Consider the following 57,225-nt stretch of genomic DNA (forward strand, 5'->3'; position numbering starts at 1 on the left):
TACAAAGAACCCGTTGCAAAGAACTCTTTGCAACGCTATCTTTGTACGCATGCCGGAAGAGCCCAACGTACGGAAACTCGACGCCCGTTCACTGCGCGGGCTGGCCCATCCCCTGCGGATGCAGCTGCTGGACGCCCTGCGCCACGGCGGCCCCGCCACCGCGTCCCAACTTGCCGAGAAACTGGGCGAGTCGAGCGGCGCCACCAGCTACCACCTGCGCCAACTGTCCGCGCACGGCTTCGTGGAGGACGCCCCGGAGCGCGGCAAGGGGCGGGAGCGCTGGTGGAAGGCCGTCCACAAGGGGCTGAGCTTCGACGACACCCTGCTCACGGACAGCGACCCGGCCGTGCGCGGAGCCGCCGACATGTACCTCCACGAGGTCGCCACCACCCAGATCCAGAACCTCTCCAACTGGCTGGGCGAGCGCGCCACCTGGCCCGAGGAGTGGAACCGCGTCTGGGACATGAGCAGCGCGACGCTACGGCTGACCCCCGAGCTGACCAAAGAACTCATCGAGAAGATGCACGCCCTGGTCGACACCTACCGCGACCGGCCCACCACCGGAGACGACGCGGCCCCGGTACGCATCCACACGCACGCCTTCCCGATCACCACGGACTGAAAGGGCCCCGCCATGCACCCCGAGACCCACCTCGCCCTGCACCACCTCCACGCCGCCGACCTCCGCGCCGCCGACCTCCGTGCCGAGGCCGACGCGCACCGCCTCGCCGCCCAGGCCAAGCGGCCGTACGCCATCAGGACCCGGCTCGGCTGGACCCTGGTGGAGGTCGGACTCCGGCTGGCCTCCCCCAGGCCGGCCCTCGCGCACTAGCAGGCGGGGACGGACCCCTTACCCGACTCCAGCGCGGTCAGCGCACTCACCGCGCCCTTCAGGGACGTCACCGGGATCAGCCGCAGCCCCTTCGGCAGCTCCGCCTTCGCGTCGGAGCACTCCTCCTCGGGGACCAGGAACACCGTCGCCCCGTCCCGCTTCGCGGCCTGCGTCTTCAGTGCCACTCCGCCCACCGCGCCGACCGTGCCGTCCGCGTCGATCGTCCCCGTCCCGGCGATGGTGCGGCCGCCCGTGAGGTCGCCCCCGGCGCCGTCACCGTTCAACTTGTCGATGATCCCCAGGGTGAACAGCAACCCCGCGCTCGGCCCGCCGACGTCCGCGAGCTTCAGCGTGACCTCGACCTTGTCGTCGCCGAGCTTCAGGTAGTTCAGGGCCGCCTCGGTCGCCGCGTCCTGGGACTCCTTCATCTGCGCGGTGTTGTGCTTCTCGATCTCCTTGACGCTCTGCCCGCTCGGGTAGACCGCGTCGTGGGGCATGACCGCCCGGTCGGTGCTGAACCAGCTGTCGAAGACGTCACCGAGCGAGACATGGGTGTCGGGCCCGGTCGCCTCGATGGTCGTCATCCGCAGCTGCCCGCTCGTCGTACGCGTCTTCGCCCCGGAGATCGTGATCACCTCCGCGCCCTTGTTCTCGCCGAGCACGTTCGCCGTCATCCCGGGCTGCGCCAGCGCGAACGGCAGCGGCGCGAAAAGGGCCGTGGCGACCAGTGCCACGACGGGCAGGGCACAGACGGCGACGGCCTGGGGGCGCGTGAGGCGAGAGAGCACGGGATCAATCTAACGCGGCGGTCACTTCCGGCCACGAGCCGGTCAGCCCCCGTACAGGTCCCGCCTCGCGCGCGTGAAGCGCCGTAGGACATCGGGCAGCGGTTCGACGCCGATGCCCGGGGTGCGCGGTACCGGCAGGTGGCCGTCCACCAGGACGAACGGCTCGGTGATGTCCTCCGCGAAGTAGCGCGCGGAGGCCGAGGTGTCGCCGGGGAGCGTGAAGCCGGGCAGGGCGGCCAGGGCGAGGTTCGGGGCGCGGCCGATTCCCGTCTCCAGCATGCCGCCGCACCACACCGGCACGCCGTGCGCGCGGGCCACGTCGTGGATGCGGCGGGCCTCCAGATAGCCGCCCACGCGCGCGGGCTTGATGTTCACGACCCGGCACGCGTCCATCGCGATCGCGGAGGCGGTGTCCCGGGCGTTGTGCAGGGACTCGTCGAGGCAGACGGGGGTGGCGATACGGCTCTGGAGGCGTGCGTGGCCGTACAGGTTGTTCTCGTCCAGCGGCTCCTCGATCAGCAGCAGCCCGAACTCGTCGAGCCGCCGCAGGTGTTCCGCGTCCGCGAGGGTGTACGCCGTGTTGGCGTCGACCTGGAGGGGCAGTGCGGCGCCGAAGCGCTCGCGCACGGCCCGTACCGGCTCGACGTCCCAGCCGGGTTCGATCTTCAGCTTGATCCGGACGTACCCCTCGGCGAGATACCGCTCCACGTCGTCCAGCAGCTCCGGCACGGAGTCCTTGATCCCCACCGACACCCCCGCGGGCACCCGCTCGCGCACCGCGCCGAGATACACCGCCAGCGGCATGCCGTACGAGCGCAGCTCCGCGTCGAGGACGGCCGTCTCCAGGGCCGCCTTCGCCAGCTCGTGCCCCTTGATCCCGCTGACGGCGGGCCCGACCAGCGCTGCCGTGAGGGTGGGCAGTGCCGCCACCCTCGGCACCAGGAAGTCCCGCAGGACGAGCTCCGCGCCCGCCACGAACTCCGAGCAGTACCGCGGCTGGCTGTCGGCGGCGAACTCCGACCAGCCCTCGGCGGTGTCCGTGACGACGTGCAGCAGGAAGGTGTCCTTCGTCGTCATCATGCCGAAGGAGGTGCGGAAGGGGCTGACGAGCGGGATCGCCACATGGACGACCTCGACGCGTTCGAGTTTCATACGGTGCCTTCCTCGTCGTTCTCGCGGGTGAGCGTGTACCAGCCGTCGCGGGACATCCCGGTCGCCCGGAATCCCTGCCTGAAGGCCTCCGTGAAGACCTCGCGCACGGCCCGCCGCCAGCGCAGCGCGAGCGCCGGGTCGGCGGCCCGCAGTTTGACGACGTCGTCCGGGACCCGGCACCAGACGTGCAGGTCGGCGAGGTCGCGGCGGGCGAGGGTTGCTCCGTCGGGGGCACGGTGGGTGGCGGGTGCGGCCTCGCGCTCCCCCGGGTCGTACGGCCGGCCCGGCGCCACCAGGTCCCAGGTCACCGTCAGCCGGTCGCTCTCGTCGCCGTCGTTCACGCCGTCCCTCATGGGGCCGTAGAAGTCGACGACGTACTCGGTGCCCACCGCGCCCAGCTTGGCCAGGTTGAAGCGGGCGTTGCGGGCGACCAGCGGGTCGAAGGTCCAGCGCATGGTGCGGGCGCCGAGGCCGAGCGCCCAGTCCCGCTGCGCCTGCTTCACCGGCTGCCCGAGCCCGGGATCCGCGGCGGCGACCAGGGAATACACCTCCTGCGAGCCCGGCGGCCCGAACACGGCGACACAGGCCCCGGCGAGGCGCTCACCGTCGTACGCGGCATGCACCGCGCCACCCGCGTGGACCAGGCTGTGCAGCACCTCGGCCGGATAGGGCGGGGCCGTGCGCGGGGTCCGCCACACCTCGCCGAAGTACGCGCTGACGGCACCGAGGCCGGCGACGTCGTGGACGGTACGGATACTCACTCCGGTCATGTGCCGAGTCTCCGGCCCGGCGGCCCGCTCCGGGTTGTGCGGTCTTACAACACCTGCGTACGTTTCTTTGCGGATCGGCCAAACCATCCTTTGGGGGCACCCATGGACGCCTGCACCCTCGGGGATCTCCTGGATGCCGTCGGCGGTACGTCCGTACGCCTGCACACCGCGCCCGCCGGGCTCGCCGTCCCGGTCACCGAGGTGCTCCTTTACGACGCCCACACCCCGCTCCCCCGGGTGCCGGGCGCGCTGCTGCTGGCGGTCGGGGTGCGGGCGGCCGCGGCCGGACCGCTGGTGAGGGCGGCCGCGGAGGCCGGGATGACCGGCCTGGTGGTGCGCGGTGCGGACGGGCCGACGGCCGAGGCGGAGACGTACGGCGTGGCGCTGCTGTCCGTCGCCGAGGACACGGCCTGGCACCGGGCACATCTGCTGCTGGCCTCGGCGATCGGCGCCCGGCCGGTCCCCGCCACGGGCGGCCACGGCGACCTCTTCGCGCTCGCCGACGCCATCGCGGCGGCGACCGGCGGGGCGACGGCCGTGGAGGACCCGCGGCAGCGGATCCTCGCCTACTCCACCGTCCCCGGCCAGCCGGTCGACGAGGATCGCCGCCAGGGCATCCTGGGCCTCCAGGTACCGGCGGATGTGGAGAACACCGAGCAGTACCGGATGCTGTTCGCGGCCGACGGCCCGCTGCGGCTGCCCGCGCTGGGGGACGGCACCCTCCCGCGTCTCGCGGTCGCCGTCCGGGCCGGCGGGGAGACCCTCGGCTCGGTGTGGGTCGTCGACGACGGCACGCTCGCGGCGGACGCGGAGGAGACGCTCGTCCAGGGGGCGTCGACGGCGGCACTGCTGCTCCTGCGGGCGCGGGCGGCACAGGAGCTGGCCCGGCACCAGAACAGCGATCTGCTGCGGCGGGTGCTGGAGGGAACGGCGGACGCGGCAACGTCCGCCGTGGGGCTGGGAGTCGAGGGCCCGGTACGGGTGGCCGCCTTCGTCCTGGACGCGGCCGGCCTTCCGGACGCCGAGCAGACCGGGCTACGGCTGCTGGACGTCGTACGGCTGCAGTGCGCGGCGCGGTACGGACGGCATGCGTGTGTGCTGGTCGACGGCGTGGTGTACGCGCTGTTGCCGGCGCCCGGGGGTCGTCACCGGCGGCTGGCGGAGGACATCGTCGCGCGGGCGGGGCAGTCGCTGAGGGTGTCGGTGCGGGCGGGGCTGGGTGAGGTGGTGGCGGGGCTCGGGGAGGTGGCAGGGTCGCGGGCGGACGCCGATCTGGTGCTGCGGGTGCTCGGGCCCTCGCTGCCGGTGGCGACGATCGACGAGGTGCGGCCGCGGGTGACGCTGCTGCGGCTTGCCGAAGTACTCGGTGAAAAGCGGGAGTTGACCGAAGGATCCTGGCGGCGGGTGCTGGCGTACGACGGCGAGCACGGGACGGAATACGCCCGCACGCTGGTCTGTTGGTTCGACGCGGGGTGCGATGTGACGGAGGCGGCGAGGCTGCTGGCCGTGCATCCGAACACGTGCCGTTACCGGCTGAAGCAGGTGCGCAAGCAGGTCGGGCTCGACTTGGACGATCCCGACGAACGGCTGGTGCTGTGGCTGCAGTTGAGGGTGCTGGCGGGGCTCGGGGCGGCGGTGGTTGCGGGTTGAGCACGTGGAAATGTCGGCCGACGGCCGTCGGCTCAGCGCGTGGGCATGTCGACCGGCGGCAACCGCACCCACCCCACCCAGGGGCGCGGGGCTGTATCGATGTGCGGCTACCGCCGCGCGGGCGCGACCAGCCCCCACCGGACCCGCGGTCGACGACGAAGCCGCACCGCTCAGCTCAGCGCAGCGCCTCCGCGACCTCCCGCGCCGCGTCCACCACCCGCGGCCCCACCCGCTCCGGCACCGCGTCGGCCAGCATCACGACCCCCACACTGCCCTCGACCCCGGTGACCCCGAGCAAAGGAGCGGCCGCCCCACTGGCCCCGGCCTCCAGCTCGCCGTGCGTCAGCATGTACCCCGGCTCCCCGAACCCCTGCTGCCGAGCCGCGAGAATCGCCCGCCCCGCCGCCCCACGGTCCAACGGATGCCGGAACCCCGCCCGATACGCCACGTGATAGTCCGTCCACGTGGGCTCCACGACGGCCACGGCCAGCGCGTCGGTTCCGTCCACCAGGGTGAGGTGTGCCGTCGCCCCGATGTCCTCCGCGAGCGAGCGCAGCGCGGGCAGCGCGGCCTCCCGTACCAGCGGATGCACCTGCCGCCCGAGCCGCAGTACTCCCAGCCCCACCCGGGCACGCCCGCCCAGATCACGCCGAACGAGGGCGTGCTGCTCCAGCGTGGCCAGCAACCGGTACACCACGGTCCGGTTCACACCCAGTTTGTTGGAAAGCTCGGTGACGGTGAGCCCGTGGTCCGTGTCGGCCAGGAGCTTGAGGACGCGCAGTCCCCGGTCAAGCGTCTGAGAGGTCTCCGCGGTCACGACGCCCACTCCTCCAAGTGGTGAGGTCGGCGGGCCTCTCACGGCGGATGCGTCACCGAGTCCCGTCGGTGACGCGCTTCAGAGGCCGCCGATCGGCCGGCGGCCCGGTCTGTTTCCGGGCCGCGTCGCTTCACGGCTGCGCTCCGCGGCGGCGCTGCCACGGGGCGTGTGCGTAGCGGGACAGTAGCGAAGCGGGTTCGCTCAGCGGAAGCCTCCGTCCAGAATCCGGGCAGTAGCCGGTACGGACCACTCCGTTTGTCCTGATACGTACGGTCCCGCGCCGCGAGGCGACAGTCGGCCCGCGTCACCTCATCCGGGTGGCCCACTCCTGCACCTTGGCGATCCGCTGCCGCAGCTGCCCGGCCGTGGCCTCGGCACTCGGCGGCCCACCGCACACCCGGCGCAGCTCGGTGTGGATCACCCCGTGCGGCTTGCCGCTCTGGTGGACGTAGGCACTCACCATCGTGTTGAGCTGCTTGCGCAGCTCCATCATCTCCTTGTGCGAGACGACGGGCCGCCGCTCGGCGGGCAGCTCGAGGAGGTCCGCCTCGGAGTCCGGCTTCTTACGGCTGTGCGCGATCTGGCGGGCCTGCCGCTTCTGGAGCAGCAGCTGCACCTGATCCGGCTCCAGGAGCCCGGGAATCCCGAGGTAGTCCTGCTCCTCCTCGCTCCCCGGGTGCGCCTGCATGCCGAACTCGGCACCGTCGTAGAGGACCCGGTCGAAGACGGCCTCGGACTCCAGCGCCTCGAAGGCGAACTGCTCCTGCTCGCCGGTGTCCTCGTCCTCCTCCTTGTTCGCCTCCTCCATCTCCTTCTCGGACTCGGCGTAGGGGTCCTCCTCGCCCTCCTTCTTCGGCTTGTCGAGGGCGTGGTCCCGTTCCACCTCCATCTCGTTGGCGAAGGTCAGGAGGTCCGGGACGGTCGGGAGGAAGACGGAGGCGGTCTCGCCGCGCCGCCGGGACCGTACGAAACGGCCGACGGCCTGGGCGAAGAAGAGCGGCGTGGAGATGGTGGTGGCGTAGACGCCCACGGCGAGGCGGGGCACGTCGACGCCCTCGGACACCATGCGGACGGCGACCATCCACCGGTCGTTGCTCGCACTGAAGTCGTCGATCCGCTTGGACGCGCCGGCGTCGTCGGACAGGACGAGGGTCGCCTTGTTGCCCGTGATCTCGCGGATCAGCTTGGCGTACGCGCGCGCGGAGTCCTGGTCGGAGGCGATGACGAGGGCACCGGCGTCCGGGATGCCCTTCCTGACCTCGGTCAGCCGCTGGTCGGCGGCGCGCAGGACGCTCGGCATCCACTCACCGCGCGGATCCAGGGCCGTACGCCAGGCCTGGCTGATCGCGTCCTTGGTCATGGGTTCGCCGAGCCGGGCGGCGATCTCGTCGCCCGCCTTGGTCCGCCAGCGCATGTTGCCGCTGTAGGAGAGGAAGATGACGGGCCGCACGACATGGTCGGCCAGCGCGTTCCCGTACCCGTAGGTGTAGTCGGCGGCCGACCGCCGGATGCCGTCGTTGCCCTCCTCGTACGCCACGAAGGGGATGGGGTTGGTGTCGGACCGGAAGGGCGTACCGGTGAGCGCGAGCCGGCGGGTGGCGGGCTCGAAGGCCTCCAGGCACGCCTCGCCCCAGGACTTGGAGTCACCGGCGTGGTGGATCTCGTCGAGGATGACGAGGGTCTTGCGCTGCTCGACCCGGTTGCGATGGAGCATGGGCCGCACGCCGACGCCCGCATAGGTGACGGCGACGCCGTGGTAGTCCTTGCCGAGCGGTCCGGCGCTGTACTCGGGATCGAGCTTGATCCCTATCCGCGCCGCCGCCTCGGCCCACTGCTTCTTCAGATGCTCGGTCGGCGCGACGACCGTCACCTGCTGCACGACATGGTGGTGCAGCAGCCAGGAGGCGAGGGTGAGGGCGAAGGTCGTCTTGCCCGCGCCGGGGGTCGCGACGGCCAGGAAGTCACGCGGCTGCTCCTGGACGTACTTGTCCAACGCGCCTTGCTGCCAGGCACGCAGCTTGCTGGCGGTACCCCACGGGGCCCGGCCGGGGAAAGCGGGGGAAAGGTGGTGGGAGGAGGCGGCGGTGGTAGTCACGGTCTCCGTCGGGGTCGAGCGGCTCGGCGTGTCTTCGGCGGTGTCTTCGTCTTCGGCTGTGTATGACGACCGGGTCACCTTACCGGCGGGCCGATGCCGTCAACGATCGGACGGGGCCGGGGCGGGCCTGGGTGGGACCGAGGTCACAGTCGGCTCCTGGGTACGTACGGGTCGCGTACCAGGCCGGCCATGCGCGACGGTGCTAAGTGGTACCACTCGGTGTCACCGTCGTTGCGGCGTGCAGCCGGGTCGTCACCCACGCCCCCACCAACGCCACCCCCGCCATCGGCAGGAACACCACGGCGAACGCGGCCGGATGCGAACCGGAGGCCTCCGTCGCCGTATGGCTCACCGTGCCGCCGCCCAGCGCCGCGAAGGCCGCACCCCCCGCCGCCAGCAGGACGGCGTTGGAGAGACCGTCGGAGATCTGGAGGGAGGCGGAGTTGGTGCCGGCCTCCTCGGGGGCGGAGAGATGCAGCAGAAGCACACTCGACGAGGAGATCACCAGCCCCATCCCGAAGCAGCCGAAGCCCCAGGCGACGGCGACGATCCAGACGGGCACGGAGTGGATCAGCACACTCGGCGCGGCGGCGATCGCGGCCGCGACCAGCACCATCCCCCCGGTCATCAGCCGTTCACGGTACGGCTCCACCCGCGCCCGCGACTGCACCCACGACCCCAGCGCCCACGTAACGCCGCCCGCCGCGAGCGAGAACCCGGCCAGCGTCGGGGACAGCCCCCGCTGAGTGACCAGCATCAACGGCACGAAGGACTCGGCGGCGACGAAGGACCCCGCGGCGACCCCCCGCAACAGCACGACGGAGGGCAGCCCGCGCGCCGCCCGGTACGTCCCGCGCGGGAGCAGCCCCAGTACGGCCGGCACGAGCAGCGCGGCGCCCGCGAGGCCGGGGAGCAGGGAGAGGGGACGCAGATCCTGGGCGGCGTACTGGAGGAGCCCGGCGCCGAGGGAGATCCCGAGGGCGAGCCGGATGCGGCGACGGTCGAAGGCGGCCTGTCCTGTGTCGTCGTCGACCGGCCCGGACGCCCGCCGCCCTATCTGCGGCAGGGCGAGCACCAGCGGAAAGACCACCAGCACCGGAATGCCGACGAACACCCACCGCCACCCGAGGTGCTCGGTCACGGCCCCGGCCGCGAGCGGCCCCACGATCGAGGGCACGACCCAGCCCGCCGCGAACGCCGCCATGATCGCGGGCCGCAACCGCTCCGGGTAGGCCCGCCCGACGACGACATACAGGGCCACGATGACCAGGCCGCCCCCGAATCCCTGCACGGCCCGCCCGAGAATGAACTGCCACATCGCGCCGGCCGTTCCGGACAACAGCAGCCCGGCACCGAAGCCGGCGATCCCGGCGGCCAACGCCCCGAGCGGCCCCCGCCGATCCGCCCACTGCCCGGCCAGCACCATCCCGAACAGGCTGGTGGTGAAGTACCCGGAGAACGCGAACGCGTAGAGCGCGACCCCGTCCAACTCCCGCGCGGCAACCGGCATGGCGGTCCCGACAGCGGTGGCCTCGAACGCGATGAGCAGCACGACGGACACGATGCCGACACTCAGCGCCCGGTACGAACGCCCCAGCACCCCCTCCTCCACCTCGTTGACGGACAGGACCTCAGGGTCGTCGGTGACACCGGCGTCACGCGGTTCCAGGACTGCCATGCCCGCCAGAGTAAGGTCCACGGCCCCCGTTGACCCCTGTCAAAAGCCCGCCTGGCCCTGAGACCTTGGTCGTACGACCACCACCGGCGGCCGGGGCCCGTTCATGAACGGCGTATGGCAGTCCCGTTGCAGCCCTCACGATCCCCTTGAGCCCACCCTCACCCCGGCCGTGTGCCCGAGTGGTTCAGGGACTCGCCTGCACTGCATCCATCAGCGAGCTCCGCTCGCGGGCGATGAGCCGCACCGCTGAGCGGCGTGCCCAGCGCACGCCAGTGGGCATGGCGCACGGCTTTCATGAACGGCGTATGGCAGTCCCATTGCAGCACCCAGGAAACCCTTGAGCCTCCCCGCACCCTCGCCATACGGTCGCATCACAGCGTTCGGAACGAGCACCTCGCTCAACCCGACCCGGCCGTGTGCCCGAGTGGTTCAGGGACTCGCCTGCAAAGCGAGTTACGCGGGTTCGATTCCCGCCACGGCCTCAACTGTCTTGACCAGGAGGCACGACGGGGCGGCACCCTTGCAAGGGTGCCGCCCCGTCGTGCAGTCGTCTCAGTTCCCGTCTCGGTTGGTCCCGCGTCACGCGCAGAGCTTGCCGCAGCTTCGCTTTACCTGCCTCACAGCAGAAGTGCTCAGTCTCGACTCCCTTCGCCGCCTTCCGATAGACGGTCCCCAGAACGAGAGTCGCGGTCACAGTCAGGAGAGGTCCGGCAACCTCGGCCACAGATGGAAGAGGGCCACTCCCCTCGCCGCGGCTGCCGCCGGCAGGGCCGCAACTACGGCCCTGAGGGTCTCACGCAATGCCGCCCAAGGCCGCCTTCCAAGCGTGCCCAGGATGCGAGTTGAGCCTTGTCGGCGTTGACTAGTTAGGTAGTCCATTGCGTCGGCGCTACCGACGGCCGTGCTGGACATTTGGCGACCGACACACTTCATGCTTCGGAGGAGAGAAATGGCCAGAGCATGTTGGATACGCATGTGGATAGTACTCGCCACCACGCTACTGTTCGCTAGCGGCGGCTACGCATATGGCGGGGTGCCGTTGGGGAGTCCTGGCCCTCCTGCCACGTCGGACGACACAATGGAACAAGACATTGATGTAGCAGCAAATGGGGTGGACGCGTACTGGAAGAAGCACTGGAATGAATTCTTTACCGGCAGTTATAGTTCGCCCACCATCTACGGCGCGTACGATGGCAATTCGGCGGTTGAGCCACAGTGCGGAGGGGACCCGCCTCTTGCTAATAATGCCTTCTATTGCCGGGACGGGAGCGACTTCATCGCCTGGGACACCCACCTCATGGAAAACGGATACGCCGCCGGGGATGTTTATGTGTACTTCATCATTGCGCACGAGTGGGGGCATGCAGTGCAGCAGCGTTTGGATGTACGCCTGCGAGACGTATCCCTCGAGTTGCAGGCTGACTGCATCGCTGGAGCCGAGCTCAATGGTGCCGCGCAAGACGGAACAATCCTCTTCGAAGAAGGTGACGCTGATGAGTTGGGCCAGGCAATCAAGAGCACAGCAGACGACTTCCCTTGGAACAAAGAGACGGACCACGGTGACGTAAACCAGCGAATTAGCTACTTCAATAAGGGGTGGCAGGGAGGAATCACGGCGTGCTTGCCGCAGTATGTGTCGTGACTTCTGCCAGCCATTCATATGGCACAGAGTTGACTGGGCATCAAATACACAGGAGCCCGTTCGTCCACGACCTCGCGGCTGTCGGCCAGCCCCCGCAGCACCACCTCTCGGCGACCCTGCGTCGCGCGGATGGTCAGAGCACCCCGCCCACCTCGTCCTGGAACAGCTCCGTCCAGTAGTGCCAGTCGGCGTCCGTCGTCGTGCCCGTCGGGTCGATGGTGGACAGGGCCCGGACCATCGTCTTGGCGACCTGGACGTACAGCGTGTTCGTCAGCTCGTGGGCGAGTGACTCGTCTATCTGGCGCTCCCGGTGCAGGAGCCAGAGGGTGAAGGCGAGGGTGGAGATGTCGGTGTTGAGGGGGTGGAGGGTCGCTTCCCGCTCGCTCCAGTTCAGGACCGCGCCCGTCTCGCCGTCGACCACCAGGGTGTTGTCCTCGATCAGGTGGCCGAGGACGATCAGGTGTTCGGCGCGGGGCGGGAGGGCGACCAGCTGGTCGGCCCGGTGCTCGGCGAGGGTCGGCAGCGGGGCGTCCGGGTCGGTGTGGAAGAGGACGCCGTCCTCGGGCAGGCCCGTCTCCGCCAGGAAGCGGCGGGTCGGGGCGTGCCTGAGCGTGGAGGGGAAGTCGATGTCCTCGAAGCGGACGACATGGCTGCGGCCGAACTCCTGGTCCAGGAGGCGCGGCGGGAGGTCCAGGGCCAGGCCGGACGCCGTGCCCGGACCCGCCACCAGGGCCAGGGGGCGGATCAGGGCCGCGATCTTCCAGAACGTCGGCACCTCGCCGCCCGTGCCCTCCTCGAACACCGTCAGCAGCTGACGCGTCGCCTCCTCCACGGCCGTAGGACCGAAGCGGCCGGCGTACGCCGCGAACTGGCCGCGTACCTCCGTCAGTTCGTCCGTCGCCGTCGCGAAGCGGACCAGGGTGGGCAGAGAGGGGGCCAGCGGGATGCGGTCCATCAGGTCCGGGCGGGCGTGGAAGAACGCCGTGGTCGAGACCTCGCCCGTGACTCCGTCGAGCAGGACCGACTCCCGCTCCCTGCCGTGCAGATCCGTCAGCCCGCCTATCACCAGCTGGTCGCACAGCTCCTGGCTGAGCCGTCCGCCGGGGTCGGCCGTCGCGTCCGCGACCGTCCGCAGGCCCTCCCGGCGCAGTTCGTCGAAGGTGAACAGGTCGCTGTCGCCGGGCAGTCCGGGGCCGCTGAGCCAGCGGCGGGTCGACGCATGTGAGATGTACGGCTGCAGTTCGTCCTCGGTCAGTCTGATCGCCGCTACGGCGGCTTCGGTCGTGCTCATGGCTCCCCCGTGTGCTTCGTACGCAGTCCCCTGGCCGGGCACGGCACGGCGAACCCGTCGGGCCTGCGCTCGTCCCCCACTGCTCGAAACACTACGCGCCACCACTGACAACGCCCCCGTACCAAGGAGACGTCAGAGCACCCTCGCTCGTTCCCGCCCCGCGAGAATCGCCTCCACCGTCTGCGTCGGAGTCAGCCCGGAGGTGTCCAGCCACAGGCCGATCCGCGGAGTCGACGTCCGCAGCGCCTCGTCCAGCGCGGGGATCGTCCAGGCCTCGCCGTCGTAGCCCGTCTTCGCCCGGCCCGCCTCCCGGGCGGCCACCGTCCCGGCGTCGGGTGCCAGGACGACGACGTAGAGCGGCCGGGTCCGGACCAGCCCGACGTACGCCGTCAGGTCCTCGCCCAGCACCACGTCCTGTACGACGGCCGTGAACCCGGCCTCGGCGTACGCGTCCGCCGTCGCGGCCGACAACCGGTACCGCAAATGGAGTTGAGCCGAAGCCTCTGTGGAGGCGCCGGGCAGGTAATCCGCGCGCCCCGACACGATCATCCGCCGGAACACGTCCCCGCGGACATGCGCCGCCCTCGGCAACCGCTCGGCCAGCGCCTGCGCCACCGTCGACTTGCCGGCCGCCATCACGCCGGTGACCAGCACGACCCCGTTCACCCGAAGTAGACGCCGCCCGCCACGACCACGATCGCCGCCAACACGAACAGCAGGATCCACAGCGCCAGTTTGCCCAGGCCGGGGGGCGGTTCGTACTCGCGGGGCTCCTGGCCGGGAGAACTCATCGGTCCGTCACCACCGCGGCCTGCGGACGGATCGGAAGCCGGTTCACGGGACGGCCGGTCGCGGCCCGTACGGCCGACGCGACGGCCGCCGGGGACGTGACCACCGGCACCGCACTGGCGGCCTTCGCCCCGAACGGGGCGACCACGTCCCGCTCCTCGACGAGCTTGACGATCCGGATCTCCGGCGCGTCCAGGGCCGTCGGCAGCGCGTACCCGGTGAGGTCCGGGTGGCGGATCAGCCCGCGCGCGCTGCGCAGGTTCTCCGTGAGCGCTATCCCGACGCCCTGGGTGACGCCCGCTTCGATACGGGCCTCCAGCTGGGCGGGGTTGAGGATCCGGCCGACGTCCTGGGCGAGCGCCAGCTCGACCACGCGGACGGAGCCGAGTTCGATGTCGACGTCGACCACCGCGCGGATGGCGCAGAACGCCATGCCGACGAAGGCGTCACCCTGGCCGGCCTCGTTGAGGGGTTCCGTCGGGTGCGGCCGGCACTGGGCGGTGGCCCACAGTTCCTTGCCGTCCATGGCCTCGGTGACGGTCGTCGACAGGACTCCGTCGTACGAGGTGATCTTGCCGTCGGTGATCTGGAGCAGTTCGGTGGACATGCCGAACTTGTGCGCCAGGGGCTGGAGCAGCTGGGTACGGACCATCTTGGCCGCGCGCTCCACCGCGCCGCCCGAGACCCAGGTGTGACGGCCGCGGCAGCCCGGGCCGGCCGGGGGCTGGTCGGTGTCCACGGGGGCGACGTGCACCTCGTCGATGCCGAGCGTCTCCTGGACGATCTGGCGGGCCAGGGTGGTGAATCCCTGGCCGGTCTCGACGGCCGCGCAGAGCACCGTGGCAACGCCGTCCTGGACCCGTACGGTCGCCGTGGAGACCTCGTCCGCGCCCTCCGTGCCGAGCATGTGCACCATGCCGAGGCCGTAGCCGACGCCCCTGCGGATCGCGCCCGGTTCGCCCGCGCCCTCGGGGCCGCCGGGCAGCAGCCATTCGTCCTCGGGGGTGTCCTTGGGGAGGTCGGGCAGCGGGAAGTCCCGCACGGCCTGGAGCAGTTCGGCGACCGGAGCGGGGCAGGTGACCGTCTGGCCGGTCGGGAGTATGTCACCGGTGGCGAGTGCGTTGCGCAGGCGCAGTTCAGCCGGGTCGACGCCCAGCTTCTTGGCCAGCTTGTCCATCTGCGCCTCGTAGGCGGCGCACACCTGCATCGCGCCCTCACCGCGGACATGGCCGGAGGGCGGGTTGTTGGTGCGGACGGCCCAGCCCTCGATGAAGGCGTTCGGGACGACGTACGGCCCGCAGGCGAAGCCCACGGCGGCGGCCAGGGCCTCCGCAGAGGTGTCGGCGTAGGCGCCCGCGTCGAGCAGGATCTGCGCCTCGACCTTGACCAGCTTGCCCTCGGCGTCGGCGTGGTGGCGGTATCTCAGCAGGGTGGGATGACGGTGCACATGGCCGAGGAAGGACTCCTCGCGCGTGGCCGTCAGCTTGACCGGGCAGCCGGTCTTGAGCGCGAGCAGGCCGAGCGGGAGCTGGAAGCCCTGGTCCTCGCGGTCGGCGGTGGCGCCGGGGACGCCGGTGACGACGACCTTGACGCGCTCGGGCTCGAGTCCGTAGCAGGCGGCGGCCGTGTCGCGGTCGGCGTGCGGGTCGGTGGAGGCCAGGTAGAGCTCGACACCGCCGTCGGGGCGGGGCACGGCGAGGCCGGCCTCGGCGCCGATGGGGGCGGGGTCCTGGCGGCCGATGCGGTACTGGCCCTCGACGACGATCTCACCGGTCGCGGAGGGGTCGCCGTGCTGCAGCGGGATGTGCCGGACCAGGTTGCCGTCGGGGTGCAGGGGTTCGGCCTCGAAGGCCTGCTCCGGGTCGGTGACCGGGTCGAGGACCTCGTACTCGACGATGACGGCGGCGGCGGCCATGCGCGCGGTGTCGGGGTGGTCGGCGGCGACGGCCGCGATGGGCTCGCCGTGATGGCGTACGACCTCGGAGGCGAAGACCGGACGATCGGCTCTGCCGCGGCCGTGCACCGGCTTGCCGGGCACGTCCTCGTGGGTGACGACCGCGCGGACTCCGGGCATCTCACGCGCGTGGGAGGTGTCGATGGACACGATGCGCGCATGCGCGTGGGGCGAGCGCAGGACTGCCGCCCACAGCAGGCCCTCGGCCCACAGGTCGGCCGCGTACGGGAAGGTGCCCTCGGTCTTCGCGCGGGCGTCGGCGGGCGGCAGAGAGACGCCGATGCCGTGCGGAATCGGCTCGGGGGCGGGTGCTGCCTCCGCGGCGGTGGTCGCGGTGGCGGCTTCGTTGCTCACGCCTGGCCTCCGTCCTGTCCGTGTCCGTATGCCTGCTCATGCGGTCCGGCGGTGCCCGGGAAGCCCGGGGAGTCGAACGCCGACGGGTGGACGCTTCCGCCTCCGGGGCCCGCCTGATGCGGGATACGTGCCTCGTCGCCGTCCGTCTCACCGTCGCCCGTCGCATGCGCCTCGCGCTCGGCGACGACCTCCTTGACGGCGTCGACGACGCCCCGGTAGCCGGAGCAGCGGCAGAGGTTGCCGCACAGCGCCTGGCGGGTCTCCAGCTCGGTGGGCGCGGGGTTGCCCTCCAGCAGGTCGTGCACGGTCATCGCCATGCCCGGCACACAGAACCCGCACTGCACGGCGCCGCACCGGGCGAGCGCCCGCTGTACGTCGGAGGGCCGGCCGTCCTCGGCGAGACCCTCGACGGTACGGACCTCGCTGCCGGCGGCGGTCACCGCGGGCACCAGGCAGGAGGCGACGAGCCGCCCGTCGACCTGGACGTTGCACGCCCCGCACTCGCCCTGCGAGCAGCCGTCCTTGGCGCCGGCGAGCCCGAGCCGCTCGCGCAGCACGTAGAGCAGCGACTCGCCGATCCAGGCGTCGGTGACGGGACGGTCGACGCCGTTGACGCGCAGGACGTAGGAGGCGAGGGGGTGTTCCTCGCCGGGGAGCGCGGGGGCCTGGTCGTCGGGGTTCTCGTCGGAGTCGCTCGCGTGCTCCTCCGCGGCCTCCTGCGCCGGTTCGTCGCCGCCGTCGGCCGGGGCGTGCTCCGCGCCGGGTTCGGCGGGGCCGTCAGCGGCTTCTACGGCCTCTTCGGCGTCCTCGGAGACCCTCGGGTGCGCCGATGCCTCACCGGGGCCGGGAGAGGGCCGTGAGGCGGTTGCGGTGGGGCTGTCCCCGTAGCGCTCGGCGGGGTGGCGGGGCTGGTCGGTGTCGTGCAGCTCGGCGAGACGGATGCCGTGGCCGTTGCTGTCGGCGTGCGGCTGCGCGGAGTCCCGGGCCGCCTCGTGGGACGCCTCGTCCGGCTCGGGCCGCTGCGGCGCGTCACCGTACCGCTCGTCGACATCACCGGCCGGTCCGTCACCGGCGGGCACGTGCGCGTGGCCGTCGCCCACCGCCCCACCGTGACCGTTGCCGAAGTCGCCACCGTGCTCGGGTCCCGCTCCCGGGTCGCCCTGGTGCTGGTCCCCCCACGGCTGCGCCGGCTGCGTCGCCCAGGGTGCGGCCGCGCCGCCCGGCAGGGTCGCCGGAGGGGTGCCGCCCCACTGCTCGACCAGGGACGACGTGGTGAACTCGCCCGATTCGTCCGGGAGGTCGCCGCCGGCGACGGGGATCGACCACTGTCCGGTGACGTCGTGGCCCGGCGCGGGCGCGGCCGCGGTGTCCTCGACGTTCCACTGCTGGGTGGTCGCGGGGTTGTACGTGAACTGCCCGGTCTGGCCCTGCGGCAGGGTGCTCGGGTCGGGCCACTGCGCGCCTTCGGCCGGCACGGCCCAGCTGCCCGTGGCCGCCGGGTCGGTCCCGTCGCCCGGCGTGGCCGTTATCTGCGGCGGCACATAGCCGTGACCGGGCGCGGCGAGCGGGCTGTCGGCGGAGGCCAGAAGGGCGTCGATGCCCCCTTCGGGGAGCTTCACGAAGGCGGTCGCGCCGTCGTCGTAGTCACCCTGGGGCAGCGGGTCCCAGCGGCCGGCGGCCCTGGGCGTGCCCTCTCCGTGCTGGTCGTCGGTCACGAAAGTGCCCTCCCCAGTGCTCGTCGGGCCAGCGCGGCGACAGTGCGCCGCAAGTGCAGTACTGCGGGCGGATGCTGCGGCACGGAGCCGTCCGCGGCCGGTGCCGGGTCGGGGATGCAGGCCGCGGAGACATACTCGCCGAAGGCCTCCAGGGCCTCCGGGACGATCGCGCGGTTGTTGTCCCAGTCGATGAGCCGGGCGACCCACTGCTCGGCGTCCAGGGGCCGCAGCGGCATCGGCGCTATGGCACCGACGGCGCACCTGACCCCGCGCCGGGCCGGATCGAGGACCAGCGCGACGGAGGCCATCGCGCGGCCCGGTCCGGTGCGGCCGGTGACCTTGAGGAAGACCTGCGGGGCGTGCAGCAGCGGCACGCGCACGTAGCCGATGAGTTCGCCCGCGCGCAGCATCTCCATGCCGGCCAGCAGGTGCGAGACCGGCATCTCCCGACGGGCTCCGTCCGGGCCCGCGATGATCAGCGTGGCTTCGAGGGCGGCGAGGACGGGCAGCGCGTCGCCCGTGGGGGCCGCCGAGGCGATGTTGCCGCCCAGGGTGCCCGCGTTGCGGATCTGCGGCGGGCCGGCGGCGCGGGCGGCGGCGGCGAGCGCGGGGATGAGGGCGGCGAAGTCGGGGCGGCCCATGCGCGCGTGTGTGAGCCCGGCGCCGAGGAGCGCGTGGCCGTCCTGGTACTGCCAGCCGCGGATCTCGCTGATCCGGCCGAGGCCGACGAGAGCGGCGGGCCTGAGCTGCCCGGAGTTGACGGCGGCCATCAGGTCGGTGCCGCCGGCGACGGGCACGGCGGCGGGCATGGCGGTGAGGGCCGCCACGGCCTCGTCCAGCGTCGTGGGCAGCGTGACGGCCTGCGCCGCCTGCGGTGTGTGCGTGGTCAAACCGGCTGCCCCTTCCCGCTGCCCCACCTGGTCCTGCTGGTCCTGCCTGCTTGCTGCCGTACGGTACGTGCTGACAGGGCGGACGTGGCAACTCTGGCACATCTTCGCAACACCCGAAGACAGGGGTCCGCTAGGAGGCGTTCGGCGGCATTCGCCCGCCCCAGCAGGCAGATGGTCCGTTTTCGCACGGGATCACCTACACATGCTGATTGACACTGTTCGGTGACCCTTAGGGCTCTTTTTCCCTTACCTGTTCGGAGGCGCTCCCTCGATGGGCCGGCCGAGCACACGGGGCCGCTTCTGCCACGGCAGCGGCCCCGTGGGCGGCCGGTAGCCGACGCCCAGGGCGTCGAGCAGCTCGTAGTGGGCGGCCATCCGCCGCTCGAAGTCGGCGAAGTCCCGTTCCGCCGGGGCGGGCAGGGAACTCCAGGCCACTTCGGCGAAGGCCGCCAGCCGGGGGAAGGTCTGGTAGTCGACGCGCCCCTGGTCCTCCATCACCTCGGTCCACACGTTGGCCTGCGCGCCGAGGACGTGCGTGGCCTCCTCGGGCGTCAACTCCGGTGGAACGGGCTCGAACCGATAGACGTCCTCCAGGGTGCGGACGTAGGCGATGGGGACCGGCTCGTCCGCGCCCGCGTCCTGCCGGTAGTCCAGGTACACCTGCTGCTCGGGGCACATGACGACGTCGTGGCCCGCGCGGGCGGCCGCGATGCCGCCCGCGTAGCCGCGCCAGGACGAGACCGCCGCGCCTTCGGCGAGTCCGCCCTCCAGGATCTCGTCCCAGCCGATGAGCCTGCGCCCGCGCGCGGAAAGCCACTTGTCGAAGTGTCCGATGAACCAGGACTGCAACTCGTCCTCGTTCGCGAGACCGAGTTCCTCGATCCGGGCCTGGACGAGGGGCGACTCCCGCCACTGCTCCTTGGCGCATTCGTCGCCGCCGATGTGAATGAACTCGGAGGGGAACAGTTCCAGCAGTTCCTCGAACACGCCCTCGTAGAAGCGCAGGGTGTTGTCAGTGGGGGCGAGTACGTTCAGAGAGATGCCCCAGCTGTCCCAGACCGTGAGGGAGGTCGTGTCGATGACGTCGGTGTTGCCGAGTTCCGGGTACGCGGTGATGGCGGCCTGCGAGTGTCCGGGTACGTCGATTTCGGGGACGACGGTGATATGCCGCTCGGCGGCGTAGGCGACGATCTCCCGGATGTCGTCCTGGGTGTAGAAGCCACCGTGCGGCTTCTCCTCCCACAGCGGTGAGGCCCCGTGGCCGAATTTGGTACGCGCCCGCCATGAGCCCACCTCGGTGAGCCGGGGGTACCTCTTGATCTCGACCCGCCAGCCCTGGTCGTCCGTCAAGTGGAAGTGGAAGACGTTGAGTTTGTGCGCGGCCATCAGATCGAGGTAGCGCAGCACTCCGTCCTTGGACATGAAGTGCCGGGCCACGTCGAGCATGAGGCCGCGCCAGCGGAATCGGGGAGCGTCACCGATGGTGACCGGGGGCACCTCCCAGGTGCGCTCGGAGGTGACGGGGGCGCGACGGAAGGCGGCGGGGCCGAGCAGCTGACGGAAGGTCTGGGCGCCGTAGAACAAACCCTCCCGGCCGGCCCCGTCGATGACGACGGCGTGCTCGTCCACGGTGAGGCGGTACGCCTCGGGGCTGCCGAGTTCGTCGGCGAGGGTCGGCGTGATCCGCAGCAGGATGCGGCTCCCACCCGAGGTGTACGGCTCCAGCGGCAGGCCCGTCGCCGCGCCGACCGTGGTGCGCAGCCAGCGGGCCACGCCCCCGGCGCCCCGGCCGGCCTCGATCTCGGTGTCCTCGCCGAGGACGAACGGCCGCCCGTTGGGGCCGCCGACGCTCGACGGCGCCGGAATCAGTGAAGTCACGTCAGTCCTTAACCGCTCCGCCCAGCCCTGAGACCAGGCGTCGCTGTACGAGTACGAAGAACACCAGCACCGGAATCGTCATCACCGTCGACGCGGCCATGACCCCGCCCCAGTCCGGCTCGTCCGGCTTGTAGAAGACCAGCAGGGCCATCGGCAGGGTCGACTGCGAAGTGTCGCTGATGATGAACGACTTGGCGAAGAGGAAATCGTTCCAGGCCGAGATGAAGGAGAACACGCTCGTGGCCACCAGGCCGGGGAGGACGAGGGGGAAGAGAATCTGCCACAGGAATCGCGCGCGGCTCGCCCCGTCGATGTACGCGGCCTCCTCCAAAGCCTCCGGTACGGCCTTCACGAACCCCCTCAGCATCCAGATCGCGAAGGGCAGCGAGAAGGCGATGTGGGGCAGGATCAGCGAGCCCAGCGTGTTCAGCAGACCGAAGTCCCGCATCTGGAAGAACAAGGGGATGGTGAGTGCCTCCACGGGCACCATCTGGGCCACCAGAAACATGATCAGCAAGGTGGTCCGGAAGCGGAAGCGGAATCGTGTCACGGCGGTCGCCGCGAGAAACGCGATCAACGCCGAGACGATCACGACACTGCACGCCACGACAAGGCTGTTGACGAAATACCGACCGAAATCCTGCTGTCCGAACACGCGCCGGAAGGAATCCAGCGAGGGCGCGAGGGTCCAGGGCCGGGGCTCGGCCGACTCGATCTCTCCGGCCGGTTTGAAGGCGCTGAGCACCATCCAGTAGAGGGGGAAGGCGACCACCAGGGCGATGAGCAACGCCGAGGCCTCCGCGGCCAGCCGCCAGGGACGCCGTAGAAGATTCACAGCTCCTCCCCCTGTCGGTGGAGCAGCCGCAGGTACCCGAGCGTCACGGCGAGCAGGATCAGCAGCATCACGACTCCGATCGCCGAGCCGAGGCTGTACTGCGAGGAGGCGAACGCCTGCTGGTAGGCGTAGACGTTCAGGACGAGGTTCTGGCCCGCGATGCCGCCGCCGTTCGTCATGACGTAGATCTGTGTGAAGACCTTGAAGTCCCAGATGACCGACTGGATGGTGACAACGGTCAGGATCGGCCGCAGCATCGGCGCGAGCACCGACCGCCAGATCCGCCACTGCGAGGCACCGTCCAGCGCGGCGGCCTCCAGCACCTCGGCCGGTACGGCGCGGATCCCGGCGTAGACCGTGACCATCACGAACGGGAAGGAGCACCAGACGACTTCGAGCAGGACGAGGAAGAAGGCGCTGAGCCGCCCGTACGTCCAGGAGTGGTCGCCGAGCCCCAGGATCCGGTTCACCGGGCCGAAGTCGGGGTCGAAGAGGAACAGCCAGACCGTCGACCCGGTCACGGCCGGTGTCGCCCACGCCCCGAGCGCGGCCAGCATCAACGCCAGCCGCGGCACGGCACGCACGCGCGTGAGCAGAACCGCCAGCGCGCACCCGACGGCGAGCGTCGACGCGACACAGCCCGCCGCGAACAGCACGGTGGCCAGCAGCACCTGCCAGAACTCCGGGTCGGAGAACAGCGTCGAGTAGTTCCCGAACCCCTGGAAGGTGGTCGGTTCACCGCCGCTGACCTGGGCCTGGGTGTACTGGAAGAAGGAGATCAAGCCGAGCTGGTAGATGGGGTAGACGAGCAGTCCGCCGAGGACGACCAGGGCGGGGGCGAGATAGAGCCAGGGCGCCCGGGTGGCGCGGTGGGTCGCCGAGGTCACCCGACGGTTCCGAACGCGTCGTTCATCTTCTTCGCCGCTTCCCCGGAGGCCGCCGCCACGCTCTTCTTGCCGCTGATGACCTCCTGGAACATCGTCGGCAGCACCAGCGAGGAGTCGATCTGCGACCACGCGGGCGACGCGGGCACGAACTTCGTCCCGGCCGCGAGGGTCTGCGCGAACGGCTTCACATACGGCTGCTGGGCCGCGACCCGCTGCCGGACGTCCGCGAAGGTCGGCAGGAACCCCATCGCGTCGAACATCGACGCCTGCGACTGCTTCGACGTGAGCTGCTCCATCAGCTGGACCGCCAGCGTCCGGTGGGACGTGCTCTTCAGCACCCCGATGTTGTTGCCACCGGCGAACGCGGGCGCGATCGACCCCGCGGAGACCCCGGGCAGCGGCACCACCGCGTACTTGCCCTTGACCTTCCCGGCCTCCACCGCCGTATGGCTGAAGTCACCCCCGATCGCCATTCCGGCCTTGCCCGCCGCGAACGCGGTGATCGTGTCGTTGCCGCCCATGCCGGCGCACTTCGCGGCGGGGCAGTTGTCGTCGGTGAAGAGCGAGGTGTACTCCTTGATGCCCTTCCGGGCTGCCGCGCCGGAGATCGCGGAGGCGTACGAGCCGCCCTTGCCGGTGGCGAGTTCGCCACCGTTGGCCCAGATGAAGGGCATCGCGCCGTACGTGTAGGCGCCGCCGACGACCAGGCCGTACAACTCGGGCTCGGCGGCGCGGATCTTGCGGGCGGTCTCGGCCAACTCGGCCATGGTCCTGGGTGCTTGCAGACCGAGTTCCTTGAAGACGTCGGTCCGGTAGTACAGCGCGCGGACGCCGACGTAGAAGGGCGAGCCGTACACCTTCCCGTCCACGGTGACCGACGTCTTCGCGGTGGGGTCGGTGTCCTTGGCCTCGTTCCAGGCGCCGAACTCCTTGGTGACGTCGAGGAGTCCGCCGTCCTTCACATAGCCGGCGGTGTCGGTGTTGCCGTACTCCATCACGTCGGGCGCGGAGGACGGGTCGTTGAAGGCGGCCTTGACGCGCTGGGCGCGGGTCTCGATCGGGATGTACTCGACGTCGACCTTGGTGCCCTCGTGGGCCTTCTCGAAGGCGGCGACGGCGGCGTCGACGACCTTCTTCTTCGGCTGGTTGCCGACTTCCTGGAAGAGCCAGACGCGCAGGGTGCCCGTCTTGTCGTCCTTGTCGGAGGAGGAGTTGGAGGAGGTCTGGGGGGCGCATGCCGTGACGACCAGGGCCGTCAGAAGCAGGGCGGGCAAGCGGGGGGAGAGCTTCATGGAGTGATCCTCCGGGCGTGCGTTGCAACATATGCAATGACGGTTTCGCTCAACGCAACGGAGGCTATGGCTTGCATGAACACGCCCACAAGAGGTCTCAACCAATTCGTGACACGCAAAAGGCCCCTGGGGCGCGCGGAACGCGCCTCAGGGGCCTCGCGAAGCTCAGCCGGGCAGCGGGACTACTTGTCGCCGCCCTTGTCGTCGTCCCCGGAGCCCATGGACTCGTAGATCTCCTTGCACATGGGGCACACGGGGTACTTCTTGGGATCGCGGCCGGGCACCCACACCTTGCCGCACAGCGCCACGACGGGGGTCCCGTCGAGGGCGCTCGCCATGATCTTGTCCTTCTGGACGTAATGGGCGAAGCGCTCGTGGTCGCCGTCGCCGTGGGACACCTGCGGCGTCGGCTCTACGAGGGTCCCCGTACCAGTCCCGCGCTCGGGCTCGAGAGTGCTCATACGGCCAAGAGTAATCAACCGCCGGGGACTATGGATCCCTGGCTTGTACAACGAGCGCCGCGGGTGGTGATGCCGCGATGGCGCCCGCCCCCTCGCTCGCGCGGCGATGAGGCAGCGGCCGCCGGTGGAGCCCCGCGCCGCCACAACTCCCCGCACGGGCGGTTGGTTGCGGGGCAGCCGGAGCGGGCGGCCCGTCGGGGCTTTGGAGCCGCACCCGCTCGCGGACGCCCGGCAGACCCTCCGGGGCAGTCCCGCGACGGCGGCTTCGCCCGCGGCTTCCCCTCCCGCACGCGAACACGGCCGATCTCCCGCCCGGCCACGATGTCCGGTCGGGCCCCGTTCCCGGCACTCGAGCGCGCGATCAGTTGAGCGACGGGTCGTCCGCGTACGTGGCCACCATCGCCAGCTCGCTGCGCTGGCGGCGCAGGACCTCGCGCCAGAGTCTCTCGGGGGACGGGGAGGAGACGTCGCCGGGTTCCGACTCGACGACGTACCAGGCGCCCTCCACCAGCTCGTCCTCCAGCTGGCCGGGGCCCCAGCCGGCGTAACCGGCGAAGATGCGCAGGCTGCCGAGGGCCGAGGCGAGCAGTTCCGGCGGGGCCTCCAGGTCGACCAGTCCGATCGCGCCGTGCACTCTGCGCCAGCCCAGCGGGGCCCCGTCGACGGCCCCGCCGCCGGGGATGACGGCGACCCCCAGGGCCGAGTCCAGGGAGACCGGGCCGCCCTGGAAGACGACACCGGGTTCACCGGCGAGGTCGGCCCAGCCCTCCAGGATGTCGCCGACGTCCACCGGGGTGGGCCGGTTGAGGACGACACCGAGGGAGCCCTCCTCGTCGTGGTCGAGAAGGAGCACCACCGCACGGTCGAAGTTCGGGTCCGCCAGGGCGGGCGTTGCCACGAGCAACCGCCCTGTGAGCGAGGACACCTCGGTCATGCCAGACATGATCCCGCATCTTCCCTCCGCGTGGGGAGGCAATGCCTCTACGGCAGTGGATGCAGCTCAGAGCGCAACGATGCGCCCCACGCGCACAACTTGAGCCGTGACCGCATGTGCCCGACACGGAACCGTTCGTGTTGTGACACAGCTATGACGTGTCTGGGCGGCACTTGGGCTTACAGAAGGGGGGTGGGCGGCGATTACCCTTTCCCTTCTGCCCCCTGCCCGACTCATCGGAACGCGAGATACATGACCGTCAACGGCTCTGACGACGTACTGATTGTCCACGGCGGAACCCCGCTGGAGGGCGAGATCCGGGTCCGCGGTGCGAAGAACCTCGTACCGAAGGCCATGGTCGCCGCCCTGCTGGGCAGCGAGCCGAGTCGACTGCGCAACGTTCCGGACATCCGTGACGTGCGGGTCGTACGCGGACTGCTGCAACTGCACGGGGTGACGGTCCGTCCGGGTGAGGAACCGGGCGAGCTGGTGATGGACCCGACGCACGTCGAGAGCGCGAACGTCGCTGACATCGATGCCCACGCCGGTTCCAGCCGCATCCCGATCCTGCTGTGCGGTCCGCTGCTGCACCGCCTCGGGCACGCCTTCATCCCCGGCCTGGGCGGCTGTGACATCGGCGGCCGGCCCATCGACTTCCACTTCGAGGTGCTGCGGCAGTTCGGCGCGACGATCGAGAAGCGCGCGGACGGGCAGTTCCTGGAGGCGCCGCGGCGGCTTCGGGGTACGAAGATCACGCTGCCGTACCCGTCCGTCGGCGCGACCGAGCAGGTCCTGCTGACGGCCGTCCTGGCCGAAGGTGTCACCGAGCTCTCGAACGCCGCGGTGGAACCGGAGATCGAGGACCTGATCTGCGTCCTGCAGAAGATGGGCGCCATCATCGCGATGGACACCGACCGGACCATCCGCGTCACGGGTGTGGACCGGCTCGGCGGCTACAACCACCGCGCCCTGCCGGACCGCCTGGAGGCCGCCTCCTGGGCGTCCGCCGCGCTGGCGACCGAGGGCAACATCTATGTCCGCGGCGCCCAGCAGCGCTCGATGATGACGTTCCTGAACACCTACCGGAAGGTGGGCGGTGCCTTCGAGATCGACGACGAGGGCATCCGTTTCTGGCACCCCGGCGGCCAGTTGAAGTCCATCGCGCTCGAGACCGATGTGCACCCGGGCTTCCAGACGGACTGGCAGCAGCCTCTGGTGGTCGCGCTCACCCAGGCCACGGGCCTGTCGATCATCCACGAGACGGTCTACGAGTCCCGCCTGGGCTTCACCTCCGCGCTGAACCAGATGGGTGCTCACATCCAGCTCTACCGCGAGTGCCTGGGTGGCTCGAACTGCCGCTTCGGCCAGCGCAACTTCCTGCACTCGGCGGTCGTCTCCGGCCCCACCCGGCTCCAGGGCGCCGACCTGGTCATCCCCGACCTCCGCGGCGGCTTCTCGTACCTGATCGCGGCGCTGGCGGCCCAGGGCACGTCCCGCGTCCACGGCATCGACCTCATCAACCGCGGCTACGAGAACTTCATGGAAAAGCTCGTGGAGCTCGGCGCGAAGGTGGAGCTGCCGGGCAAGGCGCTCGGCTGACCCCCGCCCCGCCTCTCTGTCCCCGGGCCGCGTCCGGTCTCTGCTGGGGGTCCGGGGGTTATCCCCCGGATAGACACAGCATGGAAAAGCTCGTGGAGCTCGGCGCGAAGGTGGAGCTGCCGGGCAAGGCGCTCGGCTGACCCCCTCTTCCGGTACGACGATGGGGCGGCCGCCCGGTTCCGGGTGGCCGCCCCATTGGCGTTACTGAGACGGGTACGTCGTCCCGAGACGCACCGTCGGACCTACTTGCCCTTGGCGGCTTCCTTGAGCTTGGAGCCCGCCGAAACCTTGACGCTGTAGCCGGCCGGGATCTGGATCGGGTCACCGGTCTGCGGGTTGCGCGCGGTACGAGCGGCACGGTGGGTGCGCTCGAAGGTCAGGAAGCCGGGGATGGTGACCTTCTCGTCACCCTTGGCGACGATCTCGCCGACGGTCTCGGCGAACGCGGCCAGAACGGCGTCGGCGTCCTTGCGGGTCACCTCGGCGCGGTCGGCCAGCGCGGCCACCAGCTCACTGCGGTTCATGTTGTTACTCCCGTGTTCTTCTTGCCGTTGGGGTGTGCCACGCGGCGGGGCCGCACACGAGGCACAGCGAAGCCGATGCGCTCGCGCCCAGAGACGCATCCTGCCCCTACCTGCTGCGGGAAAGCCAATCCGGCACCCGTAGGACTCGTATGAACACCCTAGGGGGTCACACGAACAGAGGCCTGGGCGTGGCGCCACCCTAGAGGGTGCCGTGAAGCGCCCGGTTCCGCGACGCGCCGGGCCGGAGGACCGCCGTGGCAATCCTCACAGCCGAACAGCCGACGCTCACTGTAGACGCAGGCCCTACACCGTCGCCCCGGCGGCCTTCGCCGCGTCCCGCACCGCACCCGCGACCGCGCCCGCGACCTTGTCGTTGAAGACGCTCGGGATGATGTAGTTCGGGTTCAGCTCGTCCTCGGTGACGACGTCCGCGAGGGCCTTCGCGGCCGCGAGCATCATCTCCGTGTTGACCGTGCGGGACTGGGCGTCCAGCAGACCGCGGAAGACACCCGGGAAGACCAGCACGTTGTTGATCTGGTTCGGGAAGTCGGAGCGGCCGGTGGCCACGACGGCCGCCGTCTGACGCGCGACCGCCGGGTCGACCTCCGGGTCGGGGTTCGCGAGCGCGAACACAATCGCACCCTCGGCCATGGCGGCGACGTCGGCGCCGTCCAGGACGTTCGGGGCGGAGACGCCGATGAAGACGTCCGCGCCGCGCACGGCCTCCTTCAACGTCCCCGTCAGGCCCTCGGGGTTGGTGTTGTCGGCGATCCAGCGCAGCGCCGAGCCCGGAGCGGCGTCGACGAGGTCCTCACGGCCGGCGTGCACGACGCCGTGGATGTCGGCGACGACGGCGTTCTTCACGCCCGCCGCGATCAGCAGCTTGAGGATGGCCGTACCGGCCGCGCCGGCGCCGGACATGACGACCCGGATGTTCTCAATTGCCTTGCCGGCGACGCGAAGTGCGTTCGTCAGGGCGGCGAGGACGACGATCGCGGTGCCGTGCTGGTCGTCGTGGAAGACGGGGATGTCGAGGGCCTCACGCAGCCGGGCCTCGATCTCGAAGCAGCGGGGCGCGGAGATGTCCTCGAGGTTGATGCCGGCGAAACCCGGGGCGATCGCCTTGACGATCGCGACGATCTCGTCGGTGTCCTGGGTGTCGAGACACAGCGGCCAGGCGTCGATGTCGGCGAAGCGCTTGAAGAGGGCCGCCTTGCCCTCCATGACCGGCATGGCGGCCATCGGGCCGATGTTGCCGAGGCCCAGGACCGCCGAGCCGTCCGTCACGACAGCAACGGTGTTGCGCTTGATGGTGAGGCGGCGGGCGTCCTCGGGGTTCTCGGCGATCGCCATGCAGACGCGCGCCACACCCGGCGTGTAGATCATCGAGAGATCGTCACGGTTGCGGATGGGGTGCTTGGACTGCATCTCGATCTTGCCGCCGAGGTGCATCAGGAACGTACGGTCGGAGACCTTGCCGAGCGTGACGCCCTCGATGCCGCGCAGCTGCTGGACGATCTCGTCGGCGTGGGCCGTGGAGCTGGCCGCGATGGTGACGTCCATCCGGAGCTTCTCGTGGCCTGAGGCGGTCACGTCGAGGCCGGTCACCGAGCCTCCGTGGGACTCTACGGCCGTGGTGATCTGGGAGACCGCGGTACCACCCGCGGGCACCTCCAGCCGGACCGTAATCGAGTAGGAGACGCTGGGCGCCGTTGCCATGGCCGACTTCCTCTGCTTTCACCTGTGACGCTGATGCCGTCCGATGGTCGCACCTACTGATGAGTAGGCGTTAGCCACGTTGGATTGCGGACTTTTTGTTCATGACGAGAGAGGCCCACGTCACATGGACGTGGCCCTCTCACCAGGTCAATGACACCGACCCGCCATGCTCGCCTCGCGGCAAGTGGTCGCTCGTAGCGACGAAGGTTGGGCCCGGGGGCTTGGATCGGGCCGGTGTCACATCCAGGCTAACAAACGGATCCCGAAAGACCATTCCCGTACCGAGAGTTCAATCTCTCAGCAGATCGGGCACCCCGTCCCGGTCCGGCTGGTCGCGCTCCGCCGACACGACCGTCAACTGCTGGGTGGCCCGGGTCAGGGCGACGTAGAGCACCCGCAGTCCGGCCGGCGACTCGTCGGCGATCTCGGCCGGGGAGACGACGACCGTCGCGTCGTACTCCAGGCCCTTGGCCTCCAGGCTGCCGAGTGCCACCACCCGGTCGCCGAGACCGGTCAGCCAGCGGGCGGCCTCTTCCCGGCGGTTCATGGCGACCACGACGCCCACCGTCCCGTCGACGAGGTCCAGGAGGCGGGCCGCCTCCTCTCGGACGGTCTCTCCCAGTGACTTCCGTACGACCGTGTTCCGTGCGGGCGTGCCGCGTCCGTTGTTCGTTGTCACAAAACGGGGTTGGACGCCGGTGGACCGTACGGCCGAAGGGGCGGTGGAGCCGGGCATGGCGAGGGCCAGCACCTTGGCCGCGAGGTCGGCGATCTCGGAGGGGTTGCGGTAGTTCACGGTCAGCTGGAAGCGGCGGCGGGGACGCGTGCCGAGGGCCTCGTCGCGGGCCTCGGCGGCCTCGTCGGGGTCGGACCAGGAGGACTGCGCCGGGTCTCCTACGACCGTCCAGGTGGCGTGCCGGCCGCGGCGGCCGACCATGCGCCACTGCATCGGCGTGAGGTCCTGGGCCTCGTCGACGATGACGTGGGCGTACTCGACGCGTTCCTGGGCGAGCCGCTCGGCCCGCTCGCGCTGCGACTCCTCGCGGACCGGCATCAGCTCCTCCAGGCCGGTGAGGTGGTCGAGCGGGTCCAGTTCGCGCCTCTTCCTCGGGCGGGCCGGGGTGCCGAGGACCGCCTGGAGCTCGTCGAGCATGGCGATGTCGTGCACGGAGAGACCGTCACGTCTGAGTGAGCGGGCGACCCTGCGGACCTCGCCGGGGTTGAGGATGCGGCGGGCCCAGCGGCCGAGGCGCCGCTCGTCGGCCATCGCGGCGAGGACGGCCTTCGGGGTGAGCTCCGGCCACCAGGCGTCGAGGAACTCGATGAAGCTGTCCTCGGAGGTGATGTCCTCGTCGAACGACGAGCGCAGCTCGGCCGCCAGTTCGGGATCGGTGTGCCGGGTGCCCGCCCCGGACCGCGCCCACAGGGCGTCCAGGAGCAGCTTGCGGGCCCGGGGTCGCAGCAGGTTGACGGGTGCGGTGCCGCTGAGGGCGTTCCGGCGGACATTTTCCAGCTCGTCCGCCTCCAGTTCGAGCCGGCGCCCGAAGGCGACGACGCGGAGACGGGTGGGGGGTGCGGCGGGGGATGCGGTGGAGGTGTCCTCCTCGCCGAAGGCGAGCTGCCCGGAACCGCTCCCCCCACTGTGGCTCCCCTGCTCCAGCGCCCCCCGCGCCGCCTTCCGCAGCACCTTCAGCATCCGGTACGACCCCTTGGCGCGGGCCACCGCCGGGGAGTCGTACAGGGTGGCCTCGACGCCGTCGACCAGGGAGCCGATCGCGCGGATGGCGACCTGGCCCTCCTCGCCGAGGGACGGCAGGACACCCTCGGTGTACGCCACGAGCAGCGGGGTGGGCGAGACGATGAGGATGCCGCCCGCGTAGCGGCGCCGGTCCTGGTAGAGCAGATACGCGGCCCGGTGCAGGGCCACGGCGGTCTTGCCGGTGCCGGGGCCGCCCTCGACGTAGGTCACGGACGCGGCGGGGGCGCGGATGACCAGGTCCTGCTCGGCCTGGATGGAGGCGACGATGTCCCGCATGGTGTGGCTGCGGGCCTGTCCCAGCGCGGCCATCAGGGCGCCGTCGCCGATGACGGGCAGCTCGTGGCCGTCGAGGAAGGCCCTGAGCTCGGGGCGCATCAGGTCGTCCTCGACCCCGAGGACCTTGCGGCCCTTGGAGCGGATCACCCGGCGCCGTACGACACGCCCGGGATCCACCGGAGTGGACCTGTAGAAGGGGGCGGCGGCCGGCGCCCGCCAGTCGATGACCAGCGGCGCGTACTCGGAGTCCAGGACTCCGATCCGGCCGATGTGCAGGGTCTCCGCGATGTCGGCGGTGCTGTCCTCCCGGACAGCGCCTTCGGCGGGTTCCACGGCGGTGTAGGCGCCGTCGGGCCCCTTCTTGCCGTCCTTGCCGAGGAGCAGGTCGATCCGGCCGAACAGGAAGTCCTCGAACTCGTTGTTGAGCCGGTTGAGGTGCACACCGGCCCGGAAAACCTGGGCGTCCCGCTCGGCGAGAGCGCCCGGTGTGCCGACCTGGCCGCGCTTGGCCGCGTCGTTCATGAGGAACTCCGCCTCGTGAATCTTCTCCTCGAGGCGCCGGTAGACCCGGTCCAGATGTTCCTGTTCGACGCCGATCTCGTGGTCCCGAATCGAGTCCTGAACCGAGCCGACCGCGGATGGTTGAGCCTGAGCGGCCACCGGGCCCCCTTCTGACGTGCTGGGCAGCCGTCAACCGTACGCGAAGGGGGCCCCGGCGGGAAGTTACGCGTCGACCTCGACGAGCTTCTTGCCGTCGGAGGTGACGACCTCGAAGTGGTCGATCGTGTTCTGAGCCGGTGCGACCGCGCCGCCGATGTAGAGAGGCTTCTTGGACTCCGGGGTCTTGCCGTCCGGGAGGCCGTAGCCCCACTTGCCGACGGACCAGGTGGAGGCCGTCCAGCGCTCGCCGTTGTCGGTGACGGCGATGAGGGAGCACTTGAGCTCTCCCTTGACGCCCTTGAGCTCCAGACCGAGCGAGGTGCCCCAGTCCTTCGTCTGCATGGCGACGGTCGCGCTGACGCCGGTCGAGGGGTCGGTCCCCGACACCTTGTCGTTCATGGACTCGAAGAGTTCCTTCGCGGTGCTCGCGAGGACTCTCGGCTGCTCGGTGTCGCCGCCGGAGTCGCCGCCGCCCGCCGCCATAGCGGCGAACGGACCACCGATGATCAGCGCGGCCGCGGCCGCGACCATGTAGAAGCTGCGGCGCCGCTTCTGCGCACGGCGCTCCGCGACCTCGTCCACCAGCTTGTTCACGATCCGCGGGCTGGGCTTCGCGGAGAGCGACTCACCGATCGCGGGGGTGCCGGAGCCCGGCAGGTCCGCGAGGGCGGCGAGCATCGGCTCCATGCCGGCGAGCTCGTCGAGCTGCTGGGCGCACCATTCGCAGGTCGCGAGATGGGCCTCGAAAGCGGTTGCCTCGGCGTCGTCGAGGATCCCGAGGGCGTAGGCGCCGACGGTCTCATGCTCGTTCGGCACCGGAGATCCCATCATGGAACCTGACATACCCGAACCACCTGTGCCGAATCCCTGGTTACCCCCGTACACACTCATCACGCCGTCACCCCCCGCTCCTCCAGTGCGAGCTTCATCGACCGCAGGGCGTAGAACACCCGCGAGCGGACGGTTCCACTGGGAATGCCCAGGGTCTCGGCCGCCTCGTTGACGGTACGCCCCTTGAAATACGTCTCGACGAGTACCTCCCGGTGGGCCGGGGTCAGGTCGTCCAACGCATCCGACAGCGTCATCAACCACAGCGCCTTGTCGATCTCGTCCTCCGCGGGGATGACCTCCAGCGGCGACGGATCGACCTCCTGCGGCCGGGCCTGCCGGCTGCGGTGGCCGTCGATGACGATGCGCCGGGCGACCGTCACCAGCCAGGGGCGTACCGATCCGGTCGCTCGATTGAGCTGTCCGGCGTTCTTCCAGGCACGGATGAGCGTCTCCTGCACCACGTCCTCGGCTCTCTGGCGGTCGCCCGCAACCAACCGAAGGACATACGCAAGGAGAGGCCCGGCGTGCTCTCTGTACAGGGCACGCATCAGCTCCTCATCAGGTTCCGAGGGCTGGGACATGCGATGTCGGGCCCTCGATCCACGTTCATTGGCCACGACAGAATCCTTGCGCACGCCCACCTCCGATGTCCGGGGGTTCCCCCAGTCGGTCGCTCGACTACGGGTACGGGCGTGAGGGGTTGGGTGTTCAAAGTGCGACGACAGTTTTCTCCTGAGTGACGTGACGAGACAGGACATGCGCGCACATTCCCACCGCGCGATCTTTACATTTCCACCACACAGGCAAGATCACCACTACGGCCCGTGAGGTTGAGCGAGTAAACAACATGTAATCGAAATCACTTCGACAGGCCCTCCACGTAAGGGACATAACGACCAGTCAGGTGCGCGAGAGAGCCGCCCGCCTCCGATGCCGGGCCACTCTTTCGCGGTTCCCACAGACCTCACTGGAGCACCAGCGCCTCCTGCGCCCCCGTGACGTATCCAGATAGACGATGGGGCAGTTGTCCCCTTCGCACTCTCTGATCGCCGCCCGCGCGACCGGGTCCGTCAGCAGCCCTACGGCGTCCCTGGCGATGGCCCCGAGCAGTGCCGCACAGCCGGGCGGACCGTCCAACTCGCGCACCAGCGCCCCGTCCTCGTCCCGCACCGCGCGCGGGGCCGGAGGTGCGGCACGGGCGACGTCGTTGACGTGGGCGAGCGCGAGGTCGTAGCCGTGTCCGGTCGCTCCTCGCACCAACTGCCCGATCCGGCCGCGCAGTTCCCGGAAGCCGACGAGCCAGGAGGGGTCCGCGTGCGTCAGGTCGGTCCCGTCCGGCACCAGCCCCGAACCGACGATCCAGGCGCACAGCACCTCCGTCGAGTCGAGGCGTTCCTCGGGGTGGGTGGTCGCGAGGAGGTCGAGGCTGATCCGTCCGGCGTCGAACCGCAGCTCGTACGCGACCGTGGCCATACCCAGTGCCATGTGCCTGTCACCGCCTAGGGTGCCCCGGTCGTAAGGGGTCGGTGAGGTGCTTCGCGGCTGTTCCGGGGCTCCCTCTTACAGTGCCCTCCCGCTCCCGCCGCCGGAACCCCTCGTACCGGGAGCGATGCCTGGACGCGCACGTATGCGGCGGCGCGTCTCGGCCATGTCGGCGCGATCGACGGGGCCCTTGACTGGAGACATGACACAGAGCAGCGGGAGCAGCCGATCAGTAGTCAGCCGATGGGTACTGGGCGCGGCCACGGTCGCCACGGGCCTGATCGCCGGGGCCTTCTACGTCTTCGCGTGCGCCGTCATGCCGGGCCTGGCGCGCAGCGACGACCGCGTCTACGTCACCGTGATGCGCGACATCAACGAGGTCATCCAGAACCCGGTGTTCTTCCTGAGCTTCCTGGGCGCGCCGGCCCTCACGGCGGTGGCGGCCTGGCAGGCCCGGGGCAGCCACCACCGAAGGTGGGTGTGGGCGGCCCTGGCGGCCTCCGCCCTGGCGTTCCTGGTCACCGTCGTCTTCAACATCCCCCTCAACGACGACCTCGCGCGGGACGGCGACCCCGGCGCGCTCCGCGACGAGTTCGAAGATCCCTGGGTGGCGTGGAACGTGGTGCGGGCGGTGCTGCTGACGGTGACGCTGGGCCTTCTGGTGAAGGCCACGGGCAGCCGTGCCGCGAGGGTCGACCAGGTGGCGCCTGAGCGTTAGACGTCCGCGTACTTGGTGTCGGCGGCCGGGTCCAGTGCCAGCCGGTACCCGCGCTTCACCACCGTCTGGATCAGCTTCGGTGCCCCCAGGGCCGTACGGAGACGGGCCATCGCCGTCTCCACCGCGTGCTCGTCGCGGCCGGCGCCCGGCAGCGCCCGCAGCAGCTCCGCCCGTGACACCACCCAGCCCGGTCGCCGGGACAGTGCCCGCAGCAGGGACATCCCCGCCGGCGGCACCGGCCGCAGCACTCCGTCGACCAGCACCGCGTGCCCCCGGATCTCCACCCGGTGGCCGGCGATGGGCAACGACCGGGCCCGCCCGGGAAGCTCCTGGCACAGCAACTGCACGAGCGGCCCGAGCCGGAAGCGCTCGGGCGACACCGTGTCCACCCCCCGCGCCTGCAACGGCAACGCGGTCACCGGCCCGACACACGCCGGCAGCACATCGTGGTGGAGAGCGGCGAGCAGCTCCGGAAGCAGACTCCGGTCCTCGGCCCGGGAGAGAAGAGAAGCCGCGGCGGGCGCGCTCGTGAAGGTCACTGCGTCCAGCCCCCGCGAGACGGCCGCATCCAGCAGCCGGTCCATCGGCGCGAGGTCCTCCGGCGGCATCCACCGGTACACCGGCACCCCCACGACCTCGGCTCCCGCGGCCCGCAAAGCCTCCACGAACCCGGGCAACGGCTCCCCGTGCAGCTGAATGGCGACCCGGCGTCCCTCGACACCCTCCTCCAGCAGCCGGTCCAGCACCTCGGCCATGGACTCGGACGACGGCGACCAGTCCTCCGTCAGCCCGGCGGCCCTTATGGACCCCTTGACCTTCGGCCCGCGCGCGAGCAGCTCCACCTCGCGCAGCCGGTCGAGGAGCGCCTCACCGAGCCCCCACCCGTCGGCGGCCTCGACCCACCCCCGGAAACCGATGGCGGTCGTGGCGATCACGACATCGGGCGCCTGGTCGATCAGATCCTTCGTCGCCGCCAGCAGTTCACTGTCGTCGGAGAGAGGCACGATCCGCAGGGCCGGCGCGTGCAGTACGGCGGCCCCACGGCGCTGGAGCAGCGCACCGAGCTCGTCTGCTCGGCGCGCGGCCGTGACTCCCACGGTGAACCCCGCCAGGGGGCCGTGTTGCTCTGCTGCCTGCTGTTCGTCGTACATGGCTGTCGTCCCGCAGTCTGTCGTCTGACCTACATGCCGACCGAGCCTGTCAACGGCTCGTGACAGGCTCGGTTCCGCTTTATGTCGTCAGTGTTACGTCACACCTCGGCGTAGCTGAGCTGCGGCTTCGCCTCGGAGGCGGTCGTGGCCTGGCCCTTGGCGGCCGAGCGGCGAAGGTATACGGCCCAGGTGACCACGAAGCAGGCCGCGTAGAAGGCGAGGAAGGCGACGAACGCGCCGGTTCCGGACCCGTAGGAGAGGAAGGACTGCCGGAAGGCGAGGTTGATGCCGACGCCGCCGAGTGCGCCGACCGCGCCGATCAGACCCATGGAGGCACCGGAGAGGCGACGCCCGTAGGCGGCGGCCGCTTCACCCTCCAGGCCCTTGGCCAGCGCCTTGGTCTGGAAGATGCCGGGGATCATCTTGAACGTCGAGCCGTTGCCGAGGCCGCTGAGGACGAAGAGCACCACGAACGCGACGGTGAACAGTCCGAGCGACTTCTGCATGCTGGCGACGATCAGGACCGCGGTCGCCACGCCCATGCCGACGTAGTTGTACAGCGTGATCTTCGCGCCGCCGTACTTGTCGGCCAGCGCGCCGCCCACCGGACGGATCAGCGAGCCGAGCAGCGGGCCGATGAAGGTGACGTACGCGGCCTCCAGCGGGGTCCGGCCGAACTGGTTCTGCAGCACCTGCCCGAAGGCGAAGCTGTAGCCGATGAACGAGCCGAACGTGCCGATGTAGAGGAAGGACATGATCCAGGTGTGGCCGTCCTTCACGGCGTCCTTGGCGGCGCCGGTGTCGTTCTTCACGTTCTCGATGTTGTTCATGAAGAGCGCGGCGAGGACGGCGGCGACGAGGATCAGCGGGATGTAGATCCCGAGAAGTACCCGGGGACCACCGCTGGCGCCGATGATCGCGAGGGCGACCAGCTGGATGACCGGGACGCCGATGTTGCCGCCGCCGGCGTTGAGCCCGAGGGCCCACCCCTTCTTACGGAGGGGGAAGAACGCGTTGATGTTGGTCATGGACGAGGCGAAGTTGCCGCCGCCGATGCCGGCCAGCAGGCCGACCAACAGGAAGGTGTTGAACGAGGTCCCCGGCTTGATCACCGCGAACGCGGCGACGGTGGGGATGAGCAGGAGGCCGGCCGAGATGATCGTCCAGTTCCGTCCGCCGAAGATCGCGACGGCGAAGGTGTAGGGGACGCGGACGACGGCTCCGACCAGGGTGACCATCGACGTCAGCAGGAACTTGTCCGCCGGCGTGAGCCCGTACTCCGGGCCCATGAAGAGCACCAGCACGGACCACATGGTCCAGATCGAGAACCCGATGTGCTCGGAGAGAACCGAGAAGAGCAGGTTCCGCTTGGCGACCTTCTCGCCGGTCTCCTTCCAGAAGGTCTCGTCCTCCGGATCCCACTGCTGGATCCAACGGCCGCCCCTGCTCGGGGGTGCGGGGGCTGTACTAGGGGCTGTCATGACGCCTCCACGGTGCGACGGGGCTCAGGTCCTGCTACGAGTGGCTGATCCCGAAGGTAGGGAGGACGCGTTTCCTGCCTGTGGCACCGGGTGACCGGAAAGGAACGTTGCTCTCACCCCGGCGGGGGGCGGGATGAGAGGTCATGGGGTCTTTGTGTTACGAACAGCTCCGCTCCGGGGGACCGCAGTGTGAGAGCCGGTCCACGTCGCAGGCTACCGCTTCAGTCGTCGGCGTCCTCGGGGTCGTCGTAGTCCTCGAGGATCCGCAGCCCGAGGTCGGACTCCCACTCCAGGGCCCATCGCCGCAGCTCAGCGATGTCTTCGGGGCTGAGCCCGCAGGCCGCGAACTCCTCGTCACCGACCCATACGACGCTCTCGAGCCGGTCGCGCAGCTCGCACAGGTCGAACTCGCCCAGCTGCTCGAGTTCGATCACGGAGTAGTACCGACAGGCCGAGTGGACGTCGATCACATCCTGGGGGAGGCCGCGGTCGACGAGGGCACGCATCACCATGGAGAGCGCGCTCCCGCTTCCGTCTGTCTCTGTAGTGCGCGGGGCGACATTCACTGCTGACCTCGGTTCCCTCAAGCTCGCCTTTTGCCCCGGTGAACGTACGCACCGCGTGCCATGATCCGGCTTCGTCTCGGGCGTCCTGAAGCCAACGGCAGATGACTTCGAGCGGCGGAACGGGTTCCCCCTGGCGTCAATCAGGTCCGGCCTGCCGACCCGGACGATCAGGCCGCGGCTCGCACTCTGACCCGCCTCGGCCTCGTCCATCCTGACTTGGTCGTTTTCTACGACAGCATCGGCGACGTCACTTGGGCGGACGTCGGCATCGGCTACCTCGTGGACTCAGCGTGTGACGTCCTTCTGCGGCTCAAGGAGTACGGCGCCGTTGATATCGGCCCAAAACCTCGCAGCGTCAGTCGGCCTCCCGCTCAGTCCGTCAGATTGCGGGACTACTGTGGCGGAGCATGAACCCTGACCGCTGGTTGGCGGACACCCGCACTTCTTACGACACGGTCGCGGTGAGCTACGCGGACCAACTGCGTGAGGCTCTGGGCGGCTTGCCGTACCTCCAGGCGGCGCTGAGCCTGTTCGCCGACGCGGTCGCTGAGGCTGGTGGTGGGCCGGTGGCGGACCTGGGATGCGGACCGGGACACATCACAGCCCATCTGCACAGCCTGGGCGTCGACGCCTTCGGCATCGACATCTCCCCGGGGATGGTCGACGTGGCTCGAAACGATCACCCTGCCCTCCGGTTCGAGGTGGGCTCGATGACGGATCTCCACCTTGCTGACGAGTCGATCGCCGGTGCGCTCGCGTTCTGGTCGTTGATTCACGTCCCCGACGGCGAGGTCACCACGGTCCTCGATGCCCTCAGCCGGGCACTGCGCCCCGGCGCGCCACTGCTGATCGGCTTTCACGTGGGCGACGGGTCGCGGCTGAAGACGCAGGGCTACGGTGGCCACCCGATGAAGGTCTACATCCACCGCCGCCGACCCGCCCAGGTGAGCGCCTGGCTGCGCGAGTCCGGATTCACGGTCGAGACCGAGATGCTGCTCGACCCCGAGGGCAGTGCTCCAGGAGCGATCCTCTTCGCACGTCGTCGTTCGTAGCGGTCAGGCCGCTGCGGAATTAACCAGGACAGCGAGGTTGGATCGCTGATGAGACGTCTGGCCGACCGCACCTACGGGTGCGTGTCCGTGATCGCGATGGCCTCGTCGAGGTGGTCCAGGACGGCCTGCAGGTCGTCGGCCGGACGGGCTGCGCTCCGCGATGAGCAGCCCTTGCTGCTCGTAGCTTGCTGCTCGTATTAGCGCTCGGCCGCGGCCACGGTGACGGTCATGGTGATTCCTCTCACCTCTGGCCCTGACGACCGGCACTTGCCTCTGACGCCAACGTCAGGTTTTAGCGTCCTGGACATGGATATCAACAACTCCGTCGCCCTTGTCACCGGAGCCAACCGTGGCCTGGGCCGCGCCTTCGCCCAGCGCCTGCTCGAACGGGGCGCCCAAAAGGTCTACGCGACGGCCCGCCGACCGGAGACCGTGGACCTGCCCGGGGTCGAGGTGCTGCCCCTCGACATCACCGATCCCGCATCCGTGAGGGCCGCCGCCGAGGCCGCCCCGGACGTCTCGCTCCTCATCAACAACGCGGGAATCAGTACGGGGACCGACCTGGTGACCGGTTCGCTGGACGCGGTGCGGCACGAGCTGGAGACCAACATGTTCGGCCACCTGGGAATGAGCCGGGAGTTCGCGCCGACGCTCGCCAGGAACGGCGGGGGCGCGATCGTCAACGTCCTCTCCGCCGTGTCGTGGTTCGGGATCAAGGGCGCCAATGCCTACCACCTGAGCAAGGCCGCCGCCTGGGCCATGACCAACGGCGTCCGCCTGGAGCTCGCCGAGCAGGGCACGCTCGTCACAGCGGTACACCTCGGCCTGGCCGACACCGACATGGCGGCGGGCTGGCCCGTGGACAAGATCGCTCCGTCGGATCTGGCCGACGCGGCGCTCGACGGTGTCGAGGCGGGCTCCGCCGAGGTCCTCGCCGACCAGTGGAGTCGGGACGTCAAGTCCCGTCTGCCACTGACGCCGGAAGAGTTCAACGCCGCAATGGGCCGCGCCCTGGCGGCGCTGATGGCTTCCTAATGCTGTTGGCAAGCTGTCGGAGTGCGATTCATGTGCCAGGGGGGTACGAGGTCATGTGCTCACCTGACGTCCTCGGTCCGGCCAAGTCGTACTCGTCGATGTCGAGCTCGGCTCCGGTGGCGCTGACTGCGCCCGGCTGGGCTTGGTCGGTGTCGTTGATCTCGTCGACGCGCAGCCCTGACTCCCGGCAGACAACCATCCACGAGTAGTCGACCGGATCCACCGCCGGCTCGGTGAACCGGCTGCCGCGAACATCAGGAGTTTCCGCATGCCCTGGATCGTGTAGGTCAGGTGGAAGCACCGGCCGATCACCGTTTTGACCCGCGCCGGCGTCCGCCGCTGATCCTCCCAGCCGTGCGCGGCCGGACCATTGGCCGGCTCCGCCTCCCACACAGGGGGCGGAGCCCGGAGTCGTCAGGACCCGGGTCGCACGGTCTCCGTGGGCCCGACCCGACCCCGCCGTGAACCGTTCGGCCACAGCCTCGGCCTGCGCTTCGCCGCCAGGTCCTCGATCCAGCCGAACGCCAGGATCGCGAGTCCGATGAGTGGCCAGACCAGGAAGAACATCCAGAGCATGTCCGTCGCGTCGAGCGCGGCGACCGCGCGGTCGCTCTGCATGAAGGGGAGGCGGTACGCCAGGTCGATGATCGGGACCGTGGCCATGATCAGCAGGTTGTGCCAGAGGTAGATGGTGACGGCCCGGTTGTTGGAGAGGGTCACCAGCTTGTCCCAGCGGGCCAGCCGGCCCGGCAACTCCTGCCACGACGGCGAGTACTGGAGCAGGATCACCACGAAGCCGAAGGACCAGGCCGCCTGGGCCAGCGGGATGTCGTTCAGGTCCCAGCCCTCGGGGCCCAGATGGCCGGACGCCCACCACAGGGCGAAGGCCATCACCATGACCGAACCGGAGACGGCGAGGTAGCGCGGGACCTTCGCCAGCACCCCTTCGTGGTGCGCGAAACCGAGGACCCAGCAGCTGCCGTAGACCGCGAAGTCGGTGACCGCGTTGCCCAGTTCGCCGGGGATCGTCACCAGTCCCGTGCCCACCACGGCCGTCAGGGCCAGCGGTGCCAGCAGGGTCGCCCACGGCACCCTGCGGAACGCCCACAGCAGCAGCGGGGAGGCCAGCACGAACCACAGATACGCGCGGAGGTACCACAGCGGGCCCACCGCCTGATCCGCCCACGTGCTTTCCAGCAGGTCGTTCGGGAAGCCGACCTCCCAGGGGTACGGCGGTGCCCCGATCGGGATGACGTAGTTGACCATCTCCAGGAGGCCCCAGGTGCCGCTGTGGTCCGGGTCCTCCGAGAGCTTCCAGCCGCCGACGAACATCAGCGGCAGCACCACCGCGCTGAACGCCCACAGCGGAGGCAGGAGTCGGCGGATACGGCCCCTGATCACGCTCAGGGTCGGCCTGTTCAGCGAACGTGCCATCAGCGAGCCCGCCAGCGCGAACATCACGCCCATCGACGGGAACAGCACGGTCAGCCATGCCCAGCCGAACAGGTGGTAGAGAACCACTCGGACCAGTGCCAGCGAGCGGAGAAGGTCCAGATAGCGGTCCCGGCCGGGCGCCTTGGGTGGAGGAACCAGCCCGTGCTGTTCCCGCTGACCCGCCGTGTACTCCTGCGTCATCCGACCGGCCTCCGCTCGTCACTGCCCTTGGGCGTCCGCTGCCTCTGCACCGGTCCGCCCGGTGCCTCGACGACTCCCGTGCGGCGCAGCTTCTGCCAGCGCAGGCGGCCTCCGGTGAGGGCCGTGATCCAGGACTGGAGCAGCACGACGTACATGAGCTGGCGGTAGAGGATCTGCTGCAACGGCAGCGAGATCAGGTGTGTCATGCGTTCCCGGTCCAGCCGGAACGCGTAGGCGGCGCAGACCAGCTGGATCGCGAGGACGCCCAGCCAGGCCACGATCGTCTTCTCGGTCGGGCCGAACACGACGCCGTAGAGAAGGAATACGTCGATCAGGGGGGCCAGCAGGGGCGCCACCACCATGAACAGGGAGACCAGGGGCAGGCCGACGCGGCCGAAGCGGCCCGACGGACCCCGTTCCACCAGTGCCTTCCGGTGCTTCCAGATCGCCTGCATGGTGCCGTACGACCACCGGTAGCGCTGGGACCAGAGCTGTTGCACCGATTCCGGTGCCTCCGTCCAGGCGCGCGCCTTCTCCGCGTAGACCACACGCCAGCCGTCCCGGTGCATGGCCATCGTGATGTCGGTGTCCTCGGCGAGCGTGTCGTCGCTCATGCCGCCGACGCGTTCCAAGGCGGAGCGGCGGAAGGCCCCGACCGCGCCGGGGATCGTCGGCATGCAGCGCAGGACGTCGTACATCCGGCGGTCGAGGTTGAAGCCCATCACGTACTCGATGTGCTGCCAGGCGCCGATCAGGGAGTCCCGGTTGCCGACCTTGGCGTTGCCGGCCACGGCTCCCACGCGCGGGTCGCCGAAGGGCTGCACGAGCTCGCGGACCGTGGACGGTTCGAAGACGGTGTCGCCGTCCATCATCACGATGATGTCGTGACGGGCGTTCGCCAGACCGCGGTTCAGCGCCGCGGGCTTGCCCGCGTTCAGCTGGCGTACGACCCGGACGTTCGGCAGGCCCATCGCCTCGACGATCCGGGCGGTGCCGTCGCTCGAACCGTCGTCGATGACGAGCACCTCGATGGGATGCTCGCTCGCCATCAGTGAACGGACGGTGCTCTCGATGCACTTGGCCTCGTTGTACGCCGGGACCAGCACCGACACCGACTGGGTGACCGGCTCCCCCCAGCGGAAGTCCTTGCGGCGCACCCGGCGGGCGTGGATGCCCGAGAGCAGCAGCATGAGCACGAAACGGCCGATGACCAGGGAGCCGATGATCGAGAGACCGACGACGAGGACGTCGGTGATGTGCTCGGAGGCCTGGACCAGGAAGATCCACGCCTTGCCCTTCCACAGCTCGGGGCCGGCGACGGCGGTGTGCGCGGTGGGCGCGTCGAGTGCCTCGGTGAGGTTGTCGAACTCGTAGCCCTTGTCCTTCATGTCGGGCAGAAGTCGGTCGAGTGCCTGGACCGTCTGGTGACGGTCGCCGCCGGAGTCGTGCATCAGCACGATCGCGCCCTTGCCGTTCTTCGGGGTGGCGTTGCGCAGGATCTGCTGGACGCCGGGCTTGCGCCAGTCCTCGCTGTCGGTGTTGTTGACGACGGTGATGTAGCCGCGGGTGCCGATGTACTCGGTGACCGGCCAGGACTCGTTGTCCATGGCGTCGGCGAAGGAGGAGTACGGCGGGCGGAAGAGCGAGGTGCGGATGCCGGCCGCGCCGGCGAGGGCGAGCTGGTTCTGGGACAGCTCCCAGTCGATGCGCTTCTTGGACTGGAAGGACAGGTCGGGGTGGTTGAAGGTGTGCAGCCCGATCTCGTGGCCCTCGTCGACGATGCGCTTGACCAGGTCCGGATAGCGGGAGGCCATGGTGCCGGTGACGAAGAAGACCGCGTGCGCGTGGTGCTTCTCGAGGACGTCCAGGACCTTGGGGGTCCAGGTCGGGTCGGGACCGTCGTCGAAGGTGAGGACGAGTCGGCGGTCCGGCATCTTCAGGCTGGTGGCGCGGCCGCTGCGGGTGTCGATCACCGGGCCGCCGTCGAGGATCTTCTCCGGCACCTTGTCGGTGGAGGCCTCGGACTGGATGCGGTGGTCGGCGAGGATCTCGCTGTGGACGTAGCCGCGCAGCATGAGCATCGCCATCAGGGCGACGAGGATGAGCACGGGCAGCAGCAGGCGCATGGGCAGGCGACGGCGCCTGGAGCCGTCGGGGGCTCCTGGTGCGGCCCCCTGGCGGCGGGTTCGGGATGCCATTAGAGGACGTACTCCGGGAACGGGGAGGAGAGCGGGGCGCCGGAAGGCACGGGAGCCGTCGTGCCGGAGGTCTCCGACGCGACGAGCGAGCGGACGGGCGATGAGGCGGCCGAGCCGGCAGAGGCCCCAGGTACGGCCCCCGCACGGCGATTGCGGGATGCCATCACAGAAGGTGCTCCGGGGACGAGGAAGACAGCGGGACGCCGGCAGACACGCGAGCCGGCGTACCGGAGGTCTCCGACGCGACGGGCGACGGCGGGCCGTCGGCCGCCGTGCCGGGGCTGGTGCGACGGCATCACAGAACGTGCTCCGGAGACGGGGAGGCTAACGGAGCGCCGGAAGGCACGGGAGCCGTCGTGCCGGAAGTCTCCGACGCCACGGGCGCGGGCGAGGGCGGGCCGTCGGCCACCGTGCCGGGGCCTGCGCTGCCGCCGCCCGTGGTCTCGGTCGGGGCGACCGAGGGGTCGGGGCTGGTGGTGACGGGCGGAGTGACCGAGGGGCTGGGCGGCGGGGTGACCGACTGGGTCGGCTGCGTCGAGGGATCGGCGCTGACCGACGGGTTGCCGCCGGGCTGGGTTGCGGTCGCCGACGGACCGGCGGACGTCCCCGGCTTGCCCGGGTTCACGGTGGCGCCGGGCGCGGTGCCGCTGACCCCGGGAGCCGGTGTCACCCCGCCGCTGACCGTCGGGGTGGTCCCCGGGATCACCCCCGCGGGGACGGAGGGCTTGGTGGACTCCGCCGGCATCGGACTGGTGTCGACCTTGCCGGCCGGGGCGTCGTCCTTCGGGCCGGTCACGGGGAGCCAGGGCGCGTTGGAGTTGCCGGACAGCAGGGTGATGACGATGACGACGGCGTAGACCGCGCAGGCCAGACCGACGGCGATGCCGATACGGCGGAAGCGGCGGCTGCGCCGGCCCGACTCGTCGACGAAGACCGGGCCGTCGGAGCTCTCGGACCCGCCCTCGCCTCCGGGGCGGCCCTCGATGCGGTCGTCGCCGTTCAGGCCGATCCCGTCGAGCTGGACGGTCACCTCGTGCGGATCGTGTGCGTGACCGGCACCGCTGCCGGACTCGTCCCACGGATCGCGTACGACGGCTCTGTGGCCGGCCGGCTCCGGGGCACCCTCACCGCGGTCCGCTCTCGGGGCCCCGGGGAAGTCCCGGTCCCCGTCGTCGTCCGGGCTTCCGGTTGTGCCGGTTTCACCGGTTTCCGAAAACGTCTGGGTGGTGCCCCCAGCTGTCGGTATGTCTTGGGTGCCTGATGCAGCCTCGGGCCACTCCGGTTGGGCGTCTTCTCGCCACTTTTTTACGTTCTTCACGCGCACGCACATCCCCCACGGACTGTTCTGGGCGCGCTCTCGACCTTGAGCACACGTCGGCTGAACCGGGCCCCCACCCAGTCCGAGCGCCCCCTTTACCACACCGTGCTCAGATCACGAATGTAGCGCACACGGAGGAAGTGTGTTTGCCACGTGTCATTTGTGGATGTTCATATGAGGCTCATCGGTGGCCGGAATCCACCCATCGGCGGGCCGACGAAGCCAGTCATGTTCGACGGAAAGTTCGATTGTGGCGCGCCGAAGGGCATCAAACGCGGGATGCGCCAGCCCCCTGCGCCACACCAGCGACACGGGCGACAGAGGTACCGGGTCGACCAGCGGACGCAGCACGGTGGCGGGCATGGCCGGAAAATCCACGACCGCGAGAATCGGGTTCCGGGTCTTCGCCATGATCCGCTGGAACTCCTCGTCGCCGACCGCGAGCGGGGCCGGCGGGGCGATGTCGATGCCCCGTCCTTCGAACAGCCGACGAGCGAGATCGGTCCATTCCGGAGTACGCGGATTTCCGGCCCCCGCGTACACGGTCTCGCCCTCCAGAGCGGCGAGCGGCACCCGCTCCAGGGAGGCCAGCGGGTGGTCCTCGGGCAGGACGACGGCCATGGGCTCGAAGCGCACGGGCTGGTGGTCCAGGCCCGCCCGCAGCGCCGGGTCGAGACCGGCGAACCGGCCGAAGGACGCGTCGAGACGACCGGCCAGCAGCTCGCCCGCGGCGCCGGTCAGCCCGCTCTCGTAGCGGGCCATCAGCTCCTGGTCGGGGGCGAGTTCCCGGGCCCGCAGCAGCACGGCGCGGGCGGTGGCCTGGTCGGGGAAGTTCAGGTCCACGAGCAGCGGGCGGGCCTGCGCGAAGGCGGCGAGCAACTCGTCCTGGGCGTCCAGGGCCCGGCGGGCGTACGGCACCAGCCGCTCGCCGTCGCCGGTCAGTGTCACCTGCCGGGTCGTGCGCACGAACAGCTCCGCACCCAGCTCCCGCTCCAGCCGCCGCACATCACGGCTGAGCGCCTGCTGGGCGACGTAGAGCCGGGCCGCCGCGCGAGTGAAGTGAAGCTCGTCGGCGACGGCGAGGAAAGCGCGCAGGAGGCGTGGGTCAAGGTGGTGGGAGCGGGGGCCGGGACTCGGGTCGGGACCCGGGCTGGACACGGACATCGGGCGAACTTACAACACAGGTGCGTGAATCGGTACGGAGAAGGTGTTGGACCCCTTGATCGTCTCCGCGCGACGGTAGGCGCATGCCGCAACCGGACCGACCGATGTTCACCACGACCGCCGACGCCCTCGTCATCGTCGACTTCAGCCCCCGAAGTCCACTAGGCACACAAAACCCACGAGGCCCAGTAAGCCCGCACGCCCCGCGCGACCCCGGCCCCTACCGCCGCCTTCTCGCCACGCCCGGAGCCCGCGCCTTCACCATCGGGAACCTTCTCGCCCGCCTGCCCATGGGCATGTTCAGCGTCAGCGCGGTCGTCATGATCGCCGGGACGCGTGGGTCGTACGCCCTCGCCGGCGCCGTCACCGCGGCGGGCCTCGCGGCGACGGCGGTGGTCGCCCCGTGGACCGCGCGGCTCGTCGACCGACATGGACAGGCCAAGATCGCCGTACCGGCGACGGCGCACGCCGCACTGGGTTCGCTGGCGCTGCTGCTGTGCGTCCACCTCGGCGCACCGGCGTGGACGCTCTTCGTGTCGTACGCCGCCACCGCCACCACCCCCAACCTCGGCGGCATGTCCCGTGCCCGTTGGGCCCACCTTCTCGCCGGCGACGAGAAGTCCCTCCATGTCGCGAACTCCTTCGAGCAGGCGCTGGACGAGGCGTGCTTCATGCTGGGCCCGGTCCTCGCGGCCTTCCTGTGCACGGCGTTCTTCCCGGAGGCGGGCACGTTGGCCGGGGTGGTGCTGCTGGTGACGGGTGTGCTGGTGTTCGCCGCGCAGCGTTCGACGGAACCGCCGGTGCGGAAGCGTGGCCTTTCGAAGGCGCCTTTCCGCTCCCCCGGCATCCCGCCCCTGCTCGCCGTCTGCCTTGCCATGGGTGCCGTCTTCGGCTCCATGGAGGTCGTCACCATCGCCTTCGCCGACGCCCAGGGACACCGCTCGGCGGCCGGGATCGTGCTCGCGCTCCAGGCGGCCGGTTCGTGCGCGGCGGGGCTGGTCTACGGGGCGATACGACGGACCGGATCCGTCGAGGACCGGTACGTGTGGTGCATCGCCGCCATGACGAGCCTGCTGACGCTCCCCCTGCTGGCCGCCTCCCTCACCGGTTCCCTGCTCGCCCTGGCGGCCGCGCTGCTGATCGCCGGGATGGCGACCGCCCCGACGATGGTCACCGGGATGACCCTCGTCCAGCGGCGCACCCCGCCCGGCCGCCTCAACGAGGGCATGACCCTCGCGGTGACCGGCCTGCTCGGCGGAATCGCCTGCGGCAGCGCGGCGGGCGGCTGGACGGTGGAGCACATCTCACCGACGGCGGGCTACGGCGTCCCGATCGCGGCGTCGGCCGCGGCCCTGATGACCGCGCTCGCGTCGACCGGACAGCCGCGCACGAGTACCACTCCAGCACCGTGATCACTACGGCGCCGACAACCCTGCCGACCACACGCCCCACCACGGCACCCCAGTCGCACGGCCCTGACGAACCCCCTCATGTCGGCCCGGCGCCCGCGGCGACACGGCCGACGGCCGGACAGCCGACCGCCTCTCGCCCACGACGCGCCATGGCACCCCGAACCACCACAGCCACCGCAGCCCTCACGACCGCTTTCGCACCGGCCGAACCATCTACAACAGCACTCCCCCGACGGCCGAACAATCGAACACAACTCGCCGACGGCGAGCTACAGCGCCGCGACCACCACAGCCGCGACGACGACCGCCCTCATGTCGGCCCGGCTGCCCCCACCAGGACGTCCCGACCGCCGAACCATCGAGCACATCTCACCGACGGCCCGCTTCAGCACCACGCCCGCCGCAGCCCCGACGACCGACGCCGCGGCGGCCGGACAGCCGACCACCTCTCACCCACGACCCACCTCAGCCGCAGCCCTCACAACCACCCTCGTCCCGACCGGACCGCCCACACCCGCACCCCGACAGCCGAACACCTCCCACCCCACGCCGCACCACAGCCCTGACACCCACCCTCACCCCCGAGGCCCGCCACCAATCGTCGAATCGCTTCACCTGATCCTGCATAACCCATTGACGACCTTCAAAGGCGCCACATACGTTCCTTCGTCGAAGCGCTTCGACAGGCGTCGTCGAATCGAGTCGAATCGACGACCCCTGCGTGGCGCCCGGCCCGAAGCACCATCCGACTCCCCGGAGGTACGGGATGTTGACGGCACGAAGGCGTGTGGTGGCGACGGCGGTGGTCCTGACCGGATCACTGCTGCTGACCTCCTGCGGGGGCTCGGACAGCGGGTCCTCCGACGGCAAGACACTCAGGCTCTGGCACTACGAGGGTCCGACCAGCGCGATGGGCATCGCCTGGAAGGAGGCGATCAAGGAGTTCGAGGCCACGCACCCCGGTGTGAAGGTGGAGTTCGAGGAGAAGAGCTTCGACCAGATCCAGAAGACCGCCCCGATGGTCCTCAACTCCTCGGACGCGCCCGACCTCATGGAGTACAACAAGGGCAACGCGACCGCGGGCCTGCTCTCGAAGCAGGGCCTGCTCACCGACCTCACGGACGAGGCGGCCAAGCGCGGCTGGGACAAGAAGCTCAGCCCGAGCGTGCGCACGACGAGCCTCTACGACACCAACGGCGTGATGGGCTCCGGCAAGTGGTACGGCGTCCCCAACTACGCCGAGTACACGCTGGTCTACTACAACAAGGACCTCTTCAAGAAGTACGGCATCGCCGAGCCGAAGACCCTCGACGAACTGACCGCCGCGATGGACACGTTCGTCGAGAACAAGGTCACCCCCCTCGCCAACGGCGGCGCCGCCTACCCGGCCCAGCAGTACCTCTACCAGCTGGCGCTGTCGAAGGCCGACCGCGCGTGGGTCGACGCCTACCAGCTCTACAAGGGCAAGACCGACTTCCACGACGCGGCCTGGACCCACGGCGCCGACACCTTCGCCGACTGGGTGAAGAAGGGCTACTTCAGCAAGTCCTCCAGCGGCCAGAACGAAGAGGCCGCCGGTGTCTCCTTCACCTCCGGCAAGGCGCCGATCCTGTTCTCCGGCAGCTGGTGGTACGGCCGCTTCAAGACCGACAACAAGTTCGACTGGGGCACCTTCCGGTGGCCCGACTCGAAGCTCACCCTCGGCTCCGGCGGCAACCTCTGGGTCGTACCGAAGGCTGCGAAGAACAAGGACCTCGCCTACGACTTCATCGACATCACCATGTCGAAGAAGATCCAGAACCTGCTCGGCAACTCCGGCGGCGTCCCGGTCGCGGCCGACGCCTCCGCCATCACCGACCCCCAGTCGAAGACCCTGATCGACGACTTCAACACCCTCTCCAAGAACGACGGCCTGGCCTTCTACCCCGACTGGCCGGTCCCCGGCTTCTACGACGTCCTCGTCTCCGGGACCCAGAAGCTGATCACGGGCAGTGAGAAGCCCGACGACTACCTCAGCGATCTCCAGGAGGCCTACGACAAGGGCGCGCCGAAGCAATGACGGTGACCGTCGAACGGAGTGCGCGGGCGGCCGGCAAGGGCGCCGCCGTCCGGCCCCCGCGCCGCCCCCGCGACTCCTACGCCCTCTTCCTCCTCCCGGGCGCCCTCGCCTTCCTCGCGGTCATCGTCCTGCCGTTCGTGATGAACACGTACGTGAGCTTCACGGACTGGCAGGGCGTGGGCTCCCCCGAGTGGTCGGGACTCGCCAACTACCGCGAGCTGATGGACGATTCGGACTTCTGGGCGTCCTTCCGGCACAGCCTGTTCATGGTCGTGGCGATGGCGGCGATCCCCACGGCCCTCGGACTCGTCCTCGCCGCCGCCCTGTTCGACTACGTCGGCAAGCACTTCGGATCCAGAACGGCCGCTGTTCTCCGCGCCTGCTTCTACCTCCCCCAGGTGCTGCCGATCGCGGTCGCCGGCATCGTCTGGAGCTGGATCCTCGCCCCGGACAACGGCTCGCTCAACGCGCTCCTGAAGGCGATCGGCCTCGGCTCCTGGCAGCAGGACTGGCTGGGCGACCCCGACCTCGCGCTCTACAGCGTCATGGGCGTCATGGTCTGGGTCCAACTGGGCTTCCCGCTGGTCGTCTTCATGGCGGGCCTGCAACGCGTCGACCCCCAGCTGTACGAGGCGGCCGAACTGGACGGCGCCGGCTGGTGGCGCCGCTTCTGGCACATCACGCTGCCCCAGATCCGGCCGGAGATCTACGTCGTCCTCACCTGGTGCTCGATCGCCGCGCTCAAGGTGTTCGGCGCGGTGTACGTGCTCACGAAGGGCGGGCCCGGCGGCGCCACCGACGTGCCCTCCTACTTCTCCTTCACCACGTTCTTCGAGAAGACGCAGGTCGGCTACGGCGCCGCGATCTCCACCGTGCTGACGGTGCTCATCCTCGCGCTCTCCCTGATCGGCCTGAGGCTCCAGGAGAGGACGGACCCATGACCACCGCCCTGCGCCGCTACCCGGTCCTGATCGCCCTGTGCATCGCTGCCCTGTTCATGATCGTGCCGTTCCTGATCGTCACGGTCAACGCCTTCAAGTCCCCCACGGAGTACGCCCAGAACGGCCCTCTCAGCCTCCCCGACGGCCTGTACACGACCGGCATCAAGGACTTCTGGGAACGCGTCGACTTCGGACAGAAGCTGGTCAACTCGGTCCTGATCAGCGGCTCGGTGGCGGTACTGGCCGTGATCCTGTCCGTCCTGAACGCCTACGCGATCGGCATCGGCCGCATCAAGGGCCGGACCTGGGTCCTCGCCTTCTTCGTCCTCGCGAACATGCTGCCGCAGGAGGCGCTGGTCTACCCGGTCTACTACCTGAGCAAGGAAGTCGGCCTCTACGACACGAGGTTGAGCGTGATCATCGTGTTCACGGTGATCCAGGCGGCCTTCGGCACGTATCTGCTCTCCGCGGTCCTCGGCCAGTTCCCGCGCGAGATCCTGGAGGCGGCCCGCATCGACGGCGCCAACAGGTGGCAGGTGCTGTGGCGGATCGTCGTCCCCGTCAGCCGTCCCACCCTCGGTGTGCTGCTGGTCTTCTTCTTCATCTGGACCTGGAACGAGTTCCTGCTCCCCCTGGTCATGCTCATCTCCAACGACAACCAGACGGTGTCGGTGGCCCTCGGCGTCCTCCAGGGCCAGCGCCTGATGGACGCCACGATGACCAACGCGGCCGCCCTGCTCGGCGTCCTGCCCGCGATCGTGTTCTTCCTCGTCTTCCAGCGAACCCTCACCCGCGGTATCGCCGTGGGTGCCGTGAAGTAAGGACCCCCCACGTGAAGTTCACCGACGGCTACTGGCTGCTGCGCGAGGGCGTCACCGCGGCGCATCCGGCCCAGGTCCACGAGGTCGCCGCATCGGACGGCCGGCTGGACATCCTCGCGCCGACCCAGCCCATCCGCCGCCGCGGCGACCTGTTGAAGGGACCGGTCGTGACGATCAGCGCCCACGCCCCGCTGCCCGACGTCATCGGCGTCACCTTCACCCACTTCGAGGGCGAGCAACCGCAGGGCCCCCAGTTCGAGGTCCGCACGGAGGACTTCACGGCTCACACGGAGTACGACGAGGAACACGCCACCCTCACCTCCGGTGCGCTGTCGGTCCGGGTGGCCCGCACGGGCACCTGGCAGGTCGATTTCCTCGCGGGCGGCCGGCTGCTGACCGGCAGCGGCCCCAAGGGCATGGGCATCATGCGGGACGCGTCGGGCGCCCACTACCTGCGTGAGCAGCTGGGTCTCGGCGTGGGCACCTCGGTGTACGGCCTCGGCGAACGCTTCGGGCCGCTGGTGAAGAACGGCCAGGTCGTCGACATCTGGAACGCCGACGGCGGCACGGCCACCGAACAGGCCTACAAGAACGTCCCGTTCTACCTGACGGACGCGGGCTACGGCGTCTTCGTCGACCACCCGGGCAAGGTCTCCTTCGAGGTGGGCTCGGAAGCGGTCTCGCGGGTGCAGTTCAGCGCCGAGACCCAGGAGTTGACGTACTACGTCATCTACGGCCCGAGTCCGAAGGAGATCATCCGCAAGTACACGGCCCTCACCGGCCGCCCGGCCCTCCCGCCCGCCTGGTCCTTCGGTCTGTGGCTGTCGACGTCGTTCACGACGTCGTACGACGAGGAGACCGTGACGTCCTTCATCGAGGGCATGCGGGAGCGCGAACTCCCCCTGTCCGTCTTCCACTTCGACTGCTTCTGGATGCGCGAGTTCAACTGGTGCGACTTCCAGTGGGACCCGCGGGTCTTCCCCGACCCGGAGGGCATGCTCGCGCGACTGCACGCCCGGGGCCTCAGGGTCTCCGCATGGATCAATCCGTACATCGCCCAGCGATCGCCCCTGTTCGCGGAGGGCAAGGCGCTCGGTCATCTCCTGAAGCGCCCCGACGGCAGCGTGTGGCAGTGGGATCTGTGGCAGCCCGGCATGGCCCTGGTCGACTTCACGAGCCCGGCCGCCCGCGACTGGTACGCCGGCAAGCTCGAGGCGCTCCTCGCGCAGGGCGTCGACTGCTTCAAGACCGACTTCGGCGAGCGGGTGCCGCTGGACGTGGAGTGGTCCGACGGCTCCGACCCGGAGCGGATGCACAACTACTACACCTACCTGTACAACCGGACCGTCTTCGACGTGCTGCGCAAGCACCGCGGCGAGGAGGACGCGGTGGTCTTCGCCCGCTCGGCGACCGCGGGCAGCCAGCAGTTCCCGGTGCACTGGGGCGGCGACTGCGAGGCGACCTACGAGTCGATGGCCGAGTCGCTGCGCGGAGGGCTGTCGTTGGGCCTGTCCGGCTTCGGCTTCTGGAGCCACGACATCGGCGGCTTCGAGGGCACCCCGACACCGGCGCTGTTCAAGCGCTGGCTGGCCTTCGGACTTCTCTCCTCCCACAGCCGTCTGCACGGCAGCTCCTCCTACCGGGTGCCGTGGCTGTTCGACGAGGAATCCGTGGACGTCCTACGGCACTTCACCCGCCTCAAGCTGCGGCTCATGCCGTATCTCTACGAGGCCGCGCGCACCGCCCACGCCGAGGGCGTGCCGGTGATGCGGGCGATGGTCCTGGAGTTCCCGGACGATCCCGGGTGCGCCCATCTGGAGCGGCAGTACATGCTCGGCCCCGACCTGATGGTGGCGCCGGTGTTCAACGACGAGGGCGAGGTCTCCTACTACGTCCCCGAGGGCACGTGGACCCACTTCGTGACCGGCGAGACGGTGACCGGGCCGCGCTGGATACGCGAGAAGCACGACTTCCTGAGCGTGCCGCTGCTGGTCAGGCCGGGCGCGGTGCTCCCGGTGGGAGCGGTGGACAACCGTCCCGACTACGACCACGCCGACGGGGTGACCCTGCGGGCGTACGGCCTCGGGCGGGGCGAGCAGGTCACGGTGCGGGTCGGCGAGGTGGCCTTCACCGTCGTACGCGAAGGGGACACGCTGCGGGCGTCCTGCGGTGACCCGTCGGCGCCCTGGGGGCTGGCCGCGGGCGGACGCGAGGCGCGGGCGCGGGCCGGGACCGGCTTTCTCTCCCTGGAGCTGGGCTGATGGCGAAGATCACCGATGTGGCGCGGCGGGCCGGGGTCTCCCCCAGCACGGTCTCCTACGCCCTCAGCGGCAAGCGCCCGATCTCCGAGGAGACCCGGCAGCGGGTCGAGGACGCCATCCGCGAGCTGGGCTACCGCCCGCACGCGGGCGCCCGCGCGCTGGCCGGGCGACGGTCGAACGTGCTGGCGCTGGTCGTGCCCCTGAGATCCGGGATCCACGTCCCGACCGTGATGCAGTTCGCGGTGTCGGTGGTGACGACGGCCCGGCGGTACGACCACGATGTGCTGCTGCTGACCCAGGAGGAGGGCGAGGACGGACTGACGCGGGTCGCGGACACGGCACTGGTGGACGCGCTGATCGTGATGGACGTCCAACTGGACGATCCCCGACTGCCGTTGCTGCGCGCACTGCACCTGCCGTCGGTGCTGATCGGCTTCCCCGCCTCCTCGGAGGGTTTGACCTGCGTCGACCTCGACTTCAGGGCGGCGGGCGAGGCGTGCGTGGAGCATCTGGCGCGGCTGGGCCACCGGGTGGTGGCCCTCGTCGGCTCCCCTCCGGAGGTCTACGTCCGGCAGACCGCCTTCGCCCAGAGCGTGGTCCAGGGCTTCACCGCCGCGGCCGACCGCTGCGGGATGTCGTCGACGGTCCACCCCTGCGAGCCGGATGCCGCCCGCGCGGTCGCCGAACAACTCCTGCGCGAGCAACCCGCGTTGACGGGAGTGGTCGTCCACAACGAACCCCTGCTGCAACCCTTGGTCGACGCCTTCGAGCAACTGGGCCTACGCGTCCCGGCCGACCTGTCGGTCACCGCGATCTGCCCCGACGAACTGGCCGAGTCGGTCCGCGTCCCGGTCACCTCGGTGGCGCTGCCGTCGGCGGAGGTGGGCGCGCGAGCGGTCGAGCTCCTGATGAAGAAGCTGGACGGGACGGCCGTACCGGAGTCGACCCTGCTGCCGCCGCGGATGACGGAACGGGCCAGTACGGGGCGGCGGACGGTTTCCTGACGCGTCGGCAGAGGACGGGCTTCCCATGGGCCCCTAGGCGAGTCCGCCATAGGTGACGGTCCTGGCCGGGCCCGCTTCACGGGCCAGGCGCTCGGCCAGGTCACGGCCCCGCAGGTCCAGTTCCCCGCGCCTCGCGTCGTCCTTGGCGTCGTCCCGGTCGTTCAGGTACTGCTCCATGCCGGCGTCGAAGTCGGCCGCCCACCTGTACAGGTCCGCGACCAGTTCGTCTGACAGGTCCAGTCCGGCGGCGGGGTCGTCGGGAGCGAAGTCCCCGAACCCCTCCGCGCGGAGCGGGTGCCACTTGTACTCGCCCTCGACGGTGATGCGGAGCGGATACGGAGACGCGTCGTGCTCGTCGAGGGACCAGTGGAGTCGCCGACACCCCCAGCAGACGAACTTGTCGGTGGCGTACGCGTCGTCCCAGTACCGCACCACCCACTGCGGCCCGAGGTACCGGGCCAGTGTCTGGGCGACCTCCAGACCGTGCTTCGCGTACCTGCGCAAGGTCTGGCGGGACGCGGGCCCTCCCACGGGACGAGTCCGCGACCAGGACGTCAGCTGCTCGGCCAGGGACTCGGTCAGCCCGAGCCCGGGGTCGTCGAGCGGCGCGGAGCGGGTGAACCGGGAGAGGTCCTCGGCGCCCTCCTCGTCCGCGAGATACAGCGGTGAGTCGTCACCCTGCGCACGGACGAGCAGATGGCGTGATGCTCGCATCGAGGTCATGCGGGGTTCGCTTCCACGACGGTTACCAGAATCTCGGGGGCACCCTATCGTGGGAATTATGACCGCCCGCGTCTATCTGAAGCCGCCCTGGATGCAGCGCCACATAGCCAACCGGCTGGTCCCGTTGTTCCAGCGGTCGATGATCTCCCGCCTCACCGTCAAAGGCCGCCGCTCCGGTCGCGAGCGCACGGTCCCGGTCGCCGTCCTGGACCACGAGGGCGAGCGCTACCTCGTCTCCTACCGTGGCCTCAGCGACTGGGCCCTCAATCTGCGTGCCACCCCCGAGGCCCGCCTCACCACCGGCGGCCGCACCGAGACGATCACCGTGGAGGAGGTCCCGGAACCCGACCGCCCACCGCTGCTCGCCGCCTACCGCGAACGCTACGGCGGCATGCCCACGGTCTCCGGCGTCCTCGACGCCCTGCCGGCGCCCGCGGACCATCCCGTCTTCCGCATCCGCGCATGAGAAGACGGTGCCCCTGGCGGCACCGGCCGGGCGCCCGGGACACCGTCCGTCACACCACCAGGTGCCGCACCTCCGACACCACGAACTCGCCGTACCGCAGCGCCGAGCCCAGTGCCGCGAGCCGGGCGTAGTGCTCCGGCGAGAGCGCCGCGCCGGACGCGGTGCCGATCTGCTGCATCGCACGCAGCAGCAGGCGGAACGCGAGGTCCGGTGTGCAGCGGCGGACGCACTCGGTCAGCGCCCGCCCGACCTCGTCCGGCAGGAAGTCCGCCGCTTCGATCTCGGCAAGGACCGGGTCGGCCAGTTCCACGCCGTCCCACTCGGCGGGGGCGGCGGCGGCCGCATCGACCCCGGCGTGCCCGGACAGCCAGGTGTCGCACAGGCCGGTGAGCGTCTCCATCCACCGCGTTCCCGAGGTGACACCGGTGCGCCCTCCGGAGAAGAAGGACGGCCCAGTCTCTGTACCGGCCCGCCACAGCACCTCGATCGTCGCCGCGGGCAGGCGCAGCAGCAGCGCCGCGTCCCGCCGGACCGCGACGACGCTCTCCGGGTCCAACTCGTCCCAGAGGTGGTAGCCGACCGCCTCGGCGGCCGTGGGCCCGTGATGGGTCCAGTCCGCGTGGAACATGCTCATCAGCCAGGTCACACCGACGTCGGACTCATCGGTGCTTCGCACCATCCGTCACCTCCAGGACATGGCGAAGGCCCCGCTGCCGTGAAGCAGCGGGGCCTTCGACACTGTGTTTAATTAGAAACATGGGGTTGCCTCTCGGAAGAGGCGAGTGGAGATGGCGGGAATCGAACCCGCGTCCAACGGTGCAGAATCAGGGCTTCTCCGTGTGCAGTTCGCTGCGATTTTCTCGGCCCCGGCGATCACGCGAACAAGTCGCCGACGGGCCCAGTCACTGTTTGATTTCCCATCGAACCCCGTGACCGGGCTCGATGGTTTAGTCCCCTAGATTATGCCAGGGTCCGGGTCGGGAACACCCCCGGGCTGACACCCGTTAGGGCCTTCACTCACTGCTTATTAGGCAGCGAGGGCGAAGGCGCGGGAATCGCTCTTGGAATTGGCGATTATTGGTTGCGACATATGGTTAACGAGATCATTGCCGCTTCCTCGACACGCTTCCCCTGCTTCAACAGCCGCTGTCGAAACCGATCATCCCCATGTTGTTTTTTCAATGCTCCGAAGAGGAGCGCGCACCCTCGGTGAGGTGCAGGACCCATCGTACGTGACCAACGCACGACGGTGCCAGCCTATTCCTACTGGGCCTGGGCCCGCTGCTTCCGCTTCGCCGCCGCGATCGCCCGGTCCGACTCCCGCCGGTCCTGCTTCTCGCGCAGGGTCTGCCGCTTGTCGTACTCCTTCTTGCCTCGCGCGAGCGCGATCTCGGCCTTGGCCCGGCCGTTGATGAAGTACAGGGCGAGGGGCACGATCGTGTGACCCGTCTCCTGGGCCTTCGACTCCAGCTTGTCGATCTCCTCGCGGTGCAGCAGCAGCTTGCGCTTGCGGCGCGCGGAGTGGTTGGTCCAGCTGCCCTGGTGATACTCCGGGATGTGGGCGTTGTGCAGCCACGCCTCGCCCCCGTCGATCTGGACGAAGCCGTCGGTCAGCGAGGTGCGGCCCTCGCGCAACGACTTGACCTCGGTGCCCATGAGGACAAGA

Annotated in this window: 50 protein-coding genes, 1 tRNA gene, 1 other RNA gene and 2 pseudogenes (1 of these 54 only partly in view); 17 read left to right on the forward strand and 37 right to left on the reverse strand. The window is 70.0% G+C overall.

Going from position 1 to position 57,225, the window contains the following annotated elements:
* The first annotated feature begins 49 nt into the window (after positions 1–49).
* Both RNB18_RS32630 and RNB18_RS32635 read left to right on the forward strand, forming a co-directional pair.
* Entirely contained in the window at positions 50–622 is a 573-nt protein-coding gene (locus tag RNB18_RS32630; RefSeq protein ID WP_311717711.1) for an ArsR/SmtB family transcription factor, read from the forward strand.
* Positions 623–634: 12 nt separating this feature from the next.
* Positions 635–832, forward strand: a complete 198-nt coding sequence (locus tag RNB18_RS32635) for a hypothetical protein (protein WP_311717712.1) — start codon at positions 635–637, stop codon at positions 830–832.
* On the opposite strand, the gene RNB18_RS32640 is transcribed toward RNB18_RS32635, so the two are convergent.
* From RNB18_RS32640 to RNB18_RS32650, 3 genes are read right to left on the reverse strand one after another with little or no spacing between them, the layout of a single operon-like run.
* A complete protein-coding gene (locus tag RNB18_RS32640) occupies positions 829–1,620 on the reverse strand; it encodes a S16 family serine protease (RefSeq protein ID WP_311717713.1) in 792 nt (263 codons plus the stop codon). The two genes, RNB18_RS32635 and RNB18_RS32640, sit on opposite strands and share 4 nt — an antisense overlap.
* A 42-nt stretch (positions 1,621–1,662) precedes the next feature.
* Positions 1,663–2,772, reverse strand: coding sequence for an o-succinylbenzoate synthase (menC, locus tag RNB18_RS32645; RefSeq protein ID WP_311717714.1), 1,110 nt, complete (start codon positions 2,770–2,772; stop codon positions 1,663–1,665).
* The gene (locus RNB18_RS32650; RefSeq protein WP_311717715.1) at positions 2,769–3,542 is read right to left on the reverse strand and encodes a chorismate synthase; all 774 of its coding nucleotides are present in this window, start codon (positions 3,540–3,542) and stop codon (positions 2,769–2,771) included. The genes menC and RNB18_RS32650 overlap by 4 nt, the downstream gene beginning before the upstream one ends.
* A gap of 102 nt (positions 3,543–3,644) precedes the next feature.
* Here RNB18_RS32650 and RNB18_RS32655 point away from each other — a divergent pair, with 102 nt between their 5' ends.
* Positions 3,645–5,192: a PucR family transcriptional regulator gene (locus RNB18_RS32655; protein ID WP_311717716.1), complete on the forward strand. Its 1,548-nt coding sequence runs from the start codon at positions 3,645–3,647 to the stop codon at positions 5,190–5,192.
* Between the two features lie 175 nt (positions 5,193–5,367).
* On the opposite strand, the gene RNB18_RS32660 is transcribed toward RNB18_RS32655, so the two are convergent.
* The 3 genes from RNB18_RS32660 to RNB18_RS32670 form a co-directional block, all read right to left on the reverse strand.
* Positions 5,368–6,009 carry an IclR family transcriptional regulator gene (locus RNB18_RS32660; RefSeq protein WP_266528436.1) on the reverse strand — a complete coding sequence of 214 codons (642 nt, stop codon included), beginning with the start codon at positions 6,007–6,009 and terminating at the stop codon, positions 5,368–5,370.
* A 304-nt stretch (positions 6,010–6,313) separates the two neighbouring features.
* Positions 6,314–8,104 carry a DEAD/DEAH box helicase gene (locus tag RNB18_RS32665; protein ID WP_311717717.1) on the reverse strand — a complete coding sequence of 597 codons (1,791 nt, stop codon included), beginning with the start codon at positions 8,102–8,104 and terminating at the stop codon, positions 6,314–6,316.
* A gap of 202 nt (positions 8,105–8,306) precedes the next feature.
* A complete protein-coding gene (locus RNB18_RS32670) occupies positions 8,307–9,782 on the reverse strand; it encodes an MFS transporter (RefSeq protein WP_311717718.1) in 1,476 nt (491 codons plus the stop codon).
* Between the two features lie 410 nt (positions 9,783–10,192).
* Between RNB18_RS32670 and RNB18_RS32675 the strand changes: the two genes are divergently transcribed.
* From RNB18_RS32675 to RNB18_RS32685, 3 genes and pseudogenes are all read left to right on the forward strand, one after another.
* Positions 10,193–10,264, forward strand: a tRNA-Cys gene (locus tag RNB18_RS32675).
* A gap of 596 nt (positions 10,265–10,860) precedes the next feature.
* A complete protein-coding gene (locus RNB18_RS32680; protein WP_311717719.1) occupies positions 10,861–11,424 on the forward strand; it encodes a neutral zinc metallopeptidase in 564 nt (187 codons plus the stop codon).
* A gap of 59 nt (positions 11,425–11,483) precedes the next feature.
* Positions 11,484–11,603, forward strand: a pseudogene (locus tag RNB18_RS32685) (FABP family protein); the annotation flags it as partial.
* Here RNB18_RS32685 and RNB18_RS32690 read toward each other — a convergent pair.
* The 12 genes from RNB18_RS32690 to RNB18_RS32745 form a co-directional block, all read right to left on the reverse strand.
* A complete protein-coding gene (locus RNB18_RS32690) occupies positions 11,558–12,715 on the reverse strand; it encodes an SUKH-4 family immunity protein (protein WP_311717720.1) in 1,158 nt (385 codons plus the stop codon). The pseudogene RNB18_RS32685 and the gene RNB18_RS32690 sit on opposite strands and share 46 nt — an antisense overlap.
* A gap of 132 nt (positions 12,716–12,847) precedes the next feature.
* A complete protein-coding gene (locus RNB18_RS32695) occupies positions 12,848–13,381 on the reverse strand; it encodes an AAA family ATPase (RefSeq protein ID WP_311717721.1) in 534 nt (177 codons plus the stop codon).
* On the reverse strand, positions 13,378–13,506 hold the full coding sequence (locus RNB18_RS32700; RefSeq protein WP_311717722.1) for a hypothetical protein: 129 nt from the start codon (positions 13,504–13,506) through the stop codon (positions 13,378–13,380). Before RNB18_RS32700 ends, RNB18_RS32695 begins: the two co-directional genes overlap by 4 nt.
* Positions 13,503–15,812, reverse strand: a complete 2,310-nt coding sequence (locus RNB18_RS32705; RefSeq protein WP_311717723.1) for a xanthine dehydrogenase family protein molybdopterin-binding subunit — start codon at positions 15,810–15,812, stop codon at positions 13,503–13,505. Before RNB18_RS32705 ends, RNB18_RS32700 begins: the two co-directional genes overlap by 4 nt.
* Positions 15,809–17,527 (reverse strand): 2Fe-2S iron-sulfur cluster-binding protein, encoded by a 1,719-nt coding sequence (locus RNB18_RS32710; protein ID WP_311717724.1) that lies wholly within the window; start codon positions 17,525–17,527, stop codon positions 15,809–15,811. Before RNB18_RS32710 ends, RNB18_RS32705 begins: the two co-directional genes overlap by 4 nt.
* Entirely contained in the window at positions 17,524–18,417 is an 894-nt protein-coding gene (locus RNB18_RS32715) for an FAD binding domain-containing protein (RefSeq protein ID WP_057610828.1), read from the reverse strand. Before RNB18_RS32715 ends, RNB18_RS32710 begins: the two co-directional genes overlap by 4 nt.
* A gap of 246 nt (positions 18,418–18,663) precedes the next feature.
* A complete protein-coding gene (locus tag RNB18_RS32720; protein ID WP_311717725.1) occupies positions 18,664–20,295 on the reverse strand; it encodes a beta-N-acetylhexosaminidase in 1,632 nt (543 codons plus the stop codon).
* Between the two features lies 1 nt (position 20,296).
* Complete coding sequence (locus RNB18_RS32725) at positions 20,297–21,130, reverse strand: carbohydrate ABC transporter permease (RefSeq protein ID WP_311717726.1); 834 nt, start codon at positions 21,128–21,130, stop codon at positions 20,297–20,299.
* Positions 21,127–22,017 carry a carbohydrate ABC transporter permease gene (locus RNB18_RS32730; protein WP_311717727.1) on the reverse strand — a complete coding sequence of 297 codons (891 nt, stop codon included), beginning with the start codon at positions 22,015–22,017 and terminating at the stop codon, positions 21,127–21,129. Before RNB18_RS32730 ends, RNB18_RS32725 begins: the two co-directional genes overlap by 4 nt.
* A complete protein-coding gene (locus RNB18_RS32735; RefSeq protein WP_311717728.1) occupies positions 22,014–23,309 on the reverse strand; it encodes an extracellular solute-binding protein in 1,296 nt (431 codons plus the stop codon). The genes RNB18_RS32730 and RNB18_RS32735 overlap by 4 nt, the downstream gene beginning before the upstream one ends.
* Before the next feature lie 182 nt (positions 23,310–23,491).
* Positions 23,492–23,770, reverse strand: coding sequence for a DUF3039 domain-containing protein (locus tag RNB18_RS32740; RefSeq protein ID WP_057610823.1), 279 nt, complete (start codon positions 23,768–23,770; stop codon positions 23,492–23,494).
* Between the two features lie 361 nt (positions 23,771–24,131).
* On the reverse strand, positions 24,132–24,704 hold the full coding sequence (locus RNB18_RS32745; protein WP_280857974.1) for a YqgE/AlgH family protein: 573 nt from the start codon (positions 24,702–24,704) through the stop codon (positions 24,132–24,134).
* Between the two features lie 252 nt (positions 24,705–24,956).
* Here RNB18_RS32745 and murA point away from each other — a divergent pair, with 252 nt between their 5' ends.
* Complete coding sequence (gene murA, locus RNB18_RS32750) at positions 24,957–26,303, forward strand: UDP-N-acetylglucosamine 1-carboxyvinyltransferase (RefSeq protein ID WP_266528473.1); 1,347 nt, start codon at positions 24,957–24,959, stop codon at positions 26,301–26,303.
* Between the two features lie 242 nt (positions 26,304–26,545).
* On the opposite strand, the gene RNB18_RS32755 is transcribed toward murA, so the two are convergent.
* From RNB18_RS32755 to RNB18_RS32780, 6 genes are all read right to left on the reverse strand, one after another.
* Positions 26,546–26,827 carry an HU family DNA-binding protein gene (locus tag RNB18_RS32755; RefSeq protein ID WP_007382399.1) on the reverse strand — a complete coding sequence of 94 codons (282 nt, stop codon included), beginning with the start codon at positions 26,825–26,827 and terminating at the stop codon, positions 26,546–26,548.
* 303 nt (positions 26,828–27,130) lie between these two features.
* Entirely contained in the window at positions 27,131–28,546 is a 1,416-nt protein-coding gene (locus RNB18_RS32760; protein ID WP_311717729.1) for an NAD-dependent malic enzyme, read from the reverse strand.
* A 289-nt stretch (positions 28,547–28,835) separates the two neighbouring features.
* The gene (locus RNB18_RS32765) at positions 28,836–31,241 is read right to left on the reverse strand and encodes a HelD family protein (RefSeq protein ID WP_311717730.1); all 2,406 of its coding nucleotides are present in this window, start codon (positions 31,239–31,241) and stop codon (positions 28,836–28,838) included.
* A gap of 63 nt (positions 31,242–31,304) precedes the next feature.
* The gene (locus RNB18_RS32770; protein WP_394817708.1) at positions 31,305–32,132 is read right to left on the reverse strand and encodes an anti-sigma factor family protein; all 828 of its coding nucleotides are present in this window, start codon (positions 32,130–32,132) and stop codon (positions 31,305–31,307) included.
* Positions 32,132–32,653: a sigma-70 family RNA polymerase sigma factor gene (locus RNB18_RS32775; RefSeq protein ID WP_010039908.1), complete on the reverse strand. Its 522-nt coding sequence runs from the start codon at positions 32,651–32,653 to the stop codon at positions 32,132–32,134. Before RNB18_RS32775 ends, RNB18_RS32770 begins: the two co-directional genes overlap by 1 nt.
* A gap of 319 nt (positions 32,654–32,972) precedes the next feature.
* Entirely contained in the window at positions 32,973–33,557 is a 585-nt protein-coding gene (locus RNB18_RS32780; protein ID WP_311717732.1) for a CGNR zinc finger domain-containing protein, read from the reverse strand.
* A 199-nt stretch (positions 33,558–33,756) separates the two neighbouring features.
* On the opposite strand from RNB18_RS32780, the gene RNB18_RS32785 reads away from it, so the two are divergent.
* Positions 33,757–34,272 carry an anthrone oxygenase family protein gene (locus RNB18_RS32785; RefSeq protein ID WP_311717733.1) on the forward strand — a complete coding sequence of 172 codons (516 nt, stop codon included), beginning with the start codon at positions 33,757–33,759 and terminating at the stop codon, positions 34,270–34,272.
* On the opposite strand, the gene RNB18_RS32790 is transcribed toward RNB18_RS32785, so the two are convergent.
* From RNB18_RS32790 to RNB18_RS32800, 3 genes are all read right to left on the reverse strand, one after another.
* The gene (locus tag RNB18_RS32790) at positions 34,269–35,423 is read right to left on the reverse strand and encodes a uroporphyrinogen-III synthase (RefSeq protein WP_311717734.1); all 1,155 of its coding nucleotides are present in this window, start codon (positions 35,421–35,423) and stop codon (positions 34,269–34,271) included. The genes RNB18_RS32785 and RNB18_RS32790 overlap by 4 nt on opposite strands.
* 98 nt (positions 35,424–35,521) lie before the next feature.
* Positions 35,522–36,904 carry a nitrate/nitrite transporter gene (locus RNB18_RS32795; protein WP_311717735.1) on the reverse strand — a complete coding sequence of 461 codons (1,383 nt, stop codon included), beginning with the start codon at positions 36,902–36,904 and terminating at the stop codon, positions 35,522–35,524.
* A gap of 221 nt (positions 36,905–37,125) precedes the next feature.
* On the reverse strand, positions 37,126–37,416 hold the full coding sequence (locus RNB18_RS32800; protein WP_311717736.1) for a hypothetical protein: 291 nt from the start codon (positions 37,414–37,416) through the stop codon (positions 37,126–37,128).
* A 461-nt stretch (positions 37,417–37,877) separates the two neighbouring features.
* Here RNB18_RS32800 and RNB18_RS32805 point away from each other — a divergent pair, with 461 nt between their 5' ends.
* Complete coding sequence (locus RNB18_RS32805) at positions 37,878–38,522, forward strand: class I SAM-dependent DNA methyltransferase (RefSeq protein WP_311717737.1); 645 nt, start codon at positions 37,878–37,880, stop codon at positions 38,520–38,522.
* A 306-nt stretch (positions 38,523–38,828) separates the two neighbouring features.
* Positions 38,829–39,557 carry an SDR family oxidoreductase gene (locus RNB18_RS32810; RefSeq protein ID WP_311717738.1) on the forward strand — a complete coding sequence of 243 codons (729 nt, stop codon included), beginning with the start codon at positions 38,829–38,831 and terminating at the stop codon, positions 39,555–39,557.
* Positions 39,558–39,585: 28 nt separating this feature from the next.
* Here the strand turns inward: RNB18_RS32810 and RNB18_RS32815 are convergent, their stop codons facing one another.
* From RNB18_RS32815 to RNB18_RS32835, 6 genes and pseudogenes are all read right to left on the reverse strand, one after another.
* Positions 39,586–39,780 carry a hypothetical protein gene (locus tag RNB18_RS32815; protein ID WP_311717739.1) on the reverse strand — a complete coding sequence of 65 codons (195 nt, stop codon included), beginning with the start codon at positions 39,778–39,780 and terminating at the stop codon, positions 39,586–39,588.
* A 29-nt stretch (positions 39,781–39,809) separates the two neighbouring features.
* Positions 39,810–39,944 (reverse strand): annotated as a pseudogene (locus tag RNB18_RS54165) (IS630 family transposase); the annotation flags it as partial.
* A gap of 27 nt (positions 39,945–39,971) precedes the next feature.
* On the reverse strand, positions 39,972–41,192 hold the full coding sequence (locus tag RNB18_RS32820) for an acyltransferase family protein (protein ID WP_311717740.1): 1,221 nt from the start codon (positions 41,190–41,192) through the stop codon (positions 39,972–39,974).
* Positions 41,189–43,390, reverse strand: a complete 2,202-nt coding sequence (locus tag RNB18_RS32825) for a glycosyltransferase (RefSeq protein ID WP_311717741.1) — start codon at positions 43,388–43,390, stop codon at positions 41,189–41,191. Before RNB18_RS32825 ends, RNB18_RS32820 begins: the two co-directional genes overlap by 4 nt.
* Before the next feature lie 295 nt (positions 43,391–43,685).
* Entirely contained in the window at positions 43,686–44,420 is a 735-nt protein-coding gene (locus RNB18_RS32830; RefSeq protein WP_311717742.1) for a hypothetical protein, read from the reverse strand.
* A gap of 444 nt (positions 44,421–44,864) precedes the next feature.
* Positions 44,865–45,872, reverse strand: a complete 1,008-nt coding sequence (locus tag RNB18_RS32835) for a LysR family transcriptional regulator (protein WP_311717743.1) — start codon at positions 45,870–45,872, stop codon at positions 44,865–44,867.
* Between the two features lie 83 nt (positions 45,873–45,955).
* Between RNB18_RS32835 and RNB18_RS32840 the strand changes: the two genes are divergently transcribed.
* From RNB18_RS32840 to RNB18_RS32865, 6 genes are all read left to right on the forward strand, one after another.
* Positions 45,956–47,284: an MFS transporter gene (locus tag RNB18_RS32840; RefSeq protein WP_311717744.1), complete on the forward strand. Its 1,329-nt coding sequence runs from the start codon at positions 45,956–45,958 to the stop codon at positions 47,282–47,284.
* A 766-nt stretch (positions 47,285–48,050) separates the two neighbouring features.
* On the forward strand, positions 48,051–49,343 hold the full coding sequence (locus RNB18_RS32845; RefSeq protein ID WP_311717745.1) for an ABC transporter substrate-binding protein: 1,293 nt from the start codon (positions 48,051–48,053) through the stop codon (positions 49,341–49,343).
* On the forward strand, positions 49,340–50,284 hold the full coding sequence (locus RNB18_RS32850; protein WP_311717746.1) for a carbohydrate ABC transporter permease: 945 nt from the start codon (positions 49,340–49,342) through the stop codon (positions 50,282–50,284). The genes RNB18_RS32845 and RNB18_RS32850 overlap by 4 nt, the downstream gene beginning before the upstream one ends.
* Positions 50,281–51,105: a carbohydrate ABC transporter permease gene (locus tag RNB18_RS32855; protein ID WP_059210114.1), complete on the forward strand. Its 825-nt coding sequence runs from the start codon at positions 50,281–50,283 to the stop codon at positions 51,103–51,105. Before RNB18_RS32850 ends, RNB18_RS32855 begins: the two co-directional genes overlap by 4 nt.
* Before the next feature lie 11 nt (positions 51,106–51,116).
* On the forward strand, positions 51,117–53,366 hold the full coding sequence (gene yicI, locus RNB18_RS32860; RefSeq protein ID WP_311717747.1) for an alpha-xylosidase: 2,250 nt from the start codon (positions 51,117–51,119) through the stop codon (positions 53,364–53,366).
* Positions 53,366–54,370: a LacI family DNA-binding transcriptional regulator gene (locus tag RNB18_RS32865; RefSeq protein WP_311717748.1), complete on the forward strand. Its 1,005-nt coding sequence runs from the start codon at positions 53,366–53,368 to the stop codon at positions 54,368–54,370. The genes yicI and RNB18_RS32865 overlap by 1 nt, the downstream gene beginning before the upstream one ends.
* Positions 54,371–54,403: 33 nt before the next feature.
* Here RNB18_RS32865 and RNB18_RS32870 read toward each other — a convergent pair whose 3' ends face one another.
* The gene (locus RNB18_RS32870) at positions 54,404–55,093 is read right to left on the reverse strand and encodes a hypothetical protein (RefSeq protein WP_311717749.1); all 690 of its coding nucleotides are present in this window, start codon (positions 55,091–55,093) and stop codon (positions 54,404–54,406) included.
* A gap of 58 nt (positions 55,094–55,151) precedes the next feature.
* Between RNB18_RS32870 and RNB18_RS32875 the strand changes: the two genes are divergently transcribed.
* The gene (locus RNB18_RS32875; protein ID WP_311717750.1) at positions 55,152–55,559 is read left to right on the forward strand and encodes a nitroreductase family deazaflavin-dependent oxidoreductase; all 408 of its coding nucleotides are present in this window, start codon (positions 55,152–55,154) and stop codon (positions 55,557–55,559) included.
* A 49-nt stretch (positions 55,560–55,608) separates the two neighbouring features.
* Here RNB18_RS32875 and RNB18_RS32880 read toward each other — a convergent pair whose 3' ends face one another.
* The 3 genes from RNB18_RS32880 to smpB all read right to left on the reverse strand — a co-directional run.
* Positions 55,609–56,238, reverse strand: coding sequence for a hypothetical protein (locus tag RNB18_RS32880; RefSeq protein WP_311717751.1), 630 nt, complete (start codon positions 56,236–56,238; stop codon positions 55,609–55,611).
* 101 nt (positions 56,239–56,339) lie between these two features.
* Positions 56,340–56,726, reverse strand: a transfer-messenger RNA (tmRNA) gene (gene ssrA, locus RNB18_RS32885).
* 96 nt (positions 56,727–56,822) lie between these two features.
* Positions 56,823–57,225 carry the 3' portion of an SsrA-binding protein SmpB gene (smpB, locus tag RNB18_RS32890; RefSeq protein WP_311717787.1) on the reverse strand. Its footprint extends 146 nt past the window's final position, so 403 of the gene's 549 nt are visible here — the last part of the coding sequence; its start codon lies beyond the right edge, outside the window; the stop codon is at positions 56,823–56,825.

The sequence above is a fragment of the Streptomyces doebereineriae genome (assembly GCF_031845645.1).
Taxonomy (GTDB): Bacteria; Actinomycetota; Actinomycetes; order Streptomycetales; family Streptomycetaceae; genus Streptomyces; species Streptomyces canus.

Coding starts and splice junctions, on each gene's coding strand:
- RNB18_RS32700 (WP_311717722.1), bottom strand. CDS start 13,506: ATGAGTTCTCCCGGCCAGGAGCCCCGCGAGTACGAACCGCCCCCCGGC.
- RNB18_RS32800 (WP_311717736.1), bottom strand. CDS start 37,416: ATGGTGATGCGTGCCCTCGTCGACCGCGGCCTCCCCCAGGATGTGATC.
- RNB18_RS32805 (WP_311717737.1), top strand. CDS start 37,878: ATGAACCCTGACCGCTGGTTGGCGGACACCCGCACTTCTTACGACACG.
- RNB18_RS32690 (WP_311717720.1), bottom strand. CDS start 12,715: ATGAGCACGACCGAAGCCGCCGTAGCGGCGATCAGACTGACCGAGGAC.
- RNB18_RS32655 (WP_311717716.1), top strand. CDS start 3,645: ATGGACGCCTGCACCCTCGGGGATCTCCTGGATGCCGTCGGCGGTACG.
- RNB18_RS32865 (WP_311717748.1), top strand. CDS start 53,366: ATGGCGAAGATCACCGATGTGGCGCGGCGGGCCGGGGTCTCCCCCAGC.
- RNB18_RS32670 (WP_311717718.1), bottom strand. CDS start 9,782: ATGGCAGTCCTGGAACCGCGTGACGCCGGTGTCACCGACGACCCTGAG.
- RNB18_RS32680 (WP_311717719.1), top strand. CDS start 10,861: ATGGAACAAGACATTGATGTAGCAGCAAATGGGGTGGACGCGTACTGG.
- RNB18_RS32875 (WP_311717750.1), top strand. CDS start 55,152: ATGACCGCCCGCGTCTATCTGAAGCCGCCCTGGATGCAGCGCCACATA.
- RNB18_RS32835 (WP_311717743.1), bottom strand. CDS start 45,872: ATGTCCGTGTCCAGCCCGGGTCCCGACCCGAGTCCCGGCCCCCGCTCC.
- RNB18_RS32825 (WP_311717741.1), bottom strand. CDS start 43,390: ATGGCATCCCGAACCCGCCGCCAGGGGGCCGCACCAGGAGCCCCCGAC.
- RNB18_RS32795 (WP_311717735.1), bottom strand. CDS start 36,904: ATGACAGCCCCTAGTACAGCCCCCGCACCCCCGAGCAGGGGCGGCCGT.
- RNB18_RS32840 (WP_311717744.1), top strand. CDS start 45,956: ATGCCGCAACCGGACCGACCGATGTTCACCACGACCGCCGACGCCCTC.
- murA (WP_266528473.1), top strand. CDS start 24,957: ATGACCGTCAACGGCTCTGACGACGTACTGATTGTCCACGGCGGAACC.
- RNB18_RS32630 (WP_311717711.1), top strand. CDS start 50: ATGCCGGAAGAGCCCAACGTACGGAAACTCGACGCCCGTTCACTGCGC.
- RNB18_RS32810 (WP_311717738.1), top strand. CDS start 38,829: ATGGATATCAACAACTCCGTCGCCCTTGTCACCGGAGCCAACCGTGGC.
- RNB18_RS32745 (WP_280857974.1), bottom strand. CDS start 24,704: ATGACCGAGGTGTCCTCGCTCACAGGGCGGTTGCTCGTGGCAACGCCC.
- RNB18_RS32635 (WP_311717712.1), top strand. CDS start 635: ATGCACCCCGAGACCCACCTCGCCCTGCACCACCTCCACGCCGCCGAC.
- RNB18_RS32880 (WP_311717751.1), bottom strand. CDS start 56,238: ATGGTGCGAAGCACCGATGAGTCCGACGTCGGTGTGACCTGGCTGATG.
- RNB18_RS32760 (WP_311717729.1), bottom strand. CDS start 28,546: ATGGCAACGGCGCCCAGCGTCTCCTACTCGATTACGGTCCGGCTGGAG.
- RNB18_RS32870 (WP_311717749.1), bottom strand. CDS start 55,093: ATGACCTCGATGCGAGCATCACGCCATCTGCTCGTCCGTGCGCAGGGT.
- RNB18_RS32650 (WP_311717715.1), bottom strand. CDS start 3,542: ATGACCGGAGTGAGTATCCGTACCGTCCACGACGTCGCCGGCCTCGGT.
- RNB18_RS32770 (WP_394817708.1), bottom strand. CDS start 32,132: ATGAGTGTGTACGGGGGTAACCAGGGATTCGGCACAGGTGGTTCGGGT.
- RNB18_RS32755 (WP_007382399.1), bottom strand. CDS start 26,827: ATGAACCGCAGTGAGCTGGTGGCCGCGCTGGCCGACCGCGCCGAGGTG.
- RNB18_RS32735 (WP_311717728.1), bottom strand. CDS start 23,309: ATGAAGCTCTCCCCCCGCTTGCCCGCCCTGCTTCTGACGGCCCTGGTC.
- RNB18_RS32790 (WP_311717734.1), bottom strand. CDS start 35,423: ATGTACGACGAACAGCAGGCAGCAGAGCAACACGGCCCCCTGGCGGGG.
- RNB18_RS32855 (WP_059210114.1), top strand. CDS start 50,281: ATGACCACCGCCCTGCGCCGCTACCCGGTCCTGATCGCCCTGTGCATC.
- RNB18_RS32820 (WP_311717740.1), bottom strand. CDS start 41,192: ATGACGCAGGAGTACACGGCGGGTCAGCGGGAACAGCACGGGCTGGTT.
- RNB18_RS32845 (WP_311717745.1), top strand. CDS start 48,051: ATGTTGACGGCACGAAGGCGTGTGGTGGCGACGGCGGTGGTCCTGACC.
- RNB18_RS32780 (WP_311717732.1), bottom strand. CDS start 33,557: ATGGCACTGGGTATGGCCACGGTCGCGTACGAGCTGCGGTTCGACGCC.
- menC (WP_311717714.1), bottom strand. CDS start 2,772: ATGAAACTCGAACGCGTCGAGGTCGTCCATGTGGCGATCCCGCTCGTC.
- RNB18_RS32785 (WP_311717733.1), top strand. CDS start 33,757: ATGACACAGAGCAGCGGGAGCAGCCGATCAGTAGTCAGCCGATGGGTA.
- RNB18_RS32850 (WP_311717746.1), top strand. CDS start 49,340: ATGACGGTGACCGTCGAACGGAGTGCGCGGGCGGCCGGCAAGGGCGCC.
- RNB18_RS32740 (WP_057610823.1), bottom strand. CDS start 23,770: ATGAGCACTCTCGAGCCCGAGCGCGGGACTGGTACGGGGACCCTCGTA.
- RNB18_RS32775 (WP_010039908.1), bottom strand. CDS start 32,653: ATGTCCCAGCCCTCGGAACCTGATGAGGAGCTGATGCGTGCCCTGTAC.